This is a genomic window from Methylotetracoccus oryzae, assembly GCF_006175985.1.
GTDB lineage: Bacteria > Pseudomonadota > Gammaproteobacteria > Methylococcales > Methylococcaceae > Methylotetracoccus > Methylotetracoccus oryzae.
The window spans coordinates 57,672-106,317 of the sequence record NZ_SRSH01000018.1; the positions used below are offsets into that span (position 1 = coordinate 57,672).

At 65.2% G+C, this 48,646-nt stretch carries 28 protein-coding genes (1 of these 28 running past the window's edge); 19 read left to right on the top strand and 9 right to left on the bottom strand.

The window, feature by feature from the left end:
- A protein-coding gene (locus BWR02_RS16650) for a formylmethanofuran dehydrogenase subunit A (protein WP_139559044.1) crosses the window boundary here: on the bottom strand, positions 1–1,324 show its 5' portion. It extends 344 nt beyond the left edge of the window; the window shows 1,324 of its 1,668 coding nt (coding positions 1–1,324); the start codon lies at positions 1,322–1,324; its stop codon lies off the left edge, out of view.
- Between the two features lie 18 nt (positions 1,325–1,342).
- Entirely contained in the window at positions 1,343–2,623 is a 1,281-nt protein-coding gene (locus BWR02_RS16655) for a formylmethanofuran dehydrogenase subunit B (RefSeq protein ID WP_139559045.1), read from the bottom strand.
- Between the two features lie 449 nt (positions 2,624–3,072).
- Between BWR02_RS16655 and BWR02_RS16660 the strand changes: the two genes are divergently transcribed.
- The 11 genes from BWR02_RS16660 to BWR02_RS16710 all read left to right on the top strand — a co-directional run bounded on the left by BWR02_RS16660 (position 3,073) and on the right by BWR02_RS16710 (position 15,941).
- A complete protein-coding gene (locus BWR02_RS16660) occupies positions 3,073–4,155 on the top strand; it encodes a beta-ribofuranosylaminobenzene 5'-phosphate synthase family protein (RefSeq protein ID WP_236102344.1) in 1,083 nt (360 codons plus the stop codon).
- 72 nt (positions 4,156–4,227) lie between these two features.
- Entirely contained in the window at positions 4,228–5,328 is a 1,101-nt protein-coding gene (locus tag BWR02_RS16665) for an ATP-grasp domain-containing protein (RefSeq protein ID WP_236102352.1), read from the top strand.
- 67 nt (positions 5,329–5,395) lie between these two features.
- The gene (mch, locus tag BWR02_RS16670; protein WP_139559047.1) at positions 5,396–6,391 is read left to right on the top strand and encodes a methenyltetrahydromethanopterin cyclohydrolase; all 996 of its coding nucleotides are present in this window, start codon (positions 5,396–5,398) and stop codon (positions 6,389–6,391) included.
- 3 nt (positions 6,392–6,394) lie between these two features.
- Positions 6,395–7,315 carry an ATP-grasp domain-containing protein gene (locus BWR02_RS16675; protein WP_236102346.1) on the top strand — a complete coding sequence of 307 codons (921 nt, stop codon included), beginning with the start codon at positions 6,395–6,397 and terminating at the stop codon, positions 7,313–7,315.
- Positions 7,312–8,235: a triphosphoribosyl-dephospho-CoA synthase gene (locus BWR02_RS16680; protein ID WP_236102348.1), complete on the top strand. Its 924-nt coding sequence runs from the start codon at positions 7,312–7,314 to the stop codon at positions 8,233–8,235. The genes BWR02_RS16675 and BWR02_RS16680 overlap by 4 nt, the downstream gene beginning before the upstream one ends.
- Before the next feature lie 76 nt (positions 8,236–8,311).
- Complete coding sequence (fae, locus tag BWR02_RS16685) at positions 8,312–8,824, top strand: formaldehyde-activating enzyme (RefSeq protein WP_129883485.1); 513 nt, start codon at positions 8,312–8,314, stop codon at positions 8,822–8,824.
- A 233-nt stretch (positions 8,825–9,057) separates the two neighbouring features.
- Positions 9,058–10,074: an ATP-grasp domain-containing protein gene (locus BWR02_RS16690; protein ID WP_139559048.1), complete on the top strand. Its 1,017-nt coding sequence runs from the start codon at positions 9,058–9,060 to the stop codon at positions 10,072–10,074.
- Positions 10,064–11,113: a hydantoinase/oxoprolinase family protein gene (locus BWR02_RS16695; protein WP_139559049.1), complete on the top strand. Its 1,050-nt coding sequence runs from the start codon at positions 10,064–10,066 to the stop codon at positions 11,111–11,113. The genes BWR02_RS16690 and BWR02_RS16695 overlap by 11 nt, the downstream gene beginning before the upstream one ends.
- Positions 11,110–12,528, top strand: coding sequence for an aminodeoxychorismate synthase component I (pabB, locus tag BWR02_RS16700; protein ID WP_139559050.1), 1,419 nt, complete (start codon positions 11,110–11,112; stop codon positions 12,526–12,528). The genes BWR02_RS16695 and pabB overlap by 4 nt, the downstream gene beginning before the upstream one ends.
- A complete protein-coding gene (locus BWR02_RS16705) occupies positions 12,515–13,126 on the top strand; it encodes an amino acid kinase family protein (protein ID WP_139559051.1) in 612 nt (203 codons plus the stop codon). The genes pabB and BWR02_RS16705 overlap by 14 nt, the downstream gene beginning before the upstream one ends.
- Positions 13,127–13,151: 25 nt before the next feature.
- Entirely contained in the window at positions 13,152–15,941 is a 2,790-nt protein-coding gene (locus BWR02_RS16710) for a sensor domain-containing protein (protein ID WP_162560201.1), read from the top strand.
- Positions 15,942–15,981: 40 nt separating this feature from the next.
- Here BWR02_RS16710 and BWR02_RS16715 read toward each other — a convergent pair whose 3' ends face one another.
- Entirely contained in the window at positions 15,982–22,056 is a 6,075-nt protein-coding gene (locus BWR02_RS16715) for an EAL domain-containing protein (RefSeq protein WP_139559053.1), read from the bottom strand.
- Between the two features lie 442 nt (positions 22,057–22,498).
- Between BWR02_RS16715 and kaiC the strand changes: the two genes are divergently transcribed.
- The 4 genes from kaiC to BWR02_RS16735 are packed head-to-tail and all read left to right on the top strand — an operon-like array spanning position 22,499 to position 27,579.
- On the top strand, positions 22,499–24,199 hold the full coding sequence (gene kaiC / locus BWR02_RS16720; RefSeq protein WP_139559054.1) for a circadian clock protein KaiC: 1,701 nt from the start codon (positions 22,499–22,501) through the stop codon (positions 24,197–24,199).
- Positions 24,200–24,213: 14 nt separating this feature from the next.
- Positions 24,214–24,543 carry a circadian clock KaiB family protein gene (locus BWR02_RS16725; RefSeq protein WP_139559055.1) on the top strand — a complete coding sequence of 110 codons (330 nt, stop codon included), beginning with the start codon at positions 24,214–24,216 and terminating at the stop codon, positions 24,541–24,543.
- Positions 24,544–24,553: 10 nt separating this feature from the next.
- Positions 24,554–24,901, top strand: a complete 348-nt coding sequence (locus BWR02_RS16730) for a circadian clock KaiB family protein (protein ID WP_139559056.1) — start codon at positions 24,554–24,556, stop codon at positions 24,899–24,901.
- The gene (locus BWR02_RS16735; protein WP_139559057.1) at positions 24,898–27,579 is read left to right on the top strand and encodes a PAS domain S-box protein; all 2,682 of its coding nucleotides are present in this window, start codon (positions 24,898–24,900) and stop codon (positions 27,577–27,579) included. The genes BWR02_RS16730 and BWR02_RS16735 overlap by 4 nt, the downstream gene beginning before the upstream one ends.
- A gap of 42 nt (positions 27,580–27,621) precedes the next feature.
- Here the strand turns inward: BWR02_RS16735 and BWR02_RS16740 are convergent, their stop codons facing one another.
- Positions 27,622–28,959, bottom strand: a complete 1,338-nt coding sequence (locus tag BWR02_RS16740; RefSeq protein ID WP_139559058.1) for an MFS transporter — start codon at positions 28,957–28,959, stop codon at positions 27,622–27,624.
- A 102-nt stretch (positions 28,960–29,061) separates the two neighbouring features.
- On the opposite strand from BWR02_RS16740, the gene BWR02_RS16745 reads away from it, so the two are divergent.
- Together BWR02_RS16745 and BWR02_RS16750 are read left to right on the top strand one after the other, a co-directional pair.
- Complete coding sequence (locus tag BWR02_RS16745) at positions 29,062–30,075, top strand: glycosyltransferase family 4 protein (RefSeq protein WP_139559059.1); 1,014 nt, start codon at positions 29,062–29,064, stop codon at positions 30,073–30,075.
- 260 nt (positions 30,076–30,335) lie between these two features.
- Complete coding sequence (locus BWR02_RS16750) at positions 30,336–34,550, top strand: ELWxxDGT repeat protein (RefSeq protein ID WP_139559060.1); 4,215 nt, start codon at positions 30,336–30,338, stop codon at positions 34,548–34,550.
- A gap of 285 nt (positions 34,551–34,835) precedes the next feature.
- On the opposite strand, the gene clcA is transcribed toward BWR02_RS16750, so the two are convergent.
- Complete coding sequence (clcA, locus tag BWR02_RS16755; protein WP_139559061.1) at positions 34,836–36,212, bottom strand: H(+)/Cl(-) exchange transporter ClcA; 1,377 nt, start codon at positions 36,210–36,212, stop codon at positions 34,836–34,838.
- Between the two features lie 349 nt (positions 36,213–36,561).
- Between clcA and BWR02_RS16760 the strand changes: the two genes are divergently transcribed.
- Positions 36,562–41,049, top strand: a complete 4,488-nt coding sequence (locus tag BWR02_RS16760; RefSeq protein WP_139559062.1) for an InlB B-repeat-containing protein — start codon at positions 36,562–36,564, stop codon at positions 41,047–41,049.
- A gap of 36 nt (positions 41,050–41,085) precedes the next feature.
- On the opposite strand, the gene BWR02_RS16765 is transcribed toward BWR02_RS16760, so the two are convergent.
- The 4 genes from BWR02_RS16765 to BWR02_RS16785 all read right to left on the bottom strand — a co-directional run bounded on the left by BWR02_RS16765 (position 41,086) and on the right by BWR02_RS16785 (position 45,228).
- Positions 41,086–42,288, bottom strand: a complete 1,203-nt coding sequence (locus tag BWR02_RS16765) for an alpha/beta hydrolase (protein ID WP_139559063.1) — start codon at positions 42,286–42,288, stop codon at positions 41,086–41,088.
- The gene (locus BWR02_RS16770; RefSeq protein ID WP_236102350.1) at positions 42,285–43,004 is read right to left on the bottom strand and encodes a response regulator; all 720 of its coding nucleotides are present in this window, start codon (positions 43,002–43,004) and stop codon (positions 42,285–42,287) included. The genes BWR02_RS16765 and BWR02_RS16770 overlap by 4 nt, the downstream gene beginning before the upstream one ends.
- Positions 42,991–44,508 (bottom strand): ATP-binding protein, encoded by a 1,518-nt coding sequence (locus tag BWR02_RS20960; RefSeq protein WP_162560202.1) that lies wholly within the window; start codon positions 44,506–44,508, stop codon positions 42,991–42,993. Before BWR02_RS20960 ends, BWR02_RS16770 begins: the two co-directional genes overlap by 14 nt.
- Positions 44,509–44,619: 111 nt before the next feature.
- Entirely contained in the window at positions 44,620–45,228 is a 609-nt protein-coding gene (locus tag BWR02_RS16785; RefSeq protein WP_162560203.1) for an EF-hand domain-containing protein, read from the bottom strand.
- 346 nt (positions 45,229–45,574) lie between these two features.
- Here BWR02_RS16785 and BWR02_RS16790 point away from each other — a divergent pair.
- Positions 45,575–48,646 (top strand): PAS domain S-box protein (locus tag BWR02_RS16790; protein WP_139559067.1); only part of this gene is annotated, 3,072 nt, incomplete at its 3' end.

Below are 48,646 nucleotides of genomic sequence, written 5' to 3' on the forward strand. Positions count from 1 at the left end.
GTCGCGCGGCACCGGCCCGCGTCATGATGGCGATCTCGTACAGGCTGTACTCCCGATCCAGTGCACCCAGGTTGCTCAGCGCAGCCGCGTCCGGGTTGATCGTCGCCAGCATGTCGTTGCGGAAACTGCGATCCATCAGCAGCTTGATCAGATGCGGGTAACTCGTGAACGGTGCGCCATTCGGATGGTCGGTGGTCAGGAAAACCCGCCACGGATCCTCGACCATCAGGAACACCTCAAGCCCGATGCACCATTGCAGCGCGTTGACGAAGTTTTGGTCGCGGTATTTGAAGGGCACGACGCCACAACCGGCATCGCACTCGATGTCCATGCACACCCATTTGGCCGGATTCGCGTGGCCCGCGTTGGCGTGCTGACGCATCGAATCGCCGGAAGCGGTGACCGTGGCACCGAACAGAATCTGTCCGACGTCGACGGTGATGTTCTTGTTGGCGTTGACCGCCTCGGCGATCCGCGCAGCCCCGGACGAGAATTTGCGATCGCCCTCGGTGCCGTAGCTATGAAACTGCACGTGTGTCAGGTGCATCGGCAACCCTTCGATGCCGGCGATCGTGTTGAGGGTCGTGTCGACGTTCCCCGGCACACCGAGATTGCAGCCGTGGACATGCAGCGGATGAGGCACGCCGAGTTCGTGCACGGCACGCGCCAGCGACTGCAAGATCTGTCGCGGCGTCACCCCGTAATAAGTGTGATCCTCGTCCAGATCCAGCTTGCGCTGATTGAACTTGAAGGCGCTGATGCCGCCGGGGTTCACGACCTTGACGCCGATGCACTGACTGGATCGGATCGTCCACGCGACGTAGTCGTTGATGAGGCGCTGATCGGCCCCGGACGACAGCAGGCGCAGGAAGAAATCGTCGCTGCCCAGCATCACGTAACCGCCGACGTCCAGCAGCGGCACGTCGGCCATTTCCATATGCGCCTGACGGGCATTGATCGGCAGCACCGCGGGCTCGAATCCGGCGGTATAGCCCATCTCGGCATAGCGGTAGCCGGTGGTCAGGGTTGACGGGGCGGCGTGCCCGCAGCCGCCGCGCATCAGTCCTTCGCGCACCGCCGGATCGCCGCGATGATCCTCCGGCAGCAGTGTGCGCGCGATCGTGACCTTGCCGCCACCGATATGGGTGTGCATGTCGATCGCGCCGGCCATGACGATCCGGCCGCTCAGGTCATATACCTTATCGGGGGTGTCGCCGCCCGGCCCATCGACGATGCGGCCATCACGGATGAAGATGTCGCGCACCACCCCGTCCTGCCCGTGTGCCGGATCGTAAACCTTGCCGCCGGCCAGCTTTGTCAACATGTTATCGGCCCTCTCCGGTCACAACGCATCGAGCGCGTTTTCGATGCCCTGCAGCACCGCCTGCGCGGACGGCAACCCGGACTCCCGCAGCTTATATAAAGGCAGGGCCACGACGCTGTCGCAGCGATAAGCGTGCCCGGCATGGTCGATGCCGGGCGTCCCGACCGGGATGAAGACCTCCGGCTCCCGTTCGCAGCGCATGCCCGAACGGGCGATCACGATCGTGGGCACGTCGGTTACCGGCGGAGGCAGGGTCGACAGGCTGGCCACCCAGACCAGCAGATCCGCTTCACCGGAGGCCAGCAGCCGATCCGTGCCGAACAGGAAGGGGTCGAACTCGGGATAACCGCGGGCAAAGCTGACCCGCGTCGGATAACCTGTTTGCCAGGCGCAAACCTGGGCGGCCGTCTTGTCGCCGTTTTGGCCACCCAGCGGAAGCACACCGCTGCGGGTCGTTTCGTTCAACACCACGACCAACTGACACAATTGCTGCACCGTCAGATCGGCATTGGGAAAATCGAGCTGACCCGCCGCCCAGGCGACCACGCTGTAACTGGCATGCTTCAGCCGGTCCACCACCTTTTGCAGGTCACCGATAGCCAGGCCTCCGATCTCGTTAGCCTGCAAGCGCGCACCGCGCGCGAGGGCGGTGAGGGCCGCTGCCACGTCCGGCCAGCTCTCGGGCGGACAGGGCAACACCCACGGGGCCCGGCCATCCGGGGCATAAGCCGCGCGGCCGCCGGGTTCCCGACCGATGTAGATGACTTCGCGCGCCGCGGGATCCTGCCCGAACAAGGTTTCGCGATTCCAGACGAAGCGCTCGAAGAAGCGGGGAAAACCGTCCTCGATGTCGGTACCGAACACGACCAGCACATCGGCGCGATTCTTGACCTCGCCCAGCGTGGTCGCCATCCAGCCCGAATCGGCCACCACGAGCAGGTTGCGCAAACTCGGCTCGGCGCGCTTCTGATCGAACACACCGCGACAACGATCGATCAGCGACAAGGCAGCGCGCGTGTCGTTGACATCGGTTCCGAAGCCGCTGAAGACGGGGCCATGACTCCGGCTGATCAGTTCGGCCGCACGGGCGCACGCCTCGTCCAGGGAGCACTCGACTCCCGCCACACGCGGCTTCAGCGCATCGGCGGGGAGTTCGAACGCCGGCGTGGTGACCGCGTCACCGTTCGCGACGACCCGCACGCTCAGACCGGACACCTGGATCTGAAGGTCGTCAGACGCGATACCACAGAAGGGGCTCGGCACGTTCGACCGAATTTCCGCGCTGACCTGATCGCTCATCACCTACCTCGGAATGGACTTACCAGCGGCCGATAGTCGCCAGGGAGACGCCGGAGACCCCACCGGCCCCGACGGACTTTGCTGCCCGCACCGCAGCGGCGGAAGCCTTGGGCGACCCGACACAAACGGCGCAAGCATAGGGGAAACGGCGGTGAACTTTCAACTTGCGCACCGGTATCTGACTGGTAACGGTTCACGCCCCCCCTCGCGGGAGCGGGCGGGAAGCCGAGACACGCCGTGAATCCGTCCCTGGAGGCTAGCCTGCGGGTTCCCTCCCGCAGACGGTCTCGCCCTCCCGACTCGCTCCCACTACCCAGCAAAGGGGGGGGTCAATGGTTACGGACCGCTGCAGGTCGACAAATCCGGCCACAATCGACTAGCATCGCGAGCTTTACTTTTTTCGCGCCAGCAACCCCGCTGCCATGCGCCCCGACCTCGATGCCTGATCCGTGACCACGGCACCCCACCGCAATTGGCCGCCGAGCGAAGTCTCGATCCGGGCCCCCGCGCGCCTGCACATGGGATTTCTCGACCCCAGCGGAACCGCCGGACGCGTGTTCGGCAGCATCGGCGTCAGCCTGAACGAGGTCGCCACCTGCATCACGCTCCGCCCGTCCGATCACCTGGCAACCCCACCAGCCTATCGCGAGCGGTGCCTCGCCATCGCGCGCCGGGTTTCGGATGCGCTGGGCCTAGCGGTCGCTGCCGACATCGCCATCGATGCGGCGATACCGGAACACGTTGGGCTCGGGTCGGGCACGCAGTTCGCGCTCGCACTCGCACTGGGACTGCATCGCCTCTACGGCGCCGAGCCTACGGTGCGCGAGGTCGCTCACCTGATTGGCCGCGGACGCCGTTCCGGGGTTGGCATCGCCGCCTTCGAAAACGGCGGCTTCATTGTCGACGGCGGGCACGGCGCGCACACCGTCACGCCGCCCCTCCTCGCCCGCTTCGATTTCCCGGAGGACTGGCGCTTCATCCTCGTCTTCGATCGCCGCGGCGGCGGCCTCCACGGCGAAGCGGAACTGGCAGCGTTCAGAACCCTGCCGCCATTCCCGGCAACCGAGGCCGCCCGGATCTGCCATCACGTCCTGCTGCGCGCCTTGCCAGCGCTGTGTGAACGCGATCTCGCCGCGTTTGGCAGCGTCATCAGCGATGTTCAGCGCTCGATCGGCGACTATTTCAGTCCGGCCCAAGGCGGCCGGTTCACCAGCCCGGACGTGGCCGAAGCGCTGGAATGGCTGCAATCCCGACAGGCCGTGGGCATCGGCCAGACATCCTGGGGCCCGACCGGCTTCTGCCTGACGGCGAGTCCGGAGCGGGCACGGCATCTGGCGGACGAGGCACGACAGCACTTCCGGGAGCGACCGCACCTGGAGTTCCTGGTCGCGAGTGCAAGAAATCAGGGCGCGGACATTCGGGTCGAGCCATTGCCGGACGGCGAGCCTAATCGGCGCGATCGTCTGTCGACACCGCAAGCAGCGGAACCCGGCGAAGTAAGCAGCGCAACGAACACCGTCTGCGACCGCTGATGGTCCCGGACGTCCGATTCCCTGACGCGACGAGCCACGTCTCTGAACACCTATCCCGCAGCGGTCTTGCTGGTGGGCGTCTCGGTGCGGATGCTGGCGCAGTCCTGCTCGCGGGCCGGCATCGATGCCCTGGCACTGGACTGGTTCGCCGACACCGACACCATCGCCTGCAGCCAGGCCTGCGCCGCCATCGCGGCTGCCGACCGGCCCGACTTCGACGCGCAGCGGCTCTTCGCAGCGAGTGAGCGTCTCGCACCCAGCGGCTCCGGCACCGCACTGGTGACCGCGGGCGGCTTCGACAGCCGCCCCGAACTGCTGGAAGCCCTGATCGTCGGACGCAGCCTGTACGGCAATGCGCCCGATACGCTGCGCCGCATCAAGACGCCGGGGCATTTCTTCGGACTGCTGGACGAGCTCGGCATCCCGTATCCCGCGACCCAACTCGACACGGCGACCACCGCACCCGGCCCGGGCCGCTGGCTCATCAAGCATCGAGCCAGCGAGGGCGGGATCGGCGTGCAGTTCTTTACTCCCGCGCGGGCCATCCCTCCCGACTGCTATCTGCAGCAACACCTCGATGCGCCGGCCCACTCCCTATTGTTCCTGGCCAACGGCACCGACATCGCGCCCGTGGGCTTCAATCGGCTGCTGACCGCCGGGCACCGACGGGACCGGCCCATGCTGTTCGGCGGCGCCCTGACCCCGACCACGCTGCCGCCCGCGCAACGGCGAGCGGTCTGCCGATACGCGCGGGACCTGACGCGGGCCCTGGGTCTGGTCGGTCTGAACAGCCTTGACTTCATCCACCACGGGGGGCAATGCCACGTGCTCGAGCTCAACCCCCGCCCGAGCGCCACGCTATGCCTTCATGACCCGAACTATCGCCAGGGTCTGCTGGCGGCGCACCTCGACGCCTGCCGCGGGTCACTGGCCGCCGCTTCCGTTACGCACGCCCCTCCGCGTGGCTTCCGGGTCGTGTATGCCGAGCGGCAAGGCCGCGTCCCGCCCGGGATCAATTGGCCGGATTGGGCTGCCGACCGGCCCTCGCCGGGCACCGTGCTGTCCGTCGGCGACCCGCTCTGCAGCGTGTCGGCCTCGGCAGCCTCGCTACCCGTTCTGGAAAGACGGCTTTTCACCCGCGAACGGCTTATCCGCGCGGCGCTGATGCTTTAATATCGCGCCCATTCGACCGCCCGGCGCCGCTGCCCAGGCGCAAGACTCAGCCCAATCGAGGACCAACATGCCAAACACACCCAGCGTCAATGCCTATGCATTGCCGATCGTCAAGTATCTGATCACCCGCGCCGACATGCTTCGGCTGGGCATCGAACGCTTCGCCAACGGCAGCACCCTGATCGACGCGGGCATTGGCGCGCGCGGCGGCCTGGAAGCCGGCCGACTGATCACCGAAATCTGCATGGGCGGCCTGGGGCGGGTCACACTGAGCCACGCCAGTGCCACACCGAACTGGCCGTTGACCGTGCATGTCCACAGCACGAATCCCGTCATCGCCTGCCTCGGCAGCCAGTACGCCGGCTGGAGCTTGTCGCACGGCCAGGGCAAGGGCGCATTCTTCGCGCTCGGCTCCGGACCGGCGCGGGCGATGGCGACGAAGATCAAGGAAGGTCGTGAAGAGCCGGTCGAGGAGCTCTACAAGGAACTCGGCTATCGCGATCGCGCCGAAGAGACGACGATCGTCATGGAAGTCGACAAACTGCCGCCGGTCGAAGTCATCGACAAGATCGCCGCCGCCTGCAGGGTCGAGCCGCAGAACCTGACCGTCATCCTGACGCCGACCAGCAGCCTCGCCGGTGGCATGCAGGTCGTCGGGCGCGTACTGGAAGTGGCACTGCACAAGGCTCATGCGCTGCATTTTCCACTGGAAAACATCGTCGACGGCGCTGCCTCGGCGCCGGTCCCTCCGCCCCATCCGAATTTCATCAAGGCGATGGGACGCACCAATGACGCCATCCTGTTCGGCGGGCAGGCGCATTTGTTCGTCCGCGGCGACGACACGGCGGCCGAGGCACTGGCCAACGAGCTGCCAAGCTCCGTGTCGCGCGACTATGGCAAACCGTTCGCCGAGGTGTTCAAGGAATACAACTACGACTTCTTCAAGGTCGACCCGATGCTGTTCAGCCCGGCCAGCGTGATCGTCACGGCAATCGAAACCGGGCGCAGCTTCCACGCGGGACGCATCGACGAGGAACTGCTCGAACGCTCGTTCGGAGACTGACGCGTGCCGCGTCGCGTCGCGATCTTCACCGAAGATCCCGGTTGGCATGGAGCGCGGATCCGGAAGGCCCTCGCGCAGCGCGGCTGCGAAGGGCTCTATGCCTCACTGACCGGTTGCCGGCTCGCACTTGGCGACAGCCCATTGCCGATCATCGTGCCGGGCTTCGACGACCGCCTGCCGGAGGCAGTCTTCGTGCGAGGCGTACCGGGCGGTTCGCTGGAAGAAGTGACCTTTTTCCTGGATGTCCTGCACGCACTGAAGCTGATCGGCATACCGGTGTACAACGATGCCGGTGCCATCGAGCGGACGGTGGACAAGGCCATGACGAGCTTTCGCCTGCACTGCGGCGGCATCCCGACGCCGCCGACCTGGACCGTCCGCGACCGCGCGCAGGCGGAGGCGATCGCCCGGGCCGAACTCGCCGCGGACCACGAGGTCGTGTCGAAGCCGCTGTTCGGATCCCAGGGCGAGGGCCTCCGCCGCTATGCGGCGGCCGACGAGCTCGGCGAACTCAGCGACAGCAACGGCATCTTTTATCTGCAGCGTTTCGTGGACTCGACGCCGGACGCGCCGCACGACTGGCGCGTCTTCGTGATCCGCAACAAGGCCGTCGCCGCGATGCGCCGCTGCGGCGTGACCTGGCTCAACAACATCGCCCAGGGCGCTCGCTGCGAACCGGCGCGCCTCGACGACCTGTTGCTGTGCCGGCTTGCCGAAGACGCCGTGAGGTTGCTGGACATGAGCTACGCGGGGGTGGACATCATCCGCGACCGCCACGGCCGTTACTCCGTGCTGGAGGTCAACAGCATTCCCGCGTGGAAAGGCCTGCAGACGGTATCGGACGTCGACATCGCCGGCCTGCTGGTCGATGACCTGCTGGGCCTGTGTGCACCGATGACAGAGCGGGAGGCGACGGCGGTTTGAGAGCGGCTGGCACCGTCCTGACGCCCGCAGCCTGCGCAGCCGCCTATCGGGATGCCTGCGAACTCGACCTGCAGGCTTTCAAGCCGGGGAATGTCAGCATCTACGCGGCCGGACACGACATGACCGTCGCCGACTTCCGGCGCAGCGCCGAGGCCAGTGCGCCGCCGCTGGCCGATCCGGCCCTGAGTCTGGGAGAAAGGATCTTCTGCGCCATCGAGGCGACCCGGGCAGCCGTCGGCTGCAACACCAACCTGGGGATCGTACTGCTCGCAGCGCCATTGATGCTGGCCGCGCAGACCGTTCGCCCGCGGGAAACACTGCGTGCAGCCGTGATCCGTATCCTGGCCGGAACGACGCGTAACGATGCCGACTGGGCTTTTCGCGCCATCGCGCTGGCGCAGCCCGGAGGGCTGGGACAGGCCGAAATACAGGATGTTCGGGAGCCTCCGACCGTCACCTTGCGGGCGGCGATGGAACTCGCCGCCGGGCGCGATCTGATCGCCCGGCAATATGCCAACGGGTATGCAGAGGTTTTTGATTTCGCAATTCCCAGTTATCATACGTGGCTAAGCCGCTGGGGCGATGAAGCCTGGGCAGCGGCGGCTGTCTTTCTGCGGCTTCTGCAACGCCTACCGGACAGCCACATCGAGCGGAAATTTGGAACCCGCCATACCAGGATGGTAGCCGCCAGGATGGCGGAACTCGAAAATGCGTTGTCGGCAGCGGCTTCCCCCGCAGAGGCAGTGGCTTCATTCCAGGCCGTCGATAGCGAATTCAAGGCGAACGGTATCAATCCGGGCACCACAGCCGACCTCACGGTCGCCTGCGTGCTTGCCGTGAAGCTCGGGTGCGCGCAGGCCTTCGCGAATGGGACGGACGATTCGGTCCACCCGCAGTGCGAGGGCACGAAGAAGCCGTGAGACGGGGGTCCCCGGACCCGGACTGGGAGGAGGACCAGGGTGTCGTTTAGTGTGAAAACCATAAGAGGAAATTGAGATGGCGAAGATTAATAAAGTGTTGGTGGGCGAGTCTCTGTTCGGTGGCGGTAACGAAATCGCGCACATCGACCTGATCATGGGACCGCGTGGCAGCGCCGCCGAATCCGCATTCTGCAACTGCATCACCAACAACAAGGACGGCTTCTCGAGCCTCCTCGCCGTGGTCGCACCGAACCTGGCTGCGAAGCCGAGCACGGTCATGTTCAACAAGGTGACCATCAAGAACGGCAAGCAAGCCACGCAGATGTTCGGGCCCGCACAGCGCGGCGTCGCGATGGCCGTCATGGATTGCGTCGAAGACGGCACCATTCCTGCCGACGAAGCGGACGACATCTTCATCTGCGTCGGTGTCTTCATTCACTGGCTGGCCGAAGACGACGCCAAGATCCAGGACTACAACTATGAAGCCACCAAGGAGTCCATCAAGCGCGCCGTAGCCGGCGAGCCGAAGGCTGCCGAGGTCGTTGCGAAGAAGGGCTCCACCGAGCATCCGTTCGCCGCGCACAAGTAAGCGGCCCAGGCCTCTTCCGGAAAGCGTTGCCGCGAGGCTTGCCTCGCGGCAACGCTTTTTGCGTTAGAGGCACCACCATTCCAGGCGCCCCGTGCCGACCGGGCACGCAGCCTGCCTCACAGCTACCGCAACGACGACCCGAACCCTCATCTGAGCACCCCATCGCAATACCATGCCGCGAGCCGCCTCCATCCGCGGCAGGGATGTAACGCGACGAGCGGACCGAACATACCGTGCGCATCCTGCTCCTGGAATACGTAACCGGCGGTGGGCTGACCCCCACACCCTCCATCGCATCGTTGATCGCCGAAGGGCGGTTGATGCGCGACGCGCTGCTGACGGACCTGGCCGAGATCCCCGGCACCGCCGTCAGATTCATGCAGCATGACAGCTTCGACGACCCCACCCCCTCGGGCGGATACGTCATCCAACGGGTCAGGGTGGCAGCGGAACAGGTGTTCGAGGACTGCTGGCAAGCCGAGCTGGCGCTGTGCGATGCCGTCTGGCCGATCGCCCCCGAAACCGGCGGGCTTCTCGCCCGACTGTGCCGCGATGCCGAAGCGGCCGGCCGCGTCCTGCTGACGGCGCCGGCGGATGCGGTCACCCTGACCGCCAGCAAACTGCGGACCATCGCAACCTTGCGCGAAGCGGGCGTACCGGCTGTCCCGACCGAGGCTGCCGACCCGAGCTTACCCCCGAATCTGCCGTTTCCGATCGTCGTCAAACCGGACGACGGCGCGGGCTGCGCAGGAATCCGGATACTCCGCACCGAGGCCGAATGGTGGGACTGGTCCACCTCGACAGGAATAGCCGGCTGGGTCGTACAGCCGCTGGTTGCGGGTGAACACCGCAGCCTTTCGGCCCTTTTCTCTGCTGGACGAGCACAATTGCTCAGCTGCAATGGCCAGCACCTGCGAATGACTGACGGCGGCCTTGAACTCGAAGCCTGCACCGTCAATCTGAAGGAAATCGATTGGGACGCCGCGCAGCGGTTGGCCGCAGCGGTCGCGGCGGCGATCCCGAGACTCTGGGGTTACGCCGGCATCGATTTCATTCAGACCCGAAGAGGGCCCATGGTCATGGAAGTGAACCCGCGCCTGACCACCTCGTACGTCGGTCTGCGCCCAGCGCTCGGAATCAACGTCGCAAGCCATGTGATCCAACTCTCGCGCACGGGCCGGCTGCCCGCGCCAACGCGGCCGGATGGGCGCAGCGTGCGCATCGAGATCCCCCTACACCATGCGAATTGACAGCGTCGGCTGGGACATCGGCGGCGCCCATCTGAAGGCCGTGGCACTGGACGGCGACGGCCGCATCGCCGGTATCGTTCAGCGCGCGTGCCCGCTTTGGCTGGGACTCGACCAGCTCGAAGCGGCCGTGCGATCGATCGGCGCGGAGTGGCCGCTGACGACGGCACGGGCCCATGCCGTGACGATGACCGGCGAACTGGCCGATAACTTCCCCGACCGGGCGACCGGTGTGCGCGCGGTGCTGGAACGGATGGCAGGCCTTTTCGAGCAGCCGTTGCGCGTCTTCGCCGGCACGGCCGAATTGCTCGACAGCCGCACGGTCTCGGCAGGGCAGTTGCCGCTGATCGCCTCCGCCAACTGGATGGCCAGCGCGATCTGGCTGGCGCAGCGCTACCGGGACGGATTTCTGATCGATATCGGCAGCACGACGACCGATGTGGTCCCGCTGGCAAACGGAGCGGTTCGCAACCGGGGGTATACCGACCACGAACGCTTGCGCTACGATGAATTGGTCTATTTCGGCATCGTGCGCACACCGTTGATGGCTTTCGCGCCCAAGGTACCGTTCGGAGGAGGGTGGGTCGCCCTGATGAATGAGCATTTCGCGACGGCAGCCGACGTGTTTCGGCTCTGCGGGGAACTCCCTGCGCACGCCGACCAATGGCCGGCCGCCGATCAAGGTCCGAAGGATGCCGTCGGCAGCGCCCGCCGCCTCGCCCGGATGGTCGGCTGCGATCTGGATGCCGCTCCGCTGGCCGCATGGGTTAAGTTGGCGGGCTATTTCCGCGAGCGATTGATCGACCGGGTGAAGGCCGCCGTGGAACATCAACCCCTGGCCATGGGCGCCGACGACGAGACCTGGCCGTTGATCGGCGCCGGCACCGGCCGCTTCCTCGTCCGCGCCGTGGCCGAACGCCTGAATCGGCCCTACCGGGACCTCGACACCGAGCTACCCATCAACAGCGACACATCGCAGTTTGCACTGGCCGATTGCCTGCCCGCCGCGGCCGTCGCGCATCTGGCCCGGGGGCCGGTATGACCGTGCTCCGCCCCCGCATCGAAGCCCTGCCGTATTTCGAGGACAGCGCCGCGCTGTTCCTGCCCTGGGCCGACCGCCGCTGGGCCGCCTTTCTCGACAGCGGCTTCCCGCACAGTCACCTCGGCCGCTACGACATCATCACGGCGGAGCCTTATTGCACGCTGGTGACACGCGGAGCGCTGACCGAAATCCGCCAGGGTGCCGAGATCCTGTTGTCGCGCGACGATCCGTTCACGCTGGTGCGGGAACGCCTGACCGGACCGGCCTCCACCGAAACCGCCGGCCTCCCGTTCAGTGGCGGCGCGCTGGGCTATTTCGGCTATGACCTGGGCCGGCGCATCGAACGCCTGCCGGACCGCGCCGCGGACCGGGAGAACATACCCGAGATGGTAATCGGGCTCTACGACTGGGCCGTCGTGGTCGACCATCTGCAGCGACAGAGCTGGCTGGTGGCGCAGGGACGCGACCCCGCCACGACGACGCGGTGGCCCCACCTGCTCCGCAGTTTCAGTCAGATCCAGACGCTGGGCTGGCAGCAGGCAGGTTTCGCCGTCACGGGCCCCGTCGAGGCCGAAATGACGCAGCAGCGCTACCGGTCCGCCTTCGAGCGCATCCAGCGCTACATCCGCGAAGGCGACTGCTATCAGGTCAACCTGACCCAGCGGTTCGCGGCGCAATGTCGCGGCAATCCCTGGGCGGCATATCAGGCCCTGCGGCAGATCAACCCGGCCCCGTTCAGTGCCTTTCTGAACCTGCCGCAAGTGCAGGTGCTCAGCTCCTCGCCCGAGCGGTTTCTGAAGGTTTCCGGCGGCACGATCGAGACGAAGCCGATCAAGGGTACGCGGCCCCGCGGGCGCACCCCCGAAGCTGATCAGGCCGAACGGGAGCAACTGCAGTGGAGCCTCAAGGACCGCGCCGAAAACCTGATGATCGTAGATCTTCTGCGCAACGACCTCGGCAAGGCCTGCCTGCCCGGTACCGTGCGCGTGCCGCGGCTGTTCGAGATCGAAAGCTACGCGACGGTGCATCATCTCGTCAGTACGATCACCGGACAGATGCGGCCGGATCAACATGCGCTGGATCTGTTGCGGGGCTCCTTCCCCGGTGGCTCCATCACCGGCGCGCCGAAGATTCGGGCCATGGAGATCATCGAGGAACTCGAACCCTGCCGCCGCGGCATCTACTGCGGCGCGATCGGCTACGTCGGCTTCGATGGCAACATGGACACGAACATCGCAATCCGCACACTGGTACATTCCGAGCACACGATCCGGTTCTGGGCCGGCGGCGGCATCGTCGCAGACTCGGACCCCGACCTCGAGTATCAGGAATGCTTCCACAAGGCGGCGGCGCTGCTGCAGCTGCTCGAACACTTCCAGATCCGCCAGGCCGGCGGCGGCCGTGCGTGTCGTTAAGCTCGGCGGAAGTCTCGCCGACTGGCCGGAATTGCCCACCTGCCTGAAGGGCCTCGCGGACCACGGCTGCGTCATCGTACCGGGGGGCGGTCCGTTTGCCGACCAGGTCCGCGAGGCCCAGCACCGGTGGCGATTCGACAACCGGACAGCACATGACATGGCGCTGCTGGCCATGGCGCAGTTCGGACGGATGCTGGCCGGACTGGAGCCGCGACTGGCGACCGCCAGCGTCCCTCCCGACCTTCTGCCCGCCATCGCCCAGGGGCGCAGCGTCATCTGGCTGCCCGACCCGGCGGCCGAAGATCTCCAGGCACTGCCCGCTTCCTGGGACGTCACCTCGGACACGCTCGCGGCATGGCTGGCGCGGCGCATCGGCGCGACCGAACTGGTACTGGTGAAATCGGCGGCGGTTCCGCCGGGCGAATCCGACCTCGCCCGACTGTCGGCCGCCGGGCTGGTGGACCGGGCTTTTCCCGACTTCGCCGCCGACAGCGCCTGTGCGTCATGGATCTGCCACCGCGAGCACTACCAACGCCTGAGAGACCCGTTGCGCGATGCGCCTGGGCTTTGGCGTGTCGGGCCGACGGCCCGGAACTGAAGCGCGACATCACCGCAGGGAAGCCATGACCGGAACAGAATCTCCCGACTACCGGCAACTGCTGGAAAACCTCGGCGACGCATTCGTCGCTACCGACCTGTCGGGGCACATACAGCGCTACAACGCGAACTATCGGGAAATGCTCGGCTATTCGGACGACGAACTGGCCGGCCTGAGTTGCCGCGAGATCACCCCCGGCCACTGGCATGCGCTGGAAGACGAGATCATTCAGTCTCAAGTCCTGACCCGCGGCTATTCCAACGTCTACCAGAAAGAATATCGCCGCAAGGATGGCACGGTCTTTCCGGTGGAACTGCGCGCGCTGCTGAGCCGCGACGAAGCCGGACAGCCCACTGGCATGTGGGCCATCGTCCGCGACATCTCGGACCGCAAACGCGCGGAACGTGAACTGAACGATGCCCTCCGCTTCTTCCGGGCAGTCATCGCCTCGCTGCAGGATGGGTTTTCGCTGATCGACCCCCACGGCATCCATCTCGACGTCAACGAGGCCCTGTGCCGGATGACCGGTTTCGCGCGCGAGGAATTGATCGGCACCGGCCCGCCGCACCCCTATTGGCCGCCGGAATGTTACGAGGAGATCGGCCGCGCCCTCCGTCAGACCCTGGAACGGCAGCCGCGCGAATTCGAACTGACCTTCATGCGGAAGAGCGGCGAGCGCTTTCCGGTGATCGTGACCCCGTCCGCGCTGCTGGATGAGGCGGGGGAAATCAGCGCCTATCCCAGCACGATCAAGGACATCAGCGAGCGGAAGCGGGTCGAGGCCGCGCTGCATGAAAGGACGCGCGAACTCGAACACTATTTCACCCATGCCGAAGACCTGCTGCTGATCACCGACACCGACGGCTGCATCCGACGACTCAATCCCCAGTGGGAAAAGACGCTCGGCTATCGTCTCGACGAACTCGTCGCACACCACTTCCTCGATCTGGTCCATCCCGATGACGTCGCCGCAACCCTGGAGGCAGCGGCAACCCTGGATGCCACGGGATCCGTCTACCAGTTCAGGAACCGATGCCGCCACAAGGACGGCAGCTATCGGTGTTTCGAATGGACCGGAACCGCGCGCGAGAGCGAACTGATCATTGCAACCGCCCGCGACGTGACGGCCCGCCTTCAGACCGAGCAGGCCCTGCTGCAGGCCGCTGCGGTATTCGAGAACACCCGCGACGGGGTCGCAATCACCGATGCCGAGGAGCGCATCGTCAACGTCAATCGTGCCTTCACCGAACTGACCGGGTACACGAAGCAGGACGCGCTCGGGAAAACCCACCGCCTGCTGAAGTCGGGCCGCCACGGAGCCAAGTTCTATGCCGCGATGTGGAAAGCCCTCGACAAGAGCGGACACTGGCAGGGGGAGATCTGGAACCGGCGCAAGTCCGGGGAACTCTTTCCCGAATTGCTGACGATCAACGCCATTCGTGACGCCAACGGGGTTCGGACCGGCTACGTCGGCATCTTTTCGGACATTTCGTCCTTGAAGGCGGATCAGGCCCGACTCGAGCGCCTCGCCCACCATGATCCGCTCACGGGGCTAATCAATCGTCGCCTGCTGCTAGACCGTATCGAACATGCCCTGCAGGGCGTGGAACGCATCGGCGAAACCGGCGCGCTGCTGCTGATCGACCTCGACCACTTCAAGGACGTCAACGACCGTCTCGGCCATGCGGCGGGAGACGATTTGCTGCAACAGGTGGCCCGCCGCTTTACCCACCGGCTGCGAAAATCGGACACCTTCGCGCGTCTGGGCGGCGATGAATTCGCCGTGATGCTCGAGCCCCCGATGAGCGCGCCGATCGCGGCGTTCATCGCTCAGGAACTACTCGACGCCCTGAGCGGGGAGATTGCGCTCCGTTCGGGCGACGTCGTCGACATCGGCGCCAGCATTGGTGTCGCGCTGTTTCCGGAACATGGCCGATCCGTGGCCGACGTCATGCACCACGCCGACGTCGCGCTGTACCAGGCCAAGCGCGAAGGGCGCAACGTTTTCCGATTCTTCAGCGAAGAGCTGACGCTCCAGGCGCGGGAACAGGGCCAGATGGAACAGCGCCTGCGCGAAGCACTGCAGAGTGACCGCTTCGCACTGCACTATCAGCCCCAGCTCGAAGTCGGCAGCAACCGGATTATCGGCGTAGAAGCGCTGGTCCGTTGGCTCGATCCGGTCGACGGCCTGATCCTGCCGGGACAGTTCCTCGCCCTCAGCGAAAAGACGCGGCTGATCGTACCGCTGGGCGACTGGGTGCTTCGCACCGCCTGCCGGCAGGTGCAGGCCTGGGCACGGGAGGGCCTGCCCCCGATGCCGCTGGCCGTCAACCTGTCAGGACTGCAGGCGGCGCGTTCGGACACGGCGAGCCGGATCCTGGAAATCCTGACCGAAACCGGCCTGGCCCCGCAGTTGCTGGAGCTCGAAATCGCCGAAGGAACGCTGAACGAGGATCCATCGGGCGAATGCGAACTGTTCGTCCGGGTCCGGAACCTCGGCATCAGGCTGGCTCTGGACGATTTCGGGACCGGTTGTTCCTCCCTCAGCCGGCTACAGCGCTATCCCATCAGTACGCTGAAAATCGACCGGCGGTTCATCGCCGGCCTGCCCATCGACCCCGCAGCCGTGCAAATCACGAAATCCATCATCGCACTGGCGCGGGAGTTCGGCTTTCGCACCGTGGCCGAAGGGGTCGAGACGCAGGCACAGCTCGACTTCCTCGCGAGGCACGGCTGCGACGCCTGGCAAGGTTATCTGTTCAGTCCGCCGCTGCCGGCCGAGGAATTCGCGGAACGCTATCGGGGAAACAGCTGAACGCGCCCGTCGCCGGCGCGCCGGGGAATCGGCGCCGCGGCTAGACCGTTTCGCGCAGCAAGGCGCTGATGCGGCCGGCAAACCCATCATGCAGCGCGTTCAGTTCGGCCAACCGAACCTCGGCCCGGGCGGGCGAGCGCCGGCTGAGCAGATTGTTGCCCACGGCATGCAGTGCACTGTGTATTCGGGCCAGTTCACCGAAGCCGGCATGACTCCGAAAAGGCCCCGCCTCCGGGCTGCTCAACCACTGCCACAGGTGGCAGCCGCGTTCGGGTAGGGGCGCGCATTGAGCCTCGCCGTCGCGGATGCAGTCGGCAACCCCCTGGACCCAGGCCCGATGCTCCACTGCAGCGAACAGCAGCGGCTTCAGTTCGCGGCCGACCGGGTTCGCGTCCCGCCACGCCGGAACGGGCTGCCACGTCCGGAGCCATAGCGGGAGTTCATTGGCCGGCATGGGCCGGGCGATCGCATAGCCCTGCGCCTTCTCGCAACCCATCTGCAACAGTAGCTCGCCCTGTTCAAGGGTCTCGACCCCCTCGGCAATCACCTCCCTGCGGAAGGCGCTGACCAAGCCGAGAATGCCGTCGATGATCGCGAGATCGTCGACGTCCGAGAGCATGTCCCGAACGAAACTCTGGTCGATCTTCAGGAGAGCGGCTGGCAGGTTCTTCAGATACATCAGCGACGAATACCCCGTGCCGAAATCATCCAAAGCGAAGCGCACCCCGATGTCTCTGCAGGTCCTCATGATCCGGGCGACATGCATCACATCCTGCAGGGCCGCGGTTTCCACCACCTCCAGCACGAGCTTCTCCGGAGCGACTGCCGGATGCGCCTGCAACAGGGCGTTCAGGCGCTCGACGAAATCGCTCTGCTGCAACTGCTGAGCGCTGATATTGACGCTGACCGTCAGGTCCACCCCCTCGGCGCGCCACCGTTCGAGTTGAGACAATGCCGCGTCGATGACCCACTCGCCCAACTCCACCATGAGCGGGTGATCCTCGATGGCCGGCAGGAACTTTCCCGGGTACAACAAGCCTTCCTCGGGACACTGCCAACGCAGCAGTGCCTCCGCGGCCACGGTCTCTCCTCGCCGCATGTCGACCTTCGGCTGATAGTGCAGCACGAAAGCCCGATCATCGAGTGCGCGCCGCAGACGACCGATCAACGCATGCTGTCCCTTGACATCGCGGTCATGCGCGGCGTCGAAGAAGTGGCAGCGATTCTTGCCGGTCAGCTTGGCCTGGTACATCGCCTGATCCGCCTGACGCAACAACTGGTCCGCATCGATTTCCTCGTCCTGCGGATAGAAGGTGACCCCGATGCTGGCGGAAACCGAGAGCATCACTCCCCCGACCGGCACCGGCTGTGCGGCCGTGACCAACAGGCGTGACAGCACCGGCTCGATCGACCCGGCCGGCTCAGAACCGGCCAGCACCACGGCAAATTCATCGCCGCCAATGCGTGCAAACGTGTCGCTTTCGCGCAGCGTACCGGCCATGTACTGGGAAAGTGCCGCCAGCAACTGGTCGCCCACCGCATGTCCATGGCGGTCATTGACCGCCTTGAATCCGTCGAGGTCGATGTAGGCGACCGCGACCCGGCGCTTGTTGCGCCGGGCCTGAGCCATGGCCTGCCGCAAGCGGTCTGCGAACAGTATGCGATTGGGCAACCCGGTGAGCGCGTCATGGTGTGCCAGCTTCTCCAGGCGGCGCTCGTGCTCCTGCAAGCGCTCCCGCTCCCAGATCTCCCGCCGCAGACTTTCGTAGAGGCGTGCGTTGGTCAGCGAGACTGCCGCCTGGGCGGCGATCAGTTCCAGCAAGGGCACCGTTTCCAGCGGAAACGCGCCGGCGACCTCCCGGTGCTCCAGATAGACCAGCGCCATCAGCTGGCCTAGATTGGACAGTGGTACAACCATTGCGGACAGTACACCGGCCCCCTGCAGGTAACGGTCGTCGGCGAACGGGCTGTCGTCCTGCGCCGAGATACGCACGGTCTGCAAGGTGTTCTGGACGTAGTTGATCAGCGACTGCGGAATGTCTTCCAGTTGCTCCAGCGGCAGATCCGCGGGCGCCGGGCTCGCGGCGGTCGTATCGAGTGCGAGTCGCAAACCGCTGTCGGTCGCGAGGAACATCACGACGCGCTGCGCCCCCGTCATCCGGCCCAGGTTGGCAACAGCCGCCGCGACGACCTCGTCGACCATGGTGTGGTTCGAGATCATCTGCGCCACTCGGGCGGCATTTCTCAGATCGCACTCGGCGAGGAACCGCAAGCCTGTGCCGACATCGCCCGGGGACGGCGAAGAGGCCGCGAGAAACGACTGAGCCAGCACCGCATCGGCCTGCCAGCCACGATAGGCGATCCGTGCCTGATCCCGATAAAAGTCGGCGACAGGGGACCTGTTCCGCGAGGCCCACAACTCGGAGGCTCGCATCGCAATCAGGCCGACACGCGGTTGCCAGCGCTGAGTTCGAGCCGCATCGATAGCCCTGTCGTAGGCATCGAGCGCCGCCGGCCATTGGCCGTCGAGACGCGCCGCCTCACCCTCGAGCCACTCGGCGGCGTAGGCATACGTGTCCGGCGCCCCCTCGGCCCAGGCCCGGCACTGCAGGCACAGCTCGGCGATTTCGCGGCGCGCCTGCCCCGGCGAGACGCCCAGGCTTTCCGGCACCCACACCAGCAACAGAGCGCGGAGCAGCCGAAACTGCGCAGCCGGCAGCAGCCCCTGCGTGGAAACGCTGTCGATGCGTCGCTCCGCCTCGATCAGACTCGCGGCCGCCGGTTCCGGCAGCTGCAGGTGGCAAAAGGCCTCGGCTTTCAGGATGTGGTAGATGCAGAGCACCTGCAGATTGCCATTCTGCTCGCAGCGTGCCAGGTAATCGGCTTCCGCCGTGCCGCGCCAATCGAAAGCGACGGGCACTGCCTCACTGTCGAACGGAACGCACAGACCATGACAGATGCGGAGCAGGCCTTCGATGAGATCGACTCCCCAGCGGTTCTTGCGGTCCGCGCAGAAGGCGAGATAAGTCTCGATTTCCGCCCGGAGCTCCGGCAGGGACACCCCCTGATAGAAACGGGAGTACGCGTTGTGGCCGAAACCATAGGCCGCGTACTGAAGGTTCCCGGAAGACAGACCCGTGTTGTAGGCTTCGAGGTAATCGTTGCTGGCCTGGACCAGGGGAGCGCACCAGTGGCGCAGCGAACTCCCCATCATCAGATAACCGACGCTGACGTCGCCGGGGGAGTCGAAGCGTTTCAACAACTGCTCCGTTGCCGTCAGCAGTTCCGCGCACTCCGCAGCACCGCCCTGCCCGACGTGCGTCAACAGCCCGCCGAACGCGGGATAGCTGTAACTGGCGCTGGCGGTCGTACCGTATTCCAGGCACAGACGAATCTCCATGGCGACGATCACACCCCACAGGTCGGGATGAGACCGATAGCATGGGGGTCCCATGCTGGTCAGCAGCAGCATGACGGCGCGCTGTCGCGGGTCTTCCATGACTGGCAAGCTGCCCAGGGCAGCGAGCCTCCGATCTCCGAGCAAAGCACGAATGCGGGTCAGTTCGGCGTTGCGAGTCACCGCGTAATCCGCGGCCGGCAGCGTCACGTTGAGCAGCGCCAGCCCGGTGCGCGCCGTCTCGATTGCCTGTGGGTACAGAGCCCGCACAGTGTACTGAGTGACCAGAAGGTGGAAGAGCGACGCCTTGCGCAGCGGATCGGGTTCGCGCGCGATCGCGCATTCCAGAAACGCCCTGGCCTCGTCGAAATGGCCATTCAAGGATTCGAGTTCGCCGCGTTCGCGGTAGAGATCGAAAGCGAGACCCGGTGACCAATCCCAGACCGCCTCGCCCGCCGGAGACATCCCGACTTCCAGATAACGCCGTGCCGCGCCGTAGGCCGCGCAAGCCTTGGCCTTGCGCGCCGCCAGCAGATTGAGGCGGGCCAGGTCCAGGCGCTGTGCCGCGGTATCGAGCAGAGGAAGCGCACGGTTCAGGTGATCGGCAATGTCGAAGATGCGCGCGTCGATCTCGGCGGCTGACAACTCGTCGAGCATCTGGCGGGCTATCTGGCAATGGGTGCCTGGCCTGGCCTCCGGCGACAGCAACTGAAGAGCCGCCTCCTGCACGCGGTCGTGCAAGAACCGAAACTCGCGCACGATCAGCCGCGACGACACGATACGGGCGGCCACGGCCGGGACGATCAGCTCCTCGCCTACCGCGGGCGACAGCCCGTCGTAGGCTTCGACCACAGTGCACTGCCCGAGCCGGGCCACCCTCTCGACATCGAAGCTTGCGCCGAGGCAAGCGCCCCAGGCAAGGAGAGAGCGGGTTCTCTCCGGCAGCGCATCGAGGCGGCGGATCATCAGATCGACGACGTTGTCCGCATAAGCCACCCCCTCGATGGCATCCATCGCCCAGATCCAGCGCATCAGGGCCAGGTCGAACGTGATCAGTCCATCGCCGTGCAGGATCCGCAGGAACTGCCAAAGGAAGAAAGGATTGCCCCCGGTTTTTCGCTGAAGAAGACCCACCAGCGGCTCATCCGGCGCCAGCGACTGTGCCAGTGCATCGCTCAACAACAGCGCGATCGCGTCACGTCGGAGCGGCTCCAGGAACAGTTCGGTGAGTTGCAGATCCGCACCTTGCTTGATCCGCTGGACCGCCTGCGACAAAGGATGGGTCGGTGGTACCTCGTTCTCCCGGTAGGCTCCGATCAACAGCAGGTTCCGGCAATCCGCATCGGTGCTCAACAGCGTGAACAGGTTCAGCGAGGCCGAATCCATCCACTGCAGATCGTCCAGGAAGACCACGAGCGGCCGCTTCGGCCGGCAACAGGCCCGGATGAAATCGCGGAACGTCTGATTGAAACGGTTCAGCGCCTCCATCGGCGGCAGTTCGCTGACCGGTGGCGGCGTGCCGATCAGCATAGCCAGACTGGGCAGCAGGTCGGTCATCAGGCGCGCATTGGCGCCCAGCGCCTCAGCGAGTCGCTGGCGCCACTCGTCCAGGCTGTCCTCGGGTTCGGCCAGGATGAAGCCCAGCAGCTTGCCCAAGGCTTCGAGCCAGGCGGCGTAGGGAAGAACACGTTCGCGCTGATCGAATTTGCCGGCAACGAACAGCGCCTTTTGCCGGGTCACCGGCACATAGGTTTCGCGAATCAGCGCCGTTTTTCCGACTCCAGAATACCCCGCGATCAGCACGATCTCGCGGGAACCGCGGCAGGCTTTTTCGTAGCAACTCAGCAGCAACTGGCGCTCGGCTTCGCGTCCGAACAATTTGTGGGACGTCCGGAACCGGAACGAGACATCGTAGGTGCCAACGGCGAGGTCGGTCGCCGAACCCGCCGTCACCAGTTCAGTGGCGATCCGCAAATCGGCTCGCAGTCCTTCGATGCTCTGGTAGCGATGTTCCGGATCCTTCGCCAGCAGCTTCGTGACAAGCGACGACACGAAACGCGGAATACGCGGATCGATTTGTTCGGGTGGCGTCGGGACCAGCGCCAGATGAGCGTAGATCAACTCCGTCGGATCCGCTGCCATGAAGGGCGGACATCCCGTCAGCCATTCATAGAGACAAACACCGAAGGCGTAATAATCACAACGGTAATCCAGCGGGCGGTTCATGCGGCCGGTCTGCTCCGGCGCGACATAACGCAAATCGCCCGGAATCAGCCAGGGACTGCCGATGTCCCGATGCTCCTGCGTCACCCGCAGCGCCCGGGAAAAGTCGATTATCCGTATCTTGCCGTCGCTCAGGCGCAGGTTGCGCGGAGCCAGATTGCAGAGAATCAGGCCGGACGCATGCACCTCGGCGAGGGCTTCGGCCAGTGCCTGCGCCAGACGCAACACGTCGGTGAGCGTGTCGGTCGCACCGACATCCGGCGGCCTGCTCCCGGGATCGCTGTAGCGCAGCGCGACCTGCGAGCCGTCCTCCTCCCGCGCCTGCAGCGGCAGCATGCATTCCAGCCGAAACGTCGAAACGATCTCGAATTCGTTCTGCAGGGCGCAGGTGGCATCGGTCGCATCCCGACCCGCGGTGCGGAGAATGACAGCGGCATTCCCGGCGACGCCCGGCAGAAACTGGGTCAGTATCGAACTCGCTTGCCTTTCCGCCACGCCCCCTCCGTCAACGTCCCGCCGAGCAGACAACCAGACCGGCCTAATCTGACATCCCAATAGCTGCCCGCCACATCGCTGCCCTCGACCCGAAGCCCGATCGCCATTTATGGGACGACGCAGCTAGCCGGCAAGGGCAGACACAGCAGGAGAGCGAAGCCCGACACAGGATACTTCAACCCCCGGACAACTACCCGCATCGCGGTACCGAATACGGTGTAGGCCAACGGACGCCGCCTTGGGTCGCGAGCAGGTCCCGTGAGGAGTTCAGATGACCCGCGCAAAGAGGCCGGCACTACCGGCCAGAACCGCGTATTAAGTTCAATCGGGCTAGGGTAATATGCCGGAACGTAGAATCAGGGAAAGAGCCGGCCGCGCCTCAGGGATTGGCGGTCGTCATCTGTGGTGCCCCGTCGGGCGCCGGTCGCTCAGGAGAACCAAAATGCTTGAACGCCCACCGTGCGCTCTGCCGGTCGAAGGCGGACTCGAGAAATGCCCCACGGGCATCCGTGGCCTGGACGAGATTACCGGCGGCGGCCTGCCGCGCGGGCGTTCCACGCTGGTCTGCGGTGGCGCCGGCAGCGGCAAGACGCTGCTGGCCATGGAATTCATCGTACGCGGTATCCGGGAGTTCGGCGAACCGGGCCTGTTTCTGAGCTTCGAGGAAACCATTCCGGAGTTGATCCAGAATGTCGAATCGCTCGGCTTCGGCCTCGCAGGACTTATCGAGCAGAACCAGTTGGCGCTGGACCACATCCAGATCGAACGCGCCGAGATCGAAGAAACCGGCGAGTACGATCTCGAGGGTTTATTCATCCGCATCGACCATCTACTCCGGCAGACCGGAGCCCGGCGCATCGCCGTCGACTCGCTGGAGGCCCTCTTCGCCGGGGTTCCGAGCGAAGCCATACTCCGTAGCGAGTTGCGGCGGCTGTTCCGATGGTTCAAGACCAAAGGCGTCACGGCTGTCATCACGGCCGAACAGGGCCGCAATTCGCTGAGCCGCCACAATCTCGAGGAATACATCAGCGACTGTGTGATCTTTCTCGACCACCGGGTCGCGCAGCAGATCGCGACGCGCCGCTTGCGCGTGATCAAGTACCGCGGCTCGGCTCACGGGTCCAGCGAGTATCCGACGATGATCGACGAGCGCGGCCTGAGCGTGCTGCCGATCAGTTCGCTCAGCCTGAACTATGCAGTCAGCACGGAACGGGTTCCGACCGGCATTCCCCGTCTGGACACGATGCTGGACGGCAAGGGCTATTACCGTGGCAGCACGATACTGGTTTCAGGCAGTGCCGGCACGGGCAAGTCCAGCTTGGCTGCGGCCTTTGTGAATGCCGCGTGCCAGCGGGGCGAGGCATGCCTGTACCTGGCCTTTGAGGAAGCCCCCGCGCAAATCCGGCGCAACATGGCCTCGATCGGGTTCGATCTGGGTCAGTGGGAAAGCCGAGGGCTGCTGCGGTTCAACGCCGTTCGGTCGACTGCCTACGGGCTGGAGGAGCACCTTGTTCAACTCCACAAGCTCGTCCACGAGTATCGGCCCACTGCGGTCGTCATCGACCCCATCAGCAACCTCTGTTCGATCGCCGATTTCCACGAGGTCAAGGCGATGCTGTCCCGGGTGATCGATTTCCTGAAGAATCTCAACATCACGACGATCCTGACCAGTCTCGAAGAGGCCGGCTCCGAAAAGACCGACGTCGGGATCTCCTCGCTGATGGATACCTGGCTGCTGCTTCGGAATATCGAAACCTCTGGGGAACGCAACCGACTGTTATTCGTCCTCAAAAGCCGCGGTATGGCGCATTCGAACCAGGTCCGCGAGTTCCGGCTGTCCGACGAGGGCATTCAACTCACCGATGTGTACAACGCGGCAGGCGCTGTGCTGACCGGTTCCGCGCGCCTGATCGCGGAGTCACATCACCGCGCCGAGGAGAGCCTCCGGCGGAGGCAGGTCACGCTGCGCCAGAACGAACTTGAGCAGCGGCAGCGGCAAATTCGGAGCCAGATCGAAGAGCTTCAACTACAGGCCAGCTATCTGAAGGAGGAAATGCGCGCACTCGCGGCGGATGAGCAGGCCCGCCTCGAGACCTTGGCGCAGGAACTCGGAACGGTCTCACAAGCCCGACAAGCCGATTGACCCGAGGCCCCACCATGCATCCACATGAAAATACCGCCCTGGCTCCGGATGACTCTGCGAACCCGGAACGTTGGGAGTTACGGCTGTATGTCGCAGGCCAGACACCGCGGGCGCTCACCGCCTTTGCCAACCTGAAGAAACTGTGCGAGCAGCATCTGTCGGGCCGCTACTCGATCGAGGTCGTCGATCTGCTGCAGAACCCCACCCTGGCCGCGGGGGAGCAGATCCTGGCGATTCCGACCCTGGTGCGCAAGCTGCCGGAGCCGGTGAAAAAGATCATCGGTGATCTGTCAAACGAGGAGAGGGTACTCGTCGGTCTGGACCTTCGCCCGAAAGAACGCTGAGGTGTCGCCCATGCTCAAGCCCGAATCGCAGTCGACGACCGAAGCTTTCGAGGCGGCGCTACAGGCCAGTACCGAACAACATTATGAACTGAGGCTCTACATCGCCGGCATGACGCCCCGCTCGCAGGAAGCGCTACGCAATGTCACGCAGATCTGCGAGCAGCATCTGGCCGGGCGCTACACCTTGCAGGTGATCGACCTGTACCAGAATCCTGTCCTTGCTGCCGGAGAGCAGATAATCGCCGCACCGACCTTGATCCGGACGTTGCCACTGCCCTTGCGCAAGCTGATCGGCAGCATGGCGGATGAGGAAAGGGTTCTCGTGGGTCTGGATCTGAAGCCGATCGAACCGCCATGAGCCAGACTCCGCAGCGGCTTCGCGAAGCCGTCGATCTGCTTGCGGAAAACGAGGCCTTGCGCGCGCGGCTCGACGAGGCGGAACAGACCCTCCAGGCCATCCGCAACGGCGACGTCGATGCGCTGGTCGTGGCCGGGCCTAATGGCGACCAACTCTATTCCCTGGCCGGCGTCGAAAGCACCTACCGCCTGATCGTCGAAACCATGCACGAGGCGGCACTTACGGTGACCACCGACGGGACGATCCGGTACTGCAACCGGCGTTTCGGGGAACTGCTGAGAACGCCTCTGAACCAGGTGATGGGGAGCCCTGTCGCGAACTTCACGGCGCCCGCGCAACGGCGCCCCTTGCAGTCACTGCTGGCCGAGGCGGTATCGCAACCGGTCCAGCGGCGACTGGTACTGCAGGCGGGGGACGGCACGCCGGTACCGGCCCAGATTTCCGGCAGCCGGCTGGACGTCGATGGCGCGACCGGACTATGTCTGGTGATCTCCGACCTCACCGTGCTCGAGGCATCCTCCAGATCCTTGAAAATGCTGCGCGATCAGCAGCAGGCCCTCGAGGCAAGCCAAGCCCTGCTGCAAAGCTTCTACGACAGTTCGCCCTTCCTGATGGGCGTCGCGGAAGTCGTGGGCGAGAAAACACAGGCACTGCGTGGAAATGCGGCGATGGAAGCGTTCATCGCGGCCAAAGCGGACTACCCGCCGTCATGGAACGGTCGGGAACTCGGCCCGACCGCGGCCATCGACCGCCGCTGGATCGACGCCGTGCGGCAAGCGCAACGCACCCTGGCGCCAGTGCGCTTCGAGTTCGCGACCGCGGAACCCGACACCGGGCGGTGGCTGACGGCTACCGTGTCGTTTCTCGGAGAAAGTCTCGACGGCCGGCCGCAATTTAGTCTCGTCGCCGAGGACATCACTGAGCGCAAGGCAGGCGAGGCGGAGCTGCAGCACCATCGATGGCACCTGGAGGACATGGTCGCTCAGCGCACGGCAGCGCTGCGGGAGAGCGAGAGCCGGTTTCGCGACTTGGCCGATTCGGCGCCGGTCATGGTATGGATGGCAACCCCCGACAAGCGTCGCAGCTACTTCAACGAGACGTGGCTAAAGTTCACCGGGCGCTCCCTCGAGCAGGAACTGGGTTACGGCTGGACGGAAAACATTCATCCCGACGACTATCCTGCCAGTGTCGACACTTTCGAACGCGCCTGTGACACGCGGCAGCCCTTCGAGCTGGAGTACAGGCTACGCCGCTTCGACGGCGAATATCGCTGGATACTGGATTTCGGCAAACCGCGCGATGACGCCCGCCACGAGTTCCTGGGCTACATCGGCTCGTGCATCGACATCACCGACCGTAAGCGAGCCGAGGCGGAGCTGGCATCGGCCTGGGCCGCCGCCAAGGCCGCCAACCGGGCAAAGAGCGAATTCCTGGCCAATATGAGCCATGAAATCCGTACGCCGATGAACGCCATCGTCGGCTTGACCCATTTGTTGACGATGAAATCCCGGGATGCGGAGCAGCAACACCAGTTAAGCAAGATCGTCGATGCGGCCGACCACCTGCTGGCGCTCATCGACGACATACTCGACTTGTCCAAGATCGAAGCCGGAAAGCTCCTTCTGGAAGAGACGGCGTTCAGGGTGGAGGAACTGCTCGAGGCGGTCACGGCCCTGATGAAGGACAAGGCCGAAAGCAAGGGGCTTGGATGGACCGTCGAGATCGATCCCGCCTTGCAGGAAGCCCTGATTGGTGATGCCTTGCGCTTGCGGCAGGTCCTGCTGAACTTCGCCAGCAATGCCATCAAGTTCACCGAGTACGGGGGAATCGCGTTCCGCATCCGACGGGTAAGCCAGACCCCGAAGCAACTGTGCGTCCGTTTCGAGGTCGAGGACACCGGCATCGGCATCTCCGCTGACCAGTGCAGACGCCTCTTCAATGCCTTTGAACAGGCGGACGGGTCGATCACCCGGCGCTTCGGTGGAACCGGCCTGGGCCTGGTCATCAGCAAGGGTCTGGTGGAACTGATGGGTGGCGAAGTGGAGGTAAGCAGCGAACCTGGCCGGGGCAGCCGGTTTTCGTTCACAGTCCCCTTCGTAAGGGAACCCCTGCAGGCTCAGCGGGCCCGCCTCCCGGAAACGCCCCCGGCCACGTCCGCCGACGTTGCGCGGCAGCACGCGGGCGCCCGTATCCTAATGGCGGAGGACAATGTCATCAACCAGGAAGTCGCCGTGGAAATGCTGAAGGACTGCGCGTTGCGGGTCGATGTCGCGGATGACGGCTCGCTCGCGGTCGAGATGGCGGAACGCAACGACTACGACCTGATTCTGATGGACATGCAGATGCCGCTGATGGATGGCCTCGAGGCCACGCGGCGGATCCGGCGGCTCCCCGGGCGGCAGGGCACCCCGATTTTGGCGATGACCGCAAACGCCTTCGGCGAGGACCGTGACGCTTGCTTCAGCGCCGGCATGAACGACTTCCTGAGCAAGCCGATCCCACCCGCAGTGCTCTATGGAGCCGTGCTGCATTGGCTGAATCAAGCGACCCGCGATCGGGCAAACGGCAGCCCCGGTCTGGCGAAACCCAATGGACCCGGCGTTTCGCCGGCCGACGCTGGGGGATGTCTGCCGGAGGACCACGACCTCCGTACCAGCACTGAGACGCCCGAAGACTGACCGGCTGCGATCAGCGCGGAGAACGCACGACTGAATCGCGTCTCACGGTCGGCGCCGTGCCGCGATTTCGTCGCGCAATTCCTTGTGACGGCGCCGATCGATCGGGAAATGCCACAGCAGGGGCACACCCAGTAGCATGATCGCGCACGGCAGCCAACCGTAGACGATCAGCAACCAGCGGACGGAGTCAGCCGATTGAGCACCGGCCGAAGGCTCGAACCCGAAGGCCGCCGGCAGCGCGGTCGCCAGCAACACCCCCAGCGCGACCGCGCCCTTAACCGCCATGCCCCAGACCGCGAAGAACAGACCGGTGCGCTGCCGGCCCGATTCGACGATGTCCTGGTCCACGACATCGGCGGCAATCGAGTTCGACAGCAGAAAGATCGACGTCAGGCTACTGCCGCGCAGGATGATCAGCGCGGCATAGGGCACGATATCCCCGGCACCCAGCAACGGAAAGGCCAGGCTCCAGAGGCCGACCCACAGTGCGGCGGCGGTTACCACACGGTGTTTGCCGAAACGCGCCGCGAGCCGGAGCCACAACGGAATCGCACCCAGTGAGGCCAGCGTCTCGGCCAGGATCAGGGGCGCAAACAGCTCGGGGCGCCCGATCACGTGCGTCAGGACCAGTTTGTGCAACGTGGCCTGGATCATGACCGCCGCGCCGAACAACAGGATGGTCGCCATCGTGCGCCGAAAGGCGCGGTTACTAAGCACCAAACGCAAGGCCGGCCACCCCCGCTGCCGCGCGCCGATCAATTCCTCCGGCGGCGCCTCCGGCACCTTTCCCAGTGCCAGGCCGACGAGTGGCGGCAGGCTCAGTACGATGATCAGCCCGATGGCCCACAGCTGCTCGCGCGCGGCCGTGTGGCCGAAGAATCCCATGATCAGCAGCGTCGCGAGAAACAGAACCAGCCCGGCGCCGCCGAAACCTTCGCGCCAGGCCGCGACATGATTGCGTTCCAGATAATCGGTCGACAGTTCGGCACCCCAGACCTTGTGGGGCAGATCGACCAGCGTGAACGCGAGGAACAGCACGCTGGCCCACACGAACAGGTAGGCCAGAGAGACGCCCGCCGGGGGTGCAAAGACCATCCAGGCCGACAGCATCAAGGCCGGCGTGCCGGCAGCGATCCATGGCTTACGGCGTCCCCAGCGCGTCCGGGTCCGGTCGCTGAGCATGCCGACGACGGGATCGACGACGACATCGAGCAGGCGTGACGCGGCGATGGCCGCACCCACGCCCGCCAGCGGCAGGCCGAGATCGTCCGTGTAGAATGCCGGCACGAACAAGGCCATCGGCAGCGTCACCACCGCCTGGGTCAACTCGGGCAGCGCGTAGTAGATCAGCGTGCTGCGGGGCAGCGGGGTGTGGTTCATCGTCGAATCCGGCACAGAACGGTTGCGGGCCGGCGGGCGGTCCCGAAAGCGGCACTTGTACAGCCCGGCCGCGACGCCGACAAGTCCGACAGGAAGGCATTCTTGCGCATCACGCTGATCAGCGACGCCTGGCATCCCCAGATCAACGGCATCGTCACGGCCCTCGTCGAGCTGACCCGGGCCCTGACACGTCTCGGGCACACCGTGACCGTCATCACGCCGGAACCCTTCCGCACCTGGCCGTGCCCGGGCTACCCGGATGTCCGGCTCGCCTTCCTGTGCGGCCACCGGTTGCGCCCTCTGATCGATGCCTCGCAACCGGACGCGATCCACCTGATGACCGAGGGGCCGGTCGGCTTCGCGGCCCGCCGCTATTGCCGTCACCGCCGCTGGCCCTATACCTCGTCCTTTCACAGTCACTTCCCGGAATACCTGAAGCTGCGCGCCGGCATTCCGCTGCCCGTCAGCTACGGCTATCTGCGCTGGTTCCACCGAAAGAGCGAGCGAGTGCTCGTCGGCACCGCATCGCTCGCCGAACAATTGGCCCGAAAAGGCTTTCGCCGGCTTGCCACCTGGCCGCTCGGGGTCGACACGGAGCAGTTCCGACCGCAGGGCAAAGAAGGGATCGTGGCCCCGCGCCCGGTCTTCATGTACCTCGGCCGCATCGCTGTCGAAAAGGCCGTCGAGGATTTCCTGCGACTGGATCTCCCCGGCAGCAAAGTCGTGATCGGGGACGGACCGCAGCGCCCCGAACTCGAAACACGTTATCCCGAGGCCCGCTTTCTCGGCTACCGTCGCGACCAGGACCTGGCGCGGTGTCTCGCGGCCGCCGACGTGCTGGTCTTTCCGAGCCGCACGGACACCTTCGGTCTGGCGATGCTGGAGGCGCTGGCCTGCGGCGTGCCCGTCGCCGCCTACCCGGTTCAGGGCCCGCGGGACATCATCCGCGATGCACGCGTCGGCCGGCTCCACACCGACCTGCGCCGCGCCGCACTGGACGCACTGAATCTCGATCCCGAGGAATGTCGGCGCTACGCCCTGGACTGGTCCTGGGAAGCCTCGGCCCGGCGCTTTGTGGACCGGCTTGCGCTCCTCCAGCCCACCCGATCGGGATGATTCGGAGGAAGTCGCTTCGCCATCGGATGAAGCGAAGCTGTCGGACCCGCCACGCAGACCTCCCGCACGGGGAACGAACTAATCGTCATTAGTCAATAGGCACAATTACCTATGTAATTTGGGCTATAGTAGACATCCCCCCAGGCGATACCTTAACCGACGGCAGAGGAAGAGCACGCCGTGCTTGAATGCCCGGAGTGCGCTGACCTTTTTGCCGATTCGGGAACCACCAAACCGAACGACACTGCAGGAGATGCGACATGCCCAACCAGACAGGCCGTTGGCTCTTCCGGGCTGACGACGGCAACACCGGTACCGAACTGTGGATCACCGACGGCACCACCGCCGGCACCTACCTGCTGAAGGACATCAACCCCGGGGTGGGCTGGTCCTCGCCCGATGGCTTCGCCGCGCTCGGCAACGGCCTGGTGCTCTTCCAGGCCGACGATGGCACCACGGGCACCGAACTGTGGATCACCGACGGCACCGCCGCCGGCACCCAGCTGCTGAAAGATATCCGTCTCGGCACCGGCTCGTCCTCACCCTCACAGTTCACCGCACTCGGCAACGGCCTGGTGCTCTTCCAGGCCAACGACGGCGCGTCCGGCTTCGAACTTTGGGTCACCGACGGTACCGCTGCCGGCACCCAGCTGCTGAAGGACATCCGGTCCGGAACGGGCTCGTCCTCGCCGACACAGTTCACCGCGCTCGGCAACGGCCAAGCGCTCTTCACGGCCAACGATGGCACCACCGGCCTCGAACTTTGGGTCACCGACGGCACCGCCGCCGGCACCCAGCTGCTGAAGGACATCCGGTCCGGAACGGGCTCGTCCGTGCCCTCGCAGTTCACCGCGCTCGGCAATGGCCAGGTGCTTTTCACCGCCTCCGATGCCACCCATGGCACCGAACTGTGGATCACCGATGGGACCACCGCCGGCACGCAGCTGCTGAAGGACATCAATTCCGGCACGAGTTCGTCCGCGCCGCTTGAGTTCACGGCACTCGGCAACGGGCAATGGGTCTTCCGGACCAGCGACGGCGTCAATGGCTACGAGCTTTGGATCACCGATGGTTCCGCCGCCGGCACCCAACTCTTGAAGGACATCCGTCCCGGGGCGAGTTCCTCCTCGCCCACTGGCTTCACCGCCCTCGGCAACGGGCAACTGCTGTTCCGTGCCAACGACGGCACTGCCGGCAGCGAGCTGTGGATCACCGACGGCACCGCCGCCGGCACGCAACTGCTGAAGGACATCGTTGCCGGAACGGGCTCGTCCTCTCCCTCTGACTTCGCCACGCTCGGCAACGGCCTGGTGCTCTTCGTGGCCACCGACGACACCAACGGCTACGAGCTGTGGGTCACCGACGGTACCGCCGCCGGCACCCAAATGCTGAAGGACATCAATACCGGGCCGAACTCGTCCGTCCCCACGTATTTCACGGCACTTGGCAACGGCCAGGCGATCTTCCAGGCTCAAGACGGCCCCACCGGCGTCGAACTGTGGATCACCGACGGTACTGTCACCGGTACCCAGCGGCTTAAGGACATCTATCCCGGCACCGAGGATTCCTTCCCCAGCGCTTTTTTCAGGTTACCGAGCCCTAATGAACCACCCGTGCTTGACGGCACGCCGGCGATACTGCCCAATGGCACGGAAGACCAGACCTACACGCTGAATGCGGCCGCGTTACTTCAAGGGTATTCCGACCCTGACGGCGATACCTTGCAGGTCGGCGGACTGTTGGCCAGCCAGGGCAGCCTGACCGACAACGGCGACGGCACGTGGACCTTCACGCCGCCGGCAGACTATTCCGGGACGGTCACGATCACCTACATCGTCAGTGACGGCAACGGGGGTTCCGTTTCGGCCGCGCTGCAATTGGTTCTCGACCCGGTCAACGACGCACCGACCTTGGCGAATGCCCTCGTGGACCAGAACGCCACCGAAGACGCGGTTTTCTCTTTTCAGGTTCCAGCCAACGCTTTCGCGGATGTGGATGCGGGCGACACGCTGGCCTATAGCGCCACGCTCGCCGACGGCTCTCCCCTCCCGGCCTGGCTCGGCTTCGACCCGGGTACCCGGACATTCACCGGTACGCCGACCAATGGCGACGTCGGCACCCTGAGCCTGAAGGTCACCGCCACCGACAGCACTGGTGCGATTGTCTCGGATACCTTCGACCTGGTGATTGCCAACACCAACGACGCACCCACCCTCGCCAATGCCATCGCCGACCAGAATGCGACGGAAGATGCCGCGTTCAGCTTCACCTTCGCGGCCGATACCTTTGCCGATGTCGATCTCGGCGATACGCTGACCTACACCGCAACGCTCGCCGACGGTTCTCCTCTCCCGACCTGGCTCGCCTTCGACCCGGGAACCCGGACGTTCAGCGGTACGCCGACCAATGGCGACGTCGGCACCCTGAGCCTTAAGGTCACTACCACCGACAGCGCCGGCGCGCTTGTTTCGGATACTTTCGACCTGGTGATTACCAACACCAACGATGCACCGACACTCGCGCATGCGATCGCCGATCAGAACGCGACCGAAGACGCCACGTTCAGCTTCACCTTCGCGGCCGATACCTTTGCCGATGTCGATCTCGGCGACACGCTGAGCTACACCGCCACCCTCGTCGGCGGCGCAGCGCTTCCGGCCTGGCTCAGCTTCGATGCCGCCACGCGCACCTTCAGCGGTATGCCAAGCAACGACGACGTCGGCACCCTCAGCATCACGGTCACGGCTACCGACAGCGCCGGCGCGCAGGTCAGCGACACCTTCGATCTCGCCATCGCCAACGTCAATGATCCAGCCGTCATCGGCGGCACCCTGAACGGCACGCTAGCGGAGGATGCCGTCAGCAACAGTATCGAGGGCACGCTGACCATCAGCGACGTGGATAGCCCGGCCACGTTCCAGGCGGTTACCACACCCACCACCAGCGATCAGGGGTATGGCACCTTTACCGTCACGGCGGCGGGCACCTGGACCTATGTGCTGAACAACAGTCATCCGGCCGTCGATGCGCTCGCCACCGGTCAGCAGCTCACCGACAGCTTTACCGTGGTGGCCGCGGACGGCACGACCCAGTCGATCGCCATCACCATCGACGGGAACACCGACGTGACCGGGCTCCCGCCCACCGACATCCGCTGGACCGGATCACCGCCCGCGAATGGCGCACTGCCACAGGGCGGAGAGGTGTTAGGCACCCTCGCCACGACCGATCCCGACTCCAGCGCGTTTACCTATGCCTTGCTGGCCGGCAGCAGCGCCGGTTTCTCGATCAACAACGGCGTCGTCTCGCGCGCGTCGGCGCTGACGGCCAGCACAACCTACCAGTTGATCGTGCAGACCACTGACGACAGCGGTTTGAGTTACACCGAAACCTTTGTGATCCGAACCGGTACTGGCGGCAACAATACCCTGAACGGAGGCGGCAGCGATGACGTGATCTATGGCGCCGCCGGCAATGACACGGTCAACGGCAGCAGCGGCGACGACAGCCTGTTCGGCGGGTTAGGCGACGATATCCTTTCCGGGGGAATCGGCGACGACACCCTCCACTACACCCTCGGCGAGGGCAACGACACCCTGCGGGGCGATGCCGGCAACGACCGTCTGTTGGTGACTGGCAGCGGGGCCACCGACAGCCTGACGGTCCTGGTCAACACCAGCGGCCTGATCTATCAACTGGCCGGCAGCACGGTCGCCACGATCGAGGAGATCCATCTGGACCTGGGCGCCGACGTTGATACCCTGAGCTATGCCGGCACGACGACAGCCGTCTCGGTCAACCTGTCGACCGGTTCGGCCACCGGCTTCAGTTCGATTAGCGGCATCGAGAACGTCACCGGCGGCGACGGTGCGGACGTGCTGACCGGCGATGCCAACGCCAATGTGTTGTTCGGAGGGGCTGGCGCCGACACGATCGACTTCGGCCTGGGGAATGACGACGTCAAGGACCGAGCGGTTTACTCGGACGCGAATGAGGGCGGCAACGGCGAGGTGATCCGGGACTTCGACAGCACCGGCACCGTCGCTCAAATCGATTCAATCGACCTAACCGGAGCACTCCGCACGTTACTCGACAGCGACGGCAGCGGCACACTGGGTTTTCGTGCCAGCGCTACCTCGAATAACAGTAACACCGCCGCCAACCTCGCCAGCTTCGAGGCACTTTACCTTCCGGGGACGGCCAACGACGGCGTCTCGACCGCCAATCTTACCAGCGCGGCAGCGGTGGCGGCCGAGTTCAATGCCGAGTTCAACCTGACCGTAACGGGCGGCGAGCAGACCCTGCTGCTGCTCAATGACAACACCGCCGGCAGCCACCAGGCCGCGCTCTGGCTCTATACGGAGGCCACCGCCGGCACCAGCCTCAATAACCCGATCAGCGCGGCCGAACTCACGTTGATCGGCGTGATCGAAGCCAATGCGGCCGTTCTGATGAGCCAGATCGCGTTGACTTAGCCGGTAGCGCCTCGGGCGTAACCATTCACCCTGCTGCCTTGTTGGGCAGTGGGAGCGAGCGGGGAGGGCGAGACCGTCTGCGGGAGGGAACCCGCAGCCGAGCCTCCAGGAACGGATTCACGGCGTGTCTCGGTCTCCCCGACCGCTCCCGCGAGGTGGGGGTGAAGAGTTGCCCCTCGGGCGGAGCGGTGACGCCAGGCAGTTGGACAATCCGACCGCCGCTCGCGTCACGGCCCCCACGTCGCAACACCCCCTTGCCGGGCTGGCGGCGGCGCTCAGCCGCCCTCACTTGCTTGCCCGGCGACCAGGGCGGCGCCTTACCGTCTGCGCCAGATCCCGCTCCAGCAAGGCCTCGTAAATGGGCAGATCGTGCAGCGCATCGGCCGTGATCAGCGCGGCAAAGCAGGCGGCGAACAGGGGCAGCACCAGCCCATAGTTGCCGGTCATTTCGATGATCAGCACGATTCCCGTCAGAGGCGCTCTGACCACCCCGGTGAAATACGCCGCCATGCCGACGACGGCGAATACCCGCGGATCCGCATCCGCTCCGGCGAACCAGATATTCACCGCGTCCCCCAGCCCGAGACCGGCAAGCGCACCGAGCACCAGGATGGGTGAAAAGATCCCGCCCGCAACCCCGGTACCGTAACCGCCGATCGTCAGCGCAAACCTCAGCAGGAAGTACGCCGGAATGGCACCGAGCGCGAGCGTGTTCCCGTCCAGCACGACGCCGACGAAGCGCTGCCCGCTGCCCAGCACTGCGGGCGCCTGCCAGCCGACGTAAGCCGTCACCGCGGCCCACACCATCCACCACAGGAAGGTCACCGCCGGCCGGGACCGGCCCGCCAGCACGCGGGACGAGTACAGCAGGCATTGGTTGAACAGGACCCCCAACACACCGCAGAGCACTCCCAGCAACAGAAACAGCGGCAACAGGGACAAGGCCGGCGTGGCCATCAGGGGCAGACGGAACACGGGAAACTGCCCGAGCGTGACCCGGCACACCATATCCGCCGTCAGGCAGGCGATCGCCGCGACGAAGAATCCGGACGACGCGGTGCGGCCTTGCAGTTCCTCCAGCACGAACACGAGACCGGACAGCGGCGCATTGAACGCTGCCGACAAACCGGCAGCGGCACCGGCCGCGATGAACAACCGCCGCTCGCCCTCATCTGCGGCAGACACGGGGGTGAGCCCCTTGCCCACCGCCGCGCCCATCTGCACCGTAGGGCCTTCCCGCCCGAGCGCCAATCCCGCGCCGATTCCGATTACGCCACTGACAAACTTGACGATGAGCAAGGGAAATGCCCTGAGCTCACGGTCCCCTTGCAGCACGGCCTTCAGATGCGGAATCCCGCTTCCGGCGGCTTCGGGCGAAAACCGGCGAACCAGCCAGGCCGCGGCAACAATGGCTATCAGCGTCAGCGCTCCCAGGGCCAGCAAGCCCGCTGGACCATAAGGCTTGGCCGCGGCACTGAACGCCTCGCGGGCGCTTTCGGCGAAGTCGAGCGCGAGGTGGAAGGCGACGGCGACGACCCCGGCACACAGCCCGACCCACACGGCATGGGGCAGCAGTCGCCGCCGCTGCAGGTCGGCGGCCGAATAACGACGGCGTTGCTGCTGCAATGCGGAGGGAGCTCGATGATCGTCGCTGGGTCGCATGCGGGGATGGCAGGTCTCGGGCGTAAGTCAGAAGTCCGGGCGGTGGGTCACATTGCGTACACCGGTCGATCCGAAAATGGTAATGGTGTAGGTGACTTTACGGATGTTGCCGCCGGTCGAATTAGGTATAGTTTGACCTATATCGGTCAGCTGCCCCAGCCTCTTCAACAGTTTAAACAAGGGCCTAGCAAGGGCACGGGCTTAGACAAAAGGAGGGCAAGGCCGCTGGAAACGTAAGCCCACTGACCCATGGACAGGCGCCGACACCGCGTCTCCTCCCTCGCCAAAAGGCTCAGTGCCCGGCAGGGAAATACTCTATTCCCTATTTGCAATCCGTGTTGGTATACGCATGAAGAATGCTTTTGCCGTCTGCTTACTGCTCGTCTCCTGGTGCCATTACGGCATCGCCAGCGAAACGGCAAGAGCCCTGCCACCCGGTTTTCTCGACGTGACGACCGTTGCCGGCGTCTATCCCAACGACCCTGCCGGAGACTCGACCGCCGGGATAAGGAATGCAATGAATAGTGCATTCCAGGCCAATCAGACCCTGTATTTCCCGGCCAACACCGTACTTTACGTCTCCGACACCCTATACGGCGTCCAACCTCCCGCACCCTGCGTCGATCCGCAGCGCCGCTCCTACCGGCTCTGGGGCGGCGGACGAAACGGCGCCCGTCCGCGTATCGTGCTGAAGGACTCGGCGGCTGGTTTCGGGACAGCCGCGTCGCCCAAGCGTCTGATTCACATCGGGAAGGACACGACGGGTGACGGCGTGATCGATGCCGCCGGGGAATCGTGTGCATTCGGGCATGTCATCAAGAACATCGACCTGGTTTTGGGCAACAACCCGGGCGCCATAGGCATCGAAATGGCCGTGGCCCAGGAAAGCGTTCTCGAGGACGTGAACATCGATGCGACCGGGGCCTACGCCGGTATCACCGGCGTTCCGGGGCGCGGTGTCGCGGTCGGAAACATCCAGATTACCGGCGGGCAATACGGCTTTCGGGTAGCCGGCGTCGGACTGTCGCTGTATGGCATACGCCTTTTGAATCAGACGACGGCGGCCATTTGGGAGACGGCTTCACGCAGCTTTGCGATCGTTGGCTTCGACATCAGGCCGGCCAGTGGCAGCGCGATCCAGACCGCCGGTACGATCCGGGATGCCGGCCATGTCGGGCTGTACGACGGCCGGATCGAACTCCCCTTCCCCGGCATCGCCATCGACAACAATGCCCGGCGCATCGTCGATCTGCGGAATGTTTACTTTCAGAAGGGCCTGTCGATCATCACGAACGGATCGGACGGTTCAGTCGCCGGAAGTCCTTCGAACTGGTCGCTCGTCAACACCTATACCTACACCCCGGTAACGGTCGCCACCGGCTTGACGAGCTGGAACCTGATCGATGGCCTGAAAAGCCGCAACGACAATCTCAACCTGGACAACGCTGCGCCGTCCCCGCCGTCCGACCTGATAGCCCGGCACCTCTGGGCCGGCTCCCCGGACCTGCTGGATCCCCAGGTCGTCTACGTCACCGACGCGCCATTCCATGCCGATGGCACGGGCCAGACGGACACGACATCGGCCCTGCAGGCCGCGATCGACTCGACCGAGCCGGGGCAAGCCAATGCCGGAAAATGGCTCTTCGTTCCTCCCGGAACCTATCAGGTCGCCGCACCGCTACTGCTGAAGAGCCACACGCACCTGTTCGGCGTTCCCTTCGGACAGTCGTCGGTGTACGCGGCCGACTCGTGGACGGGAAGCCTGACTGACAATGCCTGGGTGATCGACACCGTCAACGACGCGGCTGCGGAAACCAGCATCGAGTACCTCCTGACCAACTGGGCAAGCCGCTGGAACACCAAGGGCCTGAAGATCGGCGTATTGCGTTGGCGGGTCGGCGAGCGCTCGGTCATGCGCGGCATGAGGCCCCTGACGCTGCCTTACCAATGCGAAGACCAGCCGCGGCAGATCTATCGCGTCGAAGGCAACGGGGGCGGACGCTGGTATACCTGGTACGAAGCGCTGCAGGCGGCGGGCAATGGGGTGGAAACCGACGGCGACTGCGACATCGCCCTGTGGATGAACCCCGACTTCCGCAAGCTCTCCATCGTCGGCACCACCCAGCCCTTCTCGATATACGGCGCGAATCCCGAACACGGCGGCAGTCCTTCCACCCATCCGGCCAGCCCGTTCATCGAGATCACGGACAGTGCCAATGTTCGCGCCTTCGGCATGAAAGTCGAGACCAACGGACCCGTCCTGTCGCTGACGCGATCCACGAACATCTTCATCGGGTCGTCGCACGCATACAACTTCGGCACGGTCGCGCTCCCTTACGTTCGGGTCGACGGCAGCAACAACTTTGCGATGACCTTGATCGCCGCCTGGGGCGGCAGCACCGCGCCGCTGGTCGACGAAACCGGCATGCCACCGTCCGATATCGTCTATCACGACGCGGAGTTGGGAATCTATTCCCGCGGAAGCCTCAACTGGTCGGCCTGGTCCGCACGCCATGGCCCCAAGTACCAGATTTCCGCCGCTGCCGGAAGCAACGGCATCATCTCCCCGGACACGGTAACGGTCGATCAATGGTCGGACCAGACTTTCACGATCGCCCCTGACCCGGGTTACCGGGTAGCAGCCGTCGAGGTGGATCAAACGAGCGCTACCCCCACCGACAGCTACACCTTCAGGGGTGTCCAGGATAACCACACGCTGACCGCAAGCTTTGAGCCGATTCCACCGGCGACGGCCAGCCTGAGCGCATCGACCACGAACATCACCGATGGCGATCCCGCAACCCTCACCTGGTCGTCCACCGATGCCACGCGCTGCGAGGCGGGAGGCCCATGGACTATCGACCCAGGGCAGTTATCCGGTACGCAGTCGGTTTCGCCCAGTACCAGCGCCGATTATTCGATAACCTGTACCGGCGAGGGCGGCAGCGGCACGGCCGCCGTCTCGATCGTCGTCAAGCCGAAAACCTACACGATCACCGCATCGGCGGGGACCAATGGATCGATCACGCCGAGCGGCGAGGTGGCCGTGGAAAAGGGCAAGAGCCAGGCGTTCACCCTCACACCGAACGCCGGATACCGCATCGCGGCGGTGATCGTGGATGGTGCCGATGTCGGCCCGGTCAGCAGCTATTCGTTCGCGTCCGTCACGGCCAACCATTCCATCGTCGCGAGCTTCGAGCGAATACCCGAGCCCACCGTCAATCTAACCGCATCGGCCACGAACATCACCGATGGAGAGGCGGCGACGTTGACCTGGTCGTCCACCGACGCCACGCGCTGCGAGGCGGGAGGCCCGTGGAACATAGCGCCAGACCAGCTTACCGGAACATTCTCGGTTTCACCGGGCGCCACATCCGCGTACACGTTGAGCTGCACCGGCGAGGGCGGCACCGGCACGGCCGCCGTCACCATCGTCGTAGGGCCGAAGACCTATACGATCACCGCATCGGCCGGGGCCAACGGGTCGATCACGCCCAGCGGTGAAATCGCCGTTGAGAAAGACAAAGGCCAGGACTTCATACTGACCCCGAACGCCGGATACCGCATCGCCTCGGTGGTCGTGGATGGTGCCGATGTCGGTCCGGTCAGCACCTATTCCTTCGTGTCCGTCACGGCCATTCATTCGATCGCCGCGAGCTTCGAGCGCATACCCGAGCCCACCGTCAATCTGACCGCATCGGCGACGAACATCACCGACGGAGAGGCGGCGACGTTGACCTGGTCGTCCACCGAAGCCACACGCTGCGAAGCGGGAGGCCCGTGGAGCATCGCTCCAAGCCAGCTCACCGGGACTCTGTCGGTGTCACCCGGCACCACGTCCACGTACACGCTGAGCTGCACCGGCGAGGGCGGCACCGGCACGGCCGCCGTCACGCTCGTCGTGGCGCCGAAGACCTACACGATCACCGCGTCCGCCGGTACCAATGGATCGATCTCGCCCAGCGGTAACGTTACCGTGGTGAAAGGGGCAAGCCAGGCCTTCGCCCTGACACCGAACACCGGATACCGTGTCGCATCGGTGGTCGTGGATGGCGTCAATGTCGGTCCCGTCAGCGCCTATTCCTTTGCGACCGTCACGGCAGACCATACGATCGCAGCAAGCTTCGAACGGATACCCGCCCCCACCGTCACCCTGACCGCCTCGGCCACTAACATTACCGACGGCGACGCGGCGACACTGAGCTGGTCGTCCACCGAGGCCACACGCTGCGAGGCGGGAGGCCCATGGAGCATCGCTCCAAGCCAGCTCACCGGGACTCTGTCGGTATCACCCGGCACCACGTCCACGTACACGCTGAGCTGCACCGGCGAGGGCGGCACCGGCACGGCCGCCGTGACGATCGTCGTGGCGCCGAAGACCTACACGATCACCGCGTCCGCCGGGACCAATGGATCGATCTCGCCCAGCGGCAACATCACCGTGGCAAAAGGGGCGAGCCGGAGCTTCACCCTGGCGCCAAGGTCGGGATATCGCGTCGCGTCGCTGATCGTGGACGGTGTCAACGTGGGAGCGTTAACGGCCTACTCGTTTACGAACGTGACCGCCAATCACTCCATTGCCGGAACCTTCGAGCGGATCCCCACTCCGACCGTCACGCTGACGGCAAACCCGACCAGCATCAGGCGGGGGCAGAGTGCGACCCTCAGCTGGACCAGCACCAATGCGACATCCTGCACGGCGAGCAGCGGCTGGTCGGGCAGCAAACCGCTCAGCGGCTCGAGCTCGGTCGCTCCGCGCTCATCCACCACTTACAACCTGTCCTGCACCGGGAGCGGTGGCTCGCGGTCGGCGAGCGTCAGAATCAGCGTGAGATAGGGCCAAGCGGTTCGCTTAAGCGCCAGCTCGGCGCGCTCACTTGCGCTTCAGCGTGGCCAGTTGCCCGAGCCAGGAGCGGGCGCCGTTGTCCAGCCAGCGGCGCGCCTCGCTGGAATTTCGCAGCGTGGCGTCGAGGAAGGCTGTCGTCACACTGCGCACGGCGGCGATCTGCCGCGCGTCCGCCTTGGGATTGCGGCGGGGCAGGCCGAAGTCCGTGCCTCCGCCGCCGTATCCCGAAGACGGCACGGGCATGACGCCCTGACCACCGGACATCCCGGCTGGCCCGCCGGACCCCATGGCGGCCTCCCGGGCGCGGGAGCGTCGCTGCAGGTACTGGTCGGCGTCCGCGCCCGACAGCAACAGATGACTTCCGCCTTGCAACACGAGTCCGAACTGCTCGCCGCCCGGAAGTGCGTTCCAGGCCGCCTGGCGCAGCGAGGCGAAGGCAAGACCGTAGGGATCGTCGTCCTCGGTCGCGGTCACGGCGAGCAAAGGCAGCCTGACACTCGCGAAGCCGGCTCCCGGCTGCCCGCTGGCCAGGCTCACGTAGGGGCTCAGCAGAATCGCGGCCTGCGGCGTCATTGCCGCTGCGACGGCCTCATCGCCTCCTTCGCCGGACAGTGCGGCGGCGGTCTGCGCGCCCAGATCGAACCCGGCCACCGCCAGATGGGCTGCATCGGCACGCGCGTAAGACAACTCCGTCCGGGCGCGGCGCTGCAGCTCAGCCACTGCCCAGACGGCATGTTCCACGCGTCGCCGCAACGCCGAGGGCGCAAATTGCCGGCGGGCGAGCGCGCGCAGGTCGCCGGCATTGAGCGGCTCCGCGCTGCCGATCGCATGCACCAGCGACGCGGGTTGTGCCGACAGCACCGCATAGCCGGCAGCCGCCCAGGCTAGCCGCCAGGATGCGCCGGCCGTGGCATCCTCTCCGAGCCCGGGGAAATACAGCACCAACGGGAACCGCCCGGCTTCGTCCGGAACGGTATAAACGATGTCGAGTTCCGACCGATCATGCTGCCAGACCTCGCGCAGCGTAGTGGTGGCGCGGGTTCGCTCCGGGCGATAGCCGCCTTGGGCCGTGAAGCTCTCGACCTCTTCGTCAAAACCAGCCGGATCCGGACCCAGCACGCATCCGGCAACCCCCAGGACGCCGAGGCTGAGCACGACCGGCGTCAACCAGGCCCTGCCAGGATGGGCGATCGGATTCGCGGGCAGCGCTTGGCGAGAACGAGCTGTCATGGTTCCACCTTGTAGCCCGCGCCGTAAACCGACACGATCAGTTCCCTACCGGGCGCGACCTGGTCCAGCTTGCGGCGGATATTCTTGATATGACTGTCCACGGTCCGGTCGGTCAAGGACCGGCTGTCGCCATGCAGGCATTCCAGCAGGCGTTCTCGCGAGAAAACGCGGCCCGGGTTCGAGAGCATGTAACCCAAAAGACGGAATTCGGACCAGGTGAGGTCGAGCAACTGGCCATCGAACCGGATTTCGAGGCGCTCGTCATCGATATGGAAGCCATGGTCCGGCATTCGGTCTTGCTTGAGGCGGTCGATCCGCCGGAAGACTGCCCCGACCCGGGCCACGACCTCACGGAGACTGAACGGCTTGCAGATGTAGTCGTCGGCCCCCGCATCGAGACCCAGCACGCGGTCGACTTCCTCGACCCGCGCCGTCACCATGATGATTGGGACGTCCGAAAAGCTGCGGATCTCCCGGCACAAACTGACGCCGTCCCGCCCCGGAAGCATGATGTCCAGCAGGATCAGGTCGGGCTTATTGCGCCGCACCCAGGCGACGACCGGCATGCCGCCGGATAACCAGTGCGTGCCGTAATGGGCGGCGCTCAGATAGTCCATCAGGAGTTGAGCCAGCTTGGGCTCGTCCTCGACCACGAGGATGGTCCGCGGCGGCGCCTCGGGATTCTTAGGGGCCGTCGTTATGTCAGTCGCGTTCACGTGGCAACTCCAGTCTGACCCGCAACCCGCCGAGCGGCGATGCGAGCGCGGCAATACGCCCACCGTGGGCTTCGACAATATTACGGCAGATCGCGAGACCGAGGCCCGCCCCGCCGTGCTCGCGGGTCCGCGCACCCTCGACGCGATAGAGCCGCTCGAACAGCCGTTCGTGTAACTCCGCCGAAACTCCGGGGGCTGAATCATCGATGGTGATGACCGACGTCGTGGCCGTTGCCTCCAGGCAAACTTCGCAGCGCCCGCCCGGATCGGTATAGCGGACACTGTTCTCCAGGAGGTTGCCGAGCAACTGGCCCAAGCGGCGTCGGTCACCGTAGATCACCGCCGGCCGCATCGGACCCAGTGTCAGAGCGACACCCTTGTCTTCAAAGCGGTGACGGTGCGTCTCGACCGCCGAGACGACGATCTCGGCCAGCGAAACGGGTTCGCGCCGGTAGTCCAGCGCGCCGAGGTCCGACAGCGAAAGCTCGTACAGGTCGTCCACCAGTTTGCCCAGCGACAACACCTCCGCGTGCAGGGACGCGACTCCTTCGACCGAGATGGGACGCACGCCGTCCTGCATCGCTTCGATCTCGCCGCGCAGCACCGTAAGCGGTGTCCGCAGCTCGTGGGATATGTCGGCTATCCAGTCGCGCCGTGCTTCCTCGTTCCGCTGCAATGTTCGGCCCAGCAGATTGAAATCGCGCGCCAGATCTCCCAACTCGTCGCCGCCGGCCGGCACCGCCACCGCGTAGTCGCCGGAGGCGAGCCGGCGCACCCCCGTCGCGATCCCGCGCACGGGGCGGATCAACTGCCGCGCCAGAATCCACGCGACGAGCAACGCCAGCAGCAGCGCGAACAGCAGAATCATGGCATTGGCACGCGACTGGCTGTCGACGAAGGCCAGCGCCATCCGGTCGGTCAGCAGCGCGTTGCGGCGAACCCCGAGCCAGCCGACCGTGATGCCGTCGACACTGATCGGCAGCAGGCTTTCAGGACCGGGCGGCGGTGCGTCCGGGGGAGGCGGCGGGGGGCGGGTGACCGGATGCCGATCCGCATCGAGCAGCCTCAGTCGCAACCCGAGCAAAAGCGGGTCGGGCGGTGGTGGCGGCTCATGACGCGGCCGAGGCGGAGGCCTTGCGTCGGGATCGTCCGGCGGCCCCGGATGAAAGGACGGGGCGTCGGCCAACGCGGCAGCGGGAGGCGGACCCAACGCATCGGGCACCGCGTCCGGGCCGGGACGCGAGGAGCGATCATGCAATCCGCGCCGCATCAGGTCGAACCAGCGGTGATGATCGTGCTTCAGAAAGTCCCAGCTTCCCGCCGTGCGGTACTGGTCGGCGAGAAAGCCGGTCAGCTGTTCCAGCCGCTGCAGTTCGACCCGATGGAGATAGTCCTCGAAACCCTGGCGGAAGGTCCAGTGCACGGAGGCCATCATCACGGCGAGCGGCACGGTGACACCGAGCAGCATCGCGATGAACAGCCTGGTAAAGATACGGAGTTTCATCGAGGTCATTCCGATAGACCTGGCGAACGGGGCCGCGCTCCCGGCCGGCCGACCGGAAAGCGCGGTCGTCCATCACGGACGCACCGACGGCATCACCGTCGAAACCGGCGGTCAGGCGTCGTCCGCCTCATTGTCCGTCTCGGTCGCCGGCCTTGCTTTCCGCGGATGGCCGGCATGGTGCGGCGGCGGCGCCAGATACTCGGCCTTGGATACCTTGCCGTCACCGTTCTCGTCCATCCCTGCGAAGAACAAACCGGCCTTGCTGGCCGACGACGCCAGGGTCCTGAACTCTTCCGGCGACAGCGATCCGCCCCCGTCGAGGTCGCCCTGCTTCAGCAGGTTCGACAGCATCGTGGCCCGGCGACCGGTCTCGCCATGTACGAGTTCTTCCGCGCTGATCAGGTTGTTGCCATCCCTGTCGAGCGCCTTGAAGCGATCTTCGACGCGCTGTGACAACCAGGCCTTCAACTCAGCCAGTGTCAGACTGTCATCCCCATCGGTGTCCGCCGCCTTGAATTCGATGCCGCGAGCGGCCTCGATCTCCGCCTTCGAGATCTTGCCGTCCCCATCGGTGTCGACGAGAGCCGGATCGGGCGGCAAACCCAGGAACGGGTCGTGGGGCGGATGCCCCGGACCGAAGCCGCCTCGGGCCACAACCGCATTCGACGCTGCCGAGGCCAGGCCCAACGCCAAGAGTGCCAATACTTTACGAGAGTCCATGACGATCTCCAACAAATGGTCTGCACAACAGGGAACCGGACGTTCAACCCGCCCGATCCGTGCGAAACGCCGAGAGGACCGAAGTCCTCGAGGCTTGGTGCAAAGACTAAAGACCAATCGTGGAGGAAATATGCAGGAGTCAGAGGAAAAGGCGATAGCGTGCGCCGGGCGCACGAATCGCCTGCGGGATACCGGGGTTGTGGCGTGCGCTATGCGCACGAATCGCCCCGTTGGGGGAGTCATAGTGATCTCGTGCGCATGGGGCACGGGATGCGTTTCCTTGGGTTGATGCGGTGTAGTCCGTTAAGCTATCGGCCCTACGTCCCCCGCCACGACTCCCGCACGGATGATGACGCTGACCTCTTCACGCCCGAACCAGGACGAGCCCGTGCTGTCGGGGTGCGATGATGCTCTGCTCCGCGCCGCTCTCGATGCCGGCGACATCGGTTTGTGGGCATATGACCATGCGATCGGGCACTTGAGCTGGAGCACCAAGGTCAGGGAAATGCTCGGCAGCGACGCCGAAACACCTGTCGAAGTGCATCCGGACGACTCGCGCCAGCTCGCTGAAACCTTGCTGGGCGGCGGCTCCTGGCGCGACCTGCGGATCAGGTTGCGGCGGCAGGACGGGCAATGGCTTTGGGTGGGCTGCAGCGGCCGGTCCATGGACCACGACGACAGCGGCCGGCCGCTGCGCTCGGCCGGCACCGTGCAGGACATTTCCGCGACGATGCATCTCGAATCCCGCCTCGCCGAGCAGGAAGAGCGCCTGCGCCTGGTCACCGACACCATCACCGAGGTGTTCTACATCGCCGATGCGGCCCTCGACCGTATATTTTTCGTCAGCCCGGCTTACGAGCGCATCTGGGGCCGGCCGGTCGCCGAGTTGTATGCCAATCCGCGGTCATTTCTCGACGCGGTGCATCCCGAGGATCTCCCGGCATTCTTCGCCGCCCTGACGACGCATCTCGTAGGGGAACCGCTCGAACACGAATACCGTATCCTCGGCGCGGATGGCTCTCTCCGCTGGATCTGGGACCGGGGCTTTCCGGTACCCGATGCCTCGGGCGTCGTGACGCGCTATGTCGGTCTCGCACAGGACATCACACGCCGCAAGCTGGCCGAGGCCGAGGTGCGGTCGCTCAACGTCGAACTGGAGGATCGCGTCGCGCACCGCACCGCCGAACTGGAGGCGACCGCGAAGGCACTGGCCGACAGCGAACAACGCTACCGCACCATCGTGGAATCGGTGCAGGAAGGCATCTGGATGATCGATGCCGAGGCGCGAACCTCGTTTACGAACCGGAAGGCAGCCGAGATGCTCGGCTATACGCCCGACGAGATGGCCGGCCGGTCATTGTTCGACTTCATGGACGAGACCTGGCAGCGTGTGGCCCGCGGAAACCTGCGACGCAGGGCCGACGGCATCGTCGAGCAGCATGAGTTCCGGTTTCGACGCAAGGATGGCTCGGCGTTGTGGGCGCTGATGTCCACCGCCCCGATCCGCGCCGAAGACGGCGGCTATGCGGGCGCACTGGCAACACTGATCGATATCGGCGCGCGCAAACAGGCCGAGGACTTGAACCGCAAACTCGCCGGGATCATCGAGGCCACCAGCGACCTGATCGCCACCGCCACGCCTGACGGCCAAATCGAATACATGAATCGGGCGGGCCGCGCGCTGCTCGGGATCGCTGAGGGCGAATCGCTCGCCGACAGGCGCATCGAGGACTGCTACCCGCCCTGGGCCTATCGTCGCATCATCGAGGAAGGCGTCCCGGCGATGCTGACCGTCGACCACTGGCTGGACGATACGGCCCTGCTGGCGCGCGATGGCACCGAGATTCCGGTGTCGCAGCTGATTCTTGCCCATAAGGACCGGGACACCGGCCAGCTCGAGCTGATATCGACGATCTGCCGCGACATGCGGGCGCACCTGCGGGCAGACGAGGCGCTCCGCCAGCTGCAGCAGGAACAGGAACTCATCCTGGACTCCATGCCTGCGATGATCTTCTACAAGGACACCGCCAACCGCGTTTTGCGTGTCAACGCCAGGGTCGCCGAGGCCTTGGGCCTGCCAAAGAATCGGATCGAGGGCCGGCACTCGAGCGAATTTTTTCCGAACGAGGCCGAGCGGTACTTCCAGGACGACTTGATCGTCATCCGGACCGGCCAACCGCGCCTCGGCATCGAAGAGCCGATTCGCGTCGCCGCTCACGAGGTTCGGTGGCTGTCGACCGACAAGGTCCCGCTCAAGGATGCCGAAGGGAAGGTGACCGGCTTGCTGGTGATGGCCTCGGACATCACCGACCGCAAGCTCGCAGACGAGGCACTCCGGCACAGCCAGGAAGACCTGAGCCGCGCGCAGGCCCTGGGCAAGATCGGCAGTTGGCGCCTCGACCCGCGCAGCGCGTCACTGACCTGGTCGGCAGAAGCGCACCGGATCTTCGGCACACCCGAGGATGCGCCGATGCACTACGACGACTTTCTGTCTGCCGTCCATCCCGACGACCGGGACTATGTGGACCGGATGTGGCAGGCGGCGCTACGCGGCGAACCCTACGCGATCGAGCACCGCATCGTCGTCGACGGGCACGTCAAATGGGTCAGCGAGAAAGCGGAGCTGGGATTCGACGCACAAGGCCCGCTGATCAGCGCCTTCGGCACGGTGCAGGACATCACCGACCGCAAGCTGGCCGAAGCGGCACTCCAGGACGCGGACCGCCGCAAGGACGAATTCATCGCGACCCTGGCCCACGAACTCCGCAATCCGATGGCACCGATCGGCAATGCAGTGCAAATCCTGCAAACGGCCGGCATCGACGACCCGACGCGCGCCTGGTGCTGCCAGCTGATCGAACGTCAGGTCGAACACTTGACGAAGCTGGTCGATGAACTGCTGGATATCTCACGCATCACGCGCGGCAAGATCAGCCTGGACTGGCAGTCGGTCGCGGTCGGCGACATTGTGGAACGCGCGCTGGAAAGCTGTCGGCCGTTGCTGGAAACCTCCCGACATCAACTCGATTTGCGGCTGCCATCGGTCGCCGTCCACGTTGGGGGCGATCCGGTACGTCTGGCACAGGTGGTGTCGAATCTGCTGAACAACGCCGCCAAGTACACCGAACCGGGCGGACACATCACGCTGACGGTGGAACACGGCGACGCGGGCGTCACGATACGGGTCAGGGACGATGGCATCGGGATCCCGCCCGCGCTGTTGTCGCAGGTGTTCGAGATGTTCTCGCAGGGCGACCAGTCACTGGAGAAAACCCACGGCGGGCTCGGGATCGGGCTCAGTCTGGCGCGGGAACTGGTGGCACTGCATCACGGCTCAATCCAGGCCTACAGCGCGGGCGCTGGCCAGGGCAGCGAATTCGTCGTGTGGCTGCCGGCCGCGGCGCCGCCGAGCGAGCCG

Excerpts from the sequence above, each read along its gene's own strand:
- BWR02_RS16655 (WP_139559045.1), bottom strand. The coding sequence starts at position 2,623 with ATGAGCGATCAGGTCAGCGCGGAAATTCGGTCGAACGTGCCGAGCCCC.
- mch (WP_139559047.1), top strand. The coding sequence starts at position 5,396 with ATGCCAAACACACCCAGCGTCAATGCCTATGCATTGCCGATCGTCAAG.
- fae (WP_129883485.1), top strand. The coding sequence starts at position 8,312 with ATGGCGAAGATTAATAAAGTGTTGGTGGGCGAGTCTCTGTTCGGTGGC.
- BWR02_RS16695 (WP_139559049.1), top strand. The coding sequence starts at position 10,064 with ATGCGAATTGACAGCGTCGGCTGGGACATCGGCGGCGCCCATCTGAAG.
- pabB (WP_139559050.1), top strand. The coding sequence starts at position 11,110 with ATGACCGTGCTCCGCCCCCGCATCGAAGCCCTGCCGTATTTCGAGGAC.
- BWR02_RS16710 (WP_162560201.1), top strand. The coding sequence starts at position 13,152 with ATGACCGGAACAGAATCTCCCGACTACCGGCAACTGCTGGAAAACCTC.
- kaiC (WP_139559054.1), top strand. The coding sequence starts at position 22,499 with ATGCTTGAACGCCCACCGTGCGCTCTGCCGGTCGAAGGCGGACTCGAG.
- BWR02_RS16725 (WP_139559055.1), top strand. The coding sequence starts at position 24,214 with ATGCATCCACATGAAAATACCGCCCTGGCTCCGGATGACTCTGCGAAC.
- BWR02_RS16730 (WP_139559056.1), top strand. The coding sequence starts at position 24,554 with ATGCTCAAGCCCGAATCGCAGTCGACGACCGAAGCTTTCGAGGCGGCG.
- BWR02_RS16735 (WP_139559057.1), top strand. The coding sequence starts at position 24,898 with ATGAGCCAGACTCCGCAGCGGCTTCGCGAAGCCGTCGATCTGCTTGCG.
- BWR02_RS16740 (WP_139559058.1), bottom strand. The coding sequence starts at position 28,959 with ATGAACCACACCCCGCTGCCCCGCAGCACGCTGATCTACTACGCGCTG.
- BWR02_RS16750 (WP_139559060.1), top strand. The coding sequence starts at position 30,336 with ATGCCCAACCAGACAGGCCGTTGGCTCTTCCGGGCTGACGACGGCAAC.
- clcA (WP_139559061.1), bottom strand. The coding sequence starts at position 36,212 with ATGCGACCCAGCGACGATCATCGAGCTCCCTCCGCATTGCAGCAGCAA.
- BWR02_RS16760 (WP_139559062.1), top strand. The coding sequence starts at position 36,562 with ATGAAGAATGCTTTTGCCGTCTGCTTACTGCTCGTCTCCTGGTGCCAT.
- BWR02_RS16765 (WP_139559063.1), bottom strand. The coding sequence starts at position 42,288 with ATGACAGCTCGTTCTCGCCAAGCGCTGCCCGCGAATCCGATCGCCCAT.
- BWR02_RS20960 (WP_162560202.1), bottom strand. The coding sequence starts at position 44,508 with ATGAAACTCCGTATCTTTACCAGGCTGTTCATCGCGATGCTGCTCGGT.
- BWR02_RS16785 (WP_162560203.1), bottom strand. The coding sequence starts at position 45,228 with ATGGACTCTCGTAAAGTATTGGCACTCTTGGCGTTGGGCCTGGCCTCG.